A 56000-nucleotide genomic window follows, 5' to 3' on the forward strand; every position below is an offset into this window, starting at 1 on the left:
GCTTCCGGTCCCGGATAGAGAAAAATGGTGGCTTCCACGCGATACGGGATGATTTCTGCGCTGCGAACCGTAAGACGGTCAGCCACCGGGCGGACGTTCTCACTGTTCAGAGCTTTTTCCACCACGTCCAGCAGGTCTTTTTCTGCAGTTCCATCGCCTTCGCGGCTAAGGACAGTCAGCACCACCTCTGCAGGTGCCGGGCTGGTTGCACTGGCATCCGCCACCCGACCGTCGGCGCTTCGGGCATGAAATTCATAAGCTGCAGTTGGCCCCGCAACAGAAAGCCCTTCAAAGGCTGCAGGCACACGCAGGCGCAACGCTTCATCGCTTTCCATCACAGCTGCAACGGGCGGCACAGCATCATTATCAGCAGGCGTCACCGTCAGGCGTGTCACGTTGTAGTTGGCAGCGAGCTGGTCAAGATCGCCGCCCATCGCGTAAGCCACCATCACCGCCTGCGCGGCTTCGTTAATGCGCTGGCGCAGAAGCAACTCACGGTAAGCGTTCTCCTGCAACAATTTAGTGGCGGGTTCAGATTCCAGTTCCAGCGTGCGGATCACTGCTTCCTGCTCATCTTTCGGATGAAGCGCCACAAATTCTGCCTTGCGTTCGGCAAGCAGCGTCTCAAAGTCCGGCACATCCACAATCTGCGGTGCAGGCAACTGCGAAAGGTCAATCACTGCCATTCTCTGCTCCTGTTGATACGGAAAGGGACACAGGCACACCGTTATTCCACCGCCCGGTCAGCTCCACCACCATTGAACCGTCAAAATTGCTGTTGATGGTGATGGAATCCAGCGTCAACCGTGGCTCCCAGCGACTCAGCGCCACATACACTGCCGACATGACCTGCAGGCGTAATGCCGGATTTTGTGGCTGATCTATCAGTCCCGACAGCAGGGAACCATATTCCCGGCGGGCAATACGGCTACCCTGCGGTGTCAGCAGAATGTCCCGCACCGACTGGCGCAGATGATCAATATCAGTAATGACTTTGCCGCTGGTATTGTTCATCCCGCTATAAAGCGTCATACCGGGCCTCCGGTTGTATCGCCGCCTTTCAGGACGCCAGTATGCTGATGCGCATCAACCACGATCCCGTTAGAACTCATCGCTCCGCCGCCCTGGGTAACGCCACCATTGATCACCACTTCGCTGTTAATGCGCGTGCGGTCAGCCTCCAGTACAAACTCACTGGTTTTCATGGTGATGTTGTCAGCAGCCTCAATGACCATTGATTTGATGCCCCTGACATACCAGCGCCCGGTGGCGGGTTCGTATTCAAACCAGCCACCGTCAGGATGTTCTGTCACGCAGGCGTCCGCCGACGTCGACGGTGGTGCGAACTGATTCGAATAGACAGCGGGCAGCGCAAAGGCGGTTTCCAGATTGCCGCCCAGACTCAGCAGCACCACCTGCTCACCTTCCGATGGTCGCCACCATGTACGGGCATTCCCGGCACGCAGCGTCAGCCAGCTGATCCAGTTGGTTTCAAGCTCGCCCGTTTTCACCCGGCAAAGCCAGTTTTCCCTGTCCACTTCGGTGACTACCCCTGTGCGGATCAGGTTGGTGATAAGGCGCATGATTTCGGTTAATTGTGCGTTCATAGGGAAAGGTTGCCATCAGGGGAAGAAAGGCGGCAGTGCTGCAACTTGTATCAGTGCTGATACAAAGATCACCCCGCCAGCCATTGCAGAATCATGTCGCGGGTCATTGCCTCAACATCATCATTTACACCCAGAAGGCGACGCTCTGCGTAACGCACCTCCGGTCCCTTACGACTGACGCGATCTCGCAGGCCGTAATGGTGAACGCGGGCAATGCGCTGCACCTTGCCTTCAAACTGCACGCTGGCAGAGTCGGTGCTGGCGGCAGTTTTCAGGTATTTTGTGGTGCGCAGCTTTGCAAACATCTGACGTTTGATACGGCCTTTTTTACTGCGTGCTGTTACCCGTCGCGGTTCATAGCTGCTGCCGTCAGGGTTGCGCTGCATCCTGATATTCTGCTGCTGTGTCCGGCGAAGTTCCTGCGCCAGCTGGCGCATCATGCGGCTTCTCGAGGCTGGTTCCAGATTCGCCAGCAAGGCACTCAGCCAGTCGTCCACCTTCTGCAGTTCAGCCACGTTTCACCGTCCACATTTCTTCAGGTGCATCAGGTTCCGCTATAGCTTCAACGCTCGACACACTGCCGTCAGTGCTGACCAGCACACGTTCCGTCAGTTGCAGGTTCAGGCTGATATCACAGACATCGTTGCGCAGAATATCCACCTCAAAGGTGAATAGCTTTTCCCGTAACGCCGGGTTATTGATGGCATCGGGCTGGTTATCCCTCAGCCACAGCAAAACCGGGGCCATCAGCAGATTCTGGTCGCCGCTGAAATCCTCAATCACCGCGTTCAGTGTGTAACGGTACTCCCACGACATGGAGCTGGCCCCCGTGGCAACCAGCGAACCGTTATCCACAAACAGATGCAGTTTGTCCGGGTTATTGCGGACATAAGGCACCGCTTTATTGAGGGCGTGGCGCAGGGATTGTGGTTTGTTCACTGTTTCGCTCCTGACACGCAATAATCATGTCCACTTTGTCTGCACAGACCGCCCAGGCGGCCTCCGTTTCATCCAGCAACGCATTCAGATCACCGTTAGTGCGCGGTGCTGCCTGCTCCAGCCGACACGGCGTCACTCGCGGACAACCACTGACGGTAAGCTGCACCTCCGGTGAGTGCCGGACGTTCCCGCAGCCGGATAATGTCAGCAGGCAAAGGAGTATCAGCCCAGTGGCGTAAATCCTCGTTCTCACGTTTCAGTTCCTCGATCCGGCGTTGTCGTTGTCTCAGCTGTGTGCTGGTCTGTTCTGCTTCGGCATAGAGCCGCGCCTGCTCCCGGTTATTGGTTTCAGTCAGAATGGACAGGCTGATAAGCTGGCTGTTGCTCTTTGCCAGTGCCTGGCTTTTGCTCTGCAGCTCGTTTGCCTGCGTGCTGATGGTCTGGCTGGCATCAGCCAGCCGCCACGTCTGCCAGCCCAGCGCCGCCAGTAATAACGCCAGCACAACCAGCAGCAACCGGTTCATGCTGCTACCTGTTGCGCCATCTGATTACGGGTGATCCAGAAGGCAATAACGGTCAGTAGATAAAAGACCAGGGTAATAGCCCACCCCGTCCATGCGAGACTTACAACAATCAGCAATCGCATCACCCAACAGATAAATACGTTTTCTTTTCGGGTAATTGTCTTCAGCAAAGATGCCCTTAACTCCTGCCAGAGCGGGCCATTCTGAATTAACGCAGCCAGTGCTACCGGAATTACCGCCCATGTCAGCAAACAGGCTACCCAAACGCCGGACGCTACCAGTACCGGAAAGATCCCCTGCGGATACACCATTGTTGCGATTAACAGCGCCATCCATAACATCAGAAACAGTCCGCTGATTAATTTCTTTTTCATTTCAGTTTGCTCCCTGTAAACACCAGGCCATCTCCCGCGCACGGCGGTTATCCAGCCCCTGATTAAACACACCTTTTACATAAACCCAACGCGGCAACTGTCGGCACGCATCCGCCCAGCGCCGCTGATTGAGCAATTTCACCAGCGTGGAACTACAGGCATTGCCCGTCCCCACGTTGAAGGCAAACGACACCGTAGCGTCATACACCTTCTGTGGTGGCTGTTGCTTCACACACCTTTCCAGTGCCCGCTCCACACGCAGCACGTTGGAGATCAGCCCTTCTGCTGCCTGTCGTTCCGTGATTGTTTTGCCGGGAATGACGCCCGATGTATTACCAATGCCGTCGGTCCAGACACCCGCGCTGCACTGATACGGCTGCAGACGACAGCCTTCGTAATCGGCAATCAGTTTCAGCCCCTCCACGGAGGTGTGAAGCTGCTGAAAACCCGGCAGCGTGGCAGCAATAGCCAGCACGGCCCCGACAAGGCAGCGTTTAACGATTGATGGATTCATAGTCCTCCCGCGAGATCTGCCCGTCGCGCAGAAGCTGGTAGGCTTTGTGTTTGTAGTACCAGTTGATAGCCAGCATCAGCACACCAATCATCAGGCCGCCCAGCGTTGAGGCATCCTTGATGGACAAATCGCCCAGCCAGGCCAGCACGACGGCGATGCAATACGTGATAAAGGCGCTGATTCGCTCAAGCGTCATAATTCAGTCCCATAGCTGGACGGTCTGCACGGTGGTGGTGGTCGGTATGTCCGGCAGCTCCACCTGCAGCCCGTGAGGTAAAAAGGGGCCGTATTCGGCAAGCCCCGGATTTGCCTTCAGTACCTGCTCCGTGACACCCTGCGTGCGCCCGTAATGACGCCAGCAAAGCGCGTCCACCGTGTCATACTGATACGCACGCACTTTCATCAGATAAGCTCCACTGTGCAGTGCGGCGCATCCTGCACCCGGCTGATGGCCCAGCGGGCGTCACGCCACAAATCACCGCTGGCTTCCGCCAGTTCTTCGCCTCGCTTCACACCGGATGCCGTGGCGTCATAGTCCTGGTATCGTTCGTTGAGCATGGCGCGTGCCCAGCAGTAAACCGCGTTGAAATAGTGCTGAATGCGCTCACTTTTCCCGTCCAGCTGTTCCGCCGGAACCTCTGCCAGCGAGGCATACCCCAGCATCTGCTGGCGTCTGCGAAACTCATACAGCTCTGCGTTGACCTCCGAAATTGCCGACAGGGCAACCTGCTTTAAACGCGGCTGCGTCACCGTGCCGTCAGTGCGCATGACACTGCGAAACTCCGACAGGTCCACATCAGGCCAGAACGGCGTATTTCTGATGATTTCCGCCTGTTCCGGTGCCTGTTCTGGCGCAACAAACTTCATGCTGCTTTCTCCTGAAATAGAGGGCGGTGGACGGGGTTTTGATGAGGCTGTGCCTTTCGCCACCCCGTGCCGCCCGTGCGCGGGGGCACGTTCTGTCAGCGGCTGTCATTGCGCAGTCTGCGCTCCAGCTGCTGTTTGTCTTTTTTCACGCCACAGCGGGGATCGAGCTGTAACGCATGGTTGAGATGATTAAGGGCGGACGCCGGATTGCTTTCACTCAGGACAGCGCCAATCGCTTTATGCAGACGCGCCCGTGACTGGTCCGGCATATCCAGACCGTCTGTCAGCTCCAGCGTCTGCAGCAACAGATCAGCATCAAAGCCGGTGGCGGCAAGCATTGCGCTCTGCGCGGCGTCTGCCATTTCCTCTGCCAGCACGGTCTGCACGTTGCGGTTACCCAGCGGCATCACCCAGCCATGACGCAGGGCATGACGCCCGATCTCCAGCGCTCCGGCATAATCTCCGGCATCAATGCGCCACAGCATCACGTACATCAGCACGTCATCCTGTTGAGCGCCTCCGGCAGCCAGGACACCCTCTGCCCAGGCGGCGTACTTCGGCAGCAGCTCCACCTTGATTTCCGCTTTTTTGACCGTGGACTGAACGCCCTTGAGACGGCGGCGGTCTTCCGCCAGTTGCAGCAGCATCAGGTCATAGCCGGATGCGTGGCGAACACTGCCGCCCTCGCGGGCGGCCTGTTCAGCCTGAACGCGCAGGCGATGCTGCCGTGCGGGACTCAGGCTCATGGATTACGCTCCTGTTTCGGCTGCGGCGGCGCTGAAGTCACCAATCTGGATGTTTTCCACCAGTGCAGCGCAGCGATAGTCCTCAACCACATAGGCTTCGTTAACGGATTCAAAATTTTCAATCCGGTCACGTTTCGGGTTGTCGATAACTGAACGGCGGCGGGTATCTTCCTGCCAGTAGATGGACAGGTTATCCAGACGGGTGATCAGCAGCGCATTCGGCGGGAAGAACGGCGCACGCACCGCCTGCAGGCCACCCATGCGTTTCTGACTGATGATCATATCGGCAGCCAGTTTTTCACTGTTTTCCTGCTCTTTGTTGACCAGCGGGAAATACTTGTCAGACAGCAGTTCACGCCCGCAAATCACCACCAGATCGTCATCGTCCTGGTAGACCACGTCGATAAGCTCATTGACCGCATCCATCACCACAGCGTCCAGGTTGGCATATTCGCCACCTTTCCCGACTTTCACCGCACCCGGTGTGGTTTCGCCGCCCGTGGTGGTGCTGCCCATGACGTGATCCGGTGCATCCTCACGGATTTTCTGCAGCCAGCCTTTGTTCACATCCTGCAGCAGCGGGTTTTCACTACGGTTGGAGGTTTTCGCACGCTTCACGCCGTTAAAGCCGATCATGATGCGGTCCAGTGCCTGACGTTTCACGATGGCGTCACGGATACGCACCTGGAAATCCTGAAACTTCGCCCACAGGTCCAGCTTCGCGTAGGTCAGCACCGTGTCAAAGTTGGTCTGCTCGCATTTATATTCCACATCGACCATCAGCGTCGGATCGACAGGTTCACGCTCTTTCGCGGTGGTGTCAGTGGTTCCGGCAATGGTGCTGCCAACACCCAGCCCCAGCAGCTGACCGGACTGCTCAGTCACTGGCGTGACGTTAATCAGCGTCAGGAAAGCGGCGGACTGCTGGATCTGGTCTTCCAGCGTCTGCTGCACAGACGGCTCCACAGTGAATTTGCTGGACAGTTCTTCAACTGCCACATCGTTCAGACGCGCCAGCTGCTGCAGGTAAGCGTTAAAAGCAAAGCGGGTATTCTTTTTCATCGGGTTTTGTGCTCCATCAGCAATTGGTCAGAGTGTCAGCGGGGGCGTTACCGCCTGTTGCACGCTGGCGGTAGTCCTGGCGGCTGTCTTCATGACTCAGCTTGTCCACCAGTTCGTTAAAGGCGGTTTGCTGTGCCTGCAGGGCAGTCTCCAGCTCAGACAGGCGTTCTTCCTGCTCAGACAGGGATTTTTCGGTGTGTGCGTTCAGGTTCTGCTGCTCAGTGGCGACCAGCTCCACGGCCTTATGCACATCAGAGAACCGGGCGTCATCGGACTGCTCTTTTTTGGTAAACAGCGCCGTGACGCGGGCAAACAGGGACGGTTTGTCGTCCTGGATTTCTTCCAGTTCGATCACCGTTTCCTCTGCAGCGGTAAAGAGATTGGCAGGATTCTGCTTGCGGTTTGCCAGCGGGTTATGGGCTGCACTGGCGCTGAATGTCAGCATTTCCGTACCCAGACTGGCAGGGTCATCAGTGGCAGCCAGGCCGACCAGGTAGGCTTTGCCCGTATCAGCGAACTTCGGGCTGACTTCCATAGAGGTGAATAATTTCTGGCCTTTTTTCACCAGTTCCACCAGGGACTCCGTTGGCTCAACGTCGGCATACAGCGCCATCTTGCCTGCCAGCGGACCTTCCGTGATTTCTTCAGCAAACAGCGCCGTCACCTTGCCGTAGCGGTTAAAGGTGCTGTCCGGCAGATAAGACTTGATGTGCTCAAGGTTAATCAGCGCGGTATACACCGCCGGGTTGTAGCTGGCTGCCATCTGTTCCAGCCATTCACGCTGGATTTCGCGTCCGTCGGTGGTGGCACCTTCCACCCCGATGCGAAAACGCTTTGCTTTCACTGTCATGAGCCGTGCTCCGTTAGAAAAAACTTACTGGAGCCTTATGGTTGCGGTGATGGGGGCAGTGAAACAATGCGCGGTATTTGTACCGACAACCACACAAACCGCAGGCGGGGAAAGCCTTCATTCAAGGCTGTAGGTTTGTGCCATGAACACCACACTGACACCCGCAGATCTCGATCCCCGTCGGCAGGCCATGCTGCTGTACTTTCAGGGATACCGCGTAGCCCGCATTGCTGAAATGCTGGGCGAGAAAGTTGCAACCGTTCACAGCTGGAAAAAACGCGACAAGTGGGGTGACTATGGGCCGCTGGATCAGATGCAGCTCACCACCGCCGCACGCTACTGCCAGCTCATTATGAAGGAGCACAAAGAAGGGAAAGATTTCAAAGAGATTGACCTGCTGGCGCGCCAGTCGGAGCGCCACGCGCGGATCGGCAAGTTTAACAATGGCGGCAACGAAGCCGACTTAAACCCTAACGTCGCCAACCGCAACAAAGGCCCGCGCCGTCAGCCGGAAAAGAATGTTTTCACCGATGAGCAGATTGAGAAGCTGGAAGAAATCTTCCATTCCTCCATGTTCAACTACCAGCGCCACTGGTGGGAAGCCGGAAAAGCCAACCGCATCCGCAACCTGCTGAAGTCACGCCAGATCGGCGCGACCTTTTACTTTGCCCGTGAAGCCCTGATTGACGCCCTGCTTACCGGACGTAACCAGATTTTCCTTTCCGCCAGCAAGGCACAGGCCCACGTCTTTAAGCAGTACATCATCGACTTCGCCAAAGAAGTGGAGGTGGAGTTGAAAGGCGATCCGATGGTGCTTCCTAACGGGGCCACGCTTTACTTCCTCGGCACCAATGCCCGCACTGCCCAGAGTTATCACGGCAACCTGTATCTGGATGAATATTTCTGGATACCGAAATTCCAGGAGCTGCGCAAAGTGGCTTCCGGTATGGCTATTCACAAAAAATGGCGACAAACCTATTTTTCCACGCCATCCAGCCTGACTCACAGTGCTTATCCGTTCTGGTCCGGTGCGCTGTTCAATCGTGGGCGCAACAAAGCCGATAAGGTGGACATCGACCTGTCCCACAGCAATCTGGCCCCCGGCCTGCTGTGCGCAGACGGGCAGTACCGCCAGATAGTCACTGTGGAAGATGCGGTGCGCGGCGGCTGTAACCTGTTCGACCTCGACCAGTTGCGCATGGAGTACAGCCCGGACGAATACCAGAACCTACTGATGTGCGAGTTTGTGGACGATCTCGCGTCCGTGTTTCCGCTCAGCGAGCTGCAGGCGTGCATGGTGGACAGTTGGGAAGTCTGGACCGACTTTCATGCTCTGGCCCTGCGCCCGTTTGGCTGGCGCGAAGTGTGGATCGGTTATGACCCGGCAAAAGGTACGCAGAACGGCGACAGCGCCGGATGCGTGGTGGTGGCACCGCCAGCCGTGCCGGGCGGTAAGTTTCGCATTCTTGAGCGTCACCAGTGGCGCGGGATGGACTTCCGCGCCCAGGCTGACGCAATCAAAAAACTGACCGAGCAGTACAACGTGACCTACATCGGCATCGACTCAACCGGCGTTGGTCACGGGGTTTACGAGAACGTGAAAGCGTTCTTTCCTGCCGTCCGGGAGTTTGTCTACAACCCCAACGTTAAAAACGCCCTGGTACTCAAGGCCTACGACATTATCAGCCACCGCCGTCTGGAGTTTGACGCCGGACATACCGACATTGCGCAGTCATTTATGGCAATCCGTCGCGCCACCACCGCCAGTGGCAACCGCCCGACCTATGAAGCCAGCCGCAGCGAAGAAGCCAGCCACGCCGATCTGGCATGGGCAACGATGCACGCACTGTTTAACGAACCGCTGCAGGGCGAATCCGCCAATACCAGCAATATTGTGGAGATTTTTTGATGGGAAAGAGTAAGAAGAACCGAGCTGCGGCGACGAAACAGATCCAGCTTAAAAGTCAAACTACAGCCGAAGCATTCAGCTTCGGCGATCCCGTTCCTGTTCTGGACCGCCGTGAACTGCTGGACTATGTGGAATGCGTACAGATGGACCGTTGGTATGAGCCGCCCGTCAGCTTTGACGGACTGGCGCGCACCTTCCGCGCCGCCGTGCATCACAGTTCCCCGATTGCAGTAAAGTGCAACATTCTGACCAGTACCTATATCCCTCATCCGCTGCTCAGCCAGCAGGCTTTTTCGCGTTTTGTGCAGGACTATCTGGTATTTGGTAACGCCTACCTGGAGAAACGCACGAACCGATTCGGTGAAGTTATCGCCCTTGAGCCTGCCCTGGCAAAATACACCCGACGTGGATTAGACCTGGATACCTACTGGTTTGTGCAATACGGCATGACAACGCAACCGTATCAGTTCACGAAAGGCAGCATTTTTCACCTGATGGAACCGGATATCAACCAGGAGATCTACGGCCTGCCCGGTTATCTTTCTGCCATTCCGTCAGCCCTGCTCAACGAGTCCGCCACGCTGTTCCGTCGAAAGTATTACATTAACGGCAGTCATGCAGGCTTCATCATGTACATGACCGACGCCGCGCAGAACCAGGAGGATGTAAACAACCTCCGTAACGCGATGAAAAGCGCCAAAGGACCAGGTAACTTCCGCAATCTGTTTATGTACTCGCCTAACGGCAAAAAGGACGGACTTCAGATCATCCCATTGTCAGAAGTCGCGGCGAAGGATGAGTTTCTGAATATCAAAAATGTCAGCCGCGATGACATGATGGCAGCGCACCGTGTGCCACCGCAAATGATGGGGATTATGCCGAATAATGTTGGGGGGTTTGGGGATGTGGAGAAGGCAAGCCGTGTATTCGTCCGAAATGAGCTAATGCCACTACAAAAGCGATTACAGGAGATGAATGATTGGCTTGGCAAGGAGGCGATACGGTTTGATACCTACTCGCTAGATATAGCCCCATAATAAGAAAAGCCACCGTTTGGTGGCTTTTCTTCATTTACTCAATAGGTTCAAACTCATCTTGAGGAATCAGCGTCGATTGACAGGCTTGGCTTAGTACCCCTGATAATTTACATAATAACCGATAGTTATGAGGAGCATCATCGCTAATCTTTTCGACCGTTAAAGTGATTGATTTTGGATCATCCAATAACATCTTCTTGATGTCATTACTTAAATACCTAGGGCAGTAACCAACGATTTCAGCTGGTTTATCTGCACGAACGACAACAGCATCCCCATCGTATTCATTTTGAAGATCCAAGCAAAGACGCAAAATTTGCCCCGGTTTCAATTCAGATACACGAGCATTAGCTAAGCTATTCAAGTAACCAAGTCCATGTAAGAAGAAAAAATGCTCAAAGTTACCATCAGAATCAAAATCAATTTTTTTGAAAATCTGCAGCTGATCAGTGCTTCGTAAGCCTCCCGAGCGAGCAAGAATATCGATAGGATTTACCTTATCTTCTTCAAATCCAAGCCATTTAATGAAACTCGGATACTCTGGACGTCTCGGTGATAAAAGGCGATTTTTAAAAAGAGGAAACAATTCTTCCGATACATAAGTTTCACGAACATCACTCATGCCGCTAAACTTTGTAAATTTAGAAGATTTAAGAGCACCTTTGGTATACCTGAAAACATACCCCGATTTGCGCTCTTGCAAGTTACCAACAACATGCCAGTCTCTGGTATCTGGTGCCTGCCATGCGACGTAAACGGAGTTTGTATTAGTCATTCTAGTAACCTTCTGCGATTTTCCATTACCATTAACGTTGCAAATCTACGTGCACTGTCGGATATACACGATGAAGGCACTTGGTTAAACACATCTGTAATGGAATCTTCTGTTAAAACGCTCAACTTACCTAACCAATGGTCGCGAGCGGCAACTCTCCCTTCAACTGCATGTTGAAATGCTTCAACAGTCAGCAAGGGCTTTTTATCAGTTTTTGCTTTGAATAGCTCAGAGCGAGCTTTTCTTACAAAACATGGGATTTGTCGATTTTTATCTTTAGTATTAAGCCGTTCGTTACGCTCATCATCTAACATCTCCCTTCCTAAACTAGCGGCATGATCGTATGTTGGACACAAAAACTGCTCACCAGTTTCATTGTTAAGCATGATTGCCCAATTTTCATGGTGGCGATCTTGATTACTCACAAGTGCATCGAGCATCAAATATCCACAAAATACATCTGCTGCATTTAGCCCGGTTAGATCATATACACTCGGAGGAGGCTTGATAGATTCCCTATCTAAACAACCCAAGACCCTTGTGACAGTGTGTTCTCTGACCCTTACCGGCTTTTCCCCGGCTTGTAAAGGCCCAGGATAATCGAATGTCGAACTGTGAAGCACTTCATTTCCCATTACCATCCGGAAACCAGATGGAATGATATTCTGAGTCACCACACCGAATCGACCATTGTATCGCGCCAAATCATAGCTAGCATGTGGAATGTTAAGCAAATGACATAACTCAGCAGCACACTTTTCAGACCAATGCTCGCCAGTACCTGGCCTAGAGTACTTAAACAACTGCAAATTTACAGTGTCATCGGAGAAATAGAACCAAAACTTCTCTTTGGTTCCTAACTGTTCAAGATCGTTAGCTACGGGGCTAAGCTCTACCAATTGGTATGGCATCTGACATCCCTGTTTAGCGGATTATGAATAAGTTAGGTTCCATTTTATCCAAACATTGTCAAATACCCTAAGATTTATTAGATGATAGAGCGATACTGTATGTATGTCCAGCAATCAAATCAATATATAACTCTTATATGGCTTAACGCGCGCTCGTATCCCCGCCACGCCTGCCCGCTTTATGTAGTGGTTTTCATGCACCTGCATGATCTACGCAAAAGCCCGCCAGTTCTGGCGGGCCTTAGCAAAAACGATCCTCAAACGATCATGCGATCTCATGCGGCATAGACATGCACTACAGAGCTAACGCCTCGCAAGGGCTCGTTGTTCAACCTTGCTGACGCCAGAAGCAAGTTCAGACGCCAGCAACGTTTCTTAATGCAGCCAGCTGTCGTCTTCCCACACCTTCTGCATAATTTTCATCACTTGTTTTCTTTCTTCGTCCTGTTGCAGCCCAGTCAGTTCCACACCGTTAGAGCTACCTTTGCGGATACGAATTACCGTTTTTGGATACAGGGGGCGCAGATTGCGGTAAAGCTCGGATTCAAGGGCGTCCAGGGTAGACTGGCTAATCTTCTGCTCTTTATCGATCATTATTTCAATGCGCATAAAAGTCACCTCAGCTGATGACATCCATTGAGCGGTTGTATTCGTGGCTTCTGATTTTTGCCATGAGTTCATCAGTCAATTCAGAAACCCACTGCAGAGCCAGCCCCTTCTCTTCATCACTACACTCACTAGCCGCTACAAGCTTAAGAAAAAAATCAATGCGCTGGAGCTTCAAAGACTCCAAAAAATAGTCCTGCATCTTTCCTCCTATGACACCACAAGCAATACTGTATACATAACCACTGTTTATATTTACAGTATATAATAATCTTACTGATGTAAAACGTTTTTTTACGTTCATCAGCCTGATATGCCTGGTATTATTAAGAGCACGAATTGTTAACCCGCGTAATTAATACAGGTTTCGCCACTTATCATCTTCCTGCAAACGCTGGTTCCGATAGAAGATACGCAGGCCTGCTCCTGACGGAATACTGCCGCCGCGAAGGAGTAAATCGACCTCTTTCTCGCTGCCATCAAATCCTCTGGACTTCAGTTCGTAGACGAGCTGCTGTCGCTGATGGTCTGTAATTCGCTGTTTGTAGTCTTTACGCCGTTTCGGTTTCACCAGGCGTAACCTTGCAGCCAGTTCCCGGCGCTCTTTTTTGCTCATACTGTGCAGGTAATCGTGCAACTCCTTGTCATCCATGCGGGTAATGTCCGTCCTGGTATCCCCATCAGCTGATTTGTCTTTCCCTTGTTGGTTCAAATTTTCAGCAAGGGGACAGTTATTGCCACGAGTCCAAGGGGCGCAAGCGCCCTGGTCGGCTGCCGCCTCCTGAACGTCAACGGCCTTACGAACCATTTTCCACTTCACTGCATGAGTGCAGATCTTGCCCTCTGCAATGGGTGACCAGATGCCATAAATACGAATACCGTGATCGCCATAGGCGGTTGGCTCTTCGTTGATTTCATAAGCGGTTCTGATGAGGTGATATTTGCGGGGAACCAGTACGCCGCCCTGCTTCATGATGTAGGTGGCAAAACAACCAGCATCAGCAGCAGCCAGAATGGCATCAAGACGCGGGTTATCCAGTACCGGCGCACCTGCTTTTTTGTCACCCTGTTGCCTTGCCGCCTGACCAGCCAGCAAGCGAAGTTCACGGTAAGCCTGACGTCCCGGAATACCAAAGAAGCGGAATTGCTGAACACGATGCAGAGACGCCCAGGCATTAACGTATTCAGCGTTATCACGCAGGGATTTACCCGTTTCCTTGCTGATCTCGCCAGCCAGACCACGCCCGTCAATGTTCTTACTGATGTATTTCGCGATGTAGCTTGTCGGCGTTCCTTTGCGCGGGTTTATCAGCTCAGATTTAAAGCGTGGACCAGTGTTATTACCCAGTTCCTCGCGGTCTTCACGGATGGCAAACTTACGCAACAATGCAGTAATGGCGCGGCGGTCTTTTTTGCGCATGAAACACAACAGGTGCCAGTGAACTGTACCGTCATGATGCGGCTCAGCCACCCGCACGCCATACCAGCGCAACCCGGCTTTGTGCATCGCCTTACGAAATGCAGCAAACATGCCGACCAGATAATCGCTGCTTTGTCTTACCGTCGCATTTGTCCAGGTTGGGTTTGGTCTGCCGTTATTGAGCGTGGAATGGAAACGTGACGGACAGGTAATGGTGTAGAAAACGGCGCAGTCACCGCGCATTTCCGCGATAAGCTCCAGACCTTTAACACAGGCCATCATCTCATTGCGGCGGTGCGCCGGGTTGCTGCTGCTGGCGTTTACCACGTCTTCCATATCCAGCGTGTCGCCCTCTTCGTTCACCAGTTCATGAGAACGGAAAAACTCCAGTGACTTGCGGCGCTGCTCACGTTTATGCATCACGGCTTCATAGCTGACATAGGGAGATGCTTTTTTGCTGACCAGGCAGACAGCACGCAACTGCTCTTCCCGCCATTCGCAACGCATTTTCCATAATTTCCGGTACCACCAGTCGGCGCACAACATACGCGCCAGCGAACCCGGAATGAGTTCATAGGGCACGGGTTTACGGCGGTTTCTTTTCCGACGGAGTTGCTCAAACGCAGGCGGGATGACATCCAGACGCAGGGTTTCCGCTGCCACCTTTTCCCATGTCTTGCGGATTTCTTCTGGCTTAACGTCATCGGTGGCATACAAATCACCACAAGCTGCATCAAGGCACATGCTCATATGCGCAGCGACAAGGGTAGACAGGCGTTTCACCTGATCCTGACTCATTTCAGGCAGAATCAGCAGGCCGTCCAGCCCTACATGGCTTGCCATAAAACGAAAAGATGCAGATAGCTGGCTGTCGCGTACATGCTCCAGTCGTTCCAGACATGGCTTAATCGTCTCACGTAAATAGCGGGAATAAGCCTTTGGCCTGCCCAGGCTGCTGAAGTATTCAATACGTTGCATCAGCGGCTTGCTGATATGGGAGGGCTGGGCGCTGACGTCTGCCAGAATGACCATGTCCGGGTTAAAACGCTGCTGCTCATGCGCCAACTTTGCCCGGCTAATGAGCTTATCCTGCTCTATTTCGCGTTGGACAGGATCACGGGATTCATTAAAGAAATAACGCTCCCAGACCTGATCACTCAGTGCCTCGCGGCGCAGTTGTTCCTGCTCGTTATCGGCAGCGTACAGAGTGATCAGGTTTGAAAGCGCAGAAACCGGCGCAACTTCCGCCGGGTCCAGATAAGGGTTAATGGCCTTTTTCGGGCTGTTCCATGAGAACGATGCGGCAGCCTCGTTAAAGCCGCAGCAGTTGCTCATATCGGCATGGCTCATGCACGTACTCCGTACACGGCAGAACTATCCACGCCACGCGAATAATCAAATCCCACCCAGCAGCGCGGCCCGGAAACAGCAATGATTTCTGTTGCTGATTTACTCTCACCAGCTGCTACGCCGATGCTGCGTTTTACCTTGATATAGTGGTGAGTAAAATTGCGATACAGCGAACGGATCAGGGATGTGTCACTGTTAGAAACAATGACCGGATGTCCTTCTGATGACCGATGTTCAAGAACGGATGCCAGGTGATACTGGTCATCTTCAGTAAAGCCGTCAGCGTGATAGCCGGAAAACGTACCGTCATAAGGCGGATCGCAATACACCACATCCCCCGCCTTCAACATCGCCAGCGTTTCATCAAAGCTGGCGCAGATAAACGTTGCTCGCTGGGCTTTTTCTGCAAAAGCGCGAATTTCTTTTTCAGGGAAATACGGATTTTTATAATTACCGTAGGGAATGTTGAAATGCCCGCTCTTGTTATAGCGACATAACCCACGGTAACCGTGACGATTGAGATACAGGAAATATACCGCTTTCATGAAATCAGTAATTTCAGTTGAGTAATTAAACTCCTGCCTTATGTTGTAATAAGCCACCTCCCTGTTTGCGATCTCAAATAAAACTTTGGCGCGAGATATAAACGATTCACAATCAGCGGCAACCTTTTTATAGAGGTTGATTAAATCAGGATTAATATCCGCAACCAGATAGCAGGGATAATCCGTCTCCATCATCACAGCACAGGAACCCGCGAAAGGTTCAACTAGTCGCGGACCAGCAGGAAGATGTTTTTTCAGTTCGGACATTACGGCGGTTTTATTTCCCGCCCATTTCAAGATGGTGCTCATACAGCACCTCCGTTGTAATGTTTGCCTTTCAGCTCTGCGATTTCCTGACATGTAATGCAAAGCTGCACACCCGGAATGGCACGGCGGCGTGCTGGCGGAATTGGCGCTTCACACTCAACGCAAAGCACGCGGGACACGCCCGGCGTTTTGGCACGGGCAGCACGGATATGGCGCTGGCGTTCTTCTTCAACGCGCTGCTGTACGAGATCCATTGCATCAGCCATTAGTGGATCTCCTGCGCTTCGTTCTGGATTGCTTCAGCAGTCACACGCAGCAGTTCTGCCGCTTCCACGTGGTTTAGCTGACGGGATGAGATATGACACGCCAGGCTATCAAGGCGAGCTGCCATTGCTTCAGCCCTTGCCCGGCGTTCTTCCAGACGAGCCTCTGTCAGTAAAATATTAAGCCCTGCGTCATCCGGTCCGGTTTTAGTCGTGAGGGTTTCAATATTACGCATAATCAATTCTCCTGAATTTAGATAAAGGGATGCCCGGCGGGTTTACGCCATTAATTTCATTAGTTGGTTAATTCGGCATGGTTAGCCGTCTGGGAAATAAGCTCACCACTGCACGAAAATGATTCATTGCTTTAATCAGCTCCCGCTTTTCGTCAGTGGTCAGCTCATTAATGCTGATGCTATGACGTTCAGCTGGAATTTTTGCCATAAAGAATATGGCAGCCAGTGCTCGTTTATTTTGTTCATTATTGATATCCCGTGGATCACGCATATCTTTAATAAACCGCTCAAGCTCTGACTCAATATTCAGGCCAAAAACTTTCGCCCTTAACTCCGCAATGTGATTAAGTCCATTCAGGCGTTCACCGGGGCTTAATGGAACAGTTGCCGCAGCGCCTTCAATAGCCATTTGTTCCCCCGTTTTTTCGTAGATAGTTCTGCCAGCAATTCATCCTGTGAACGGCACGGATGCCAGCGTTTACCATCCTCCCCCATGATCCAGCCGTGACCGTAGTGCATTGCCGGGCTTTGTTTTACCAGCAGCGATGCAAATGATGGTTCTTTCGTCAGCATAAGCACCTCACAGCAAACCGAATGAAGCACCGAGGCCAGTAACGGTATCAACTGCACTCGCCATCGCAGGATTAGCCTGTAAACGGGCCTGCAATGAAACAGCGGCCAGCGCCATCAGCCGTGTTACAGAGTTAATGCTGCTGATAGCATCACGACGACCTGCACTGGTTTTTACATCGCCGGATACCGCACCTGCAGCAACACGCCCGATCTCTGCGGTTGCACTCATGACATAATGCGGCAGTTTCTCTTTTGCCACCTCATTAATCGGTACACATGGCAGGCAGTGAATCTGTGCCAGAAAGCCATCTACCAGCGTTGAATCTTCAGTCAGATCGGTAAGCAACCAGATTTCTGGTGCGGTTAATAAATGAGGTTGAGCTGGGTTCAGCTTGTTCCGCAGAATCTGTACATTCATGCCTGCACGTTCTGCCAGTTGCACCAGGTTGTGGCGCAGTGCGAATGCACGACAGGCTTCGTCAAAATGTGGATGTTTGGAAACTTGGTAATCAAACATAGTCGACACCCCTGATGTATCCCAAAATGGAACTAGTTGAATACAACATTGCAATCAGTAAGTGCATCAACGGTAAGAGCAGCAAGGTTGATCATTACCTTTTCTCTTTTCTTGTCTTTCCGAAGGCGATGGCGAGGGATGCGACCATCAGCCAGCATATCGTTGATGGTGTCGATAGAAAGACCAGTAAGTTCGCTATAACGCTCAATTGTGACATGTGGCGTATTCAGAGTTATTGAAATGTTAGGGGTCATGATGCAACATCTCCTATTGGCTTGTGGTGAGCCTGTAGTAATCGTGACAAGTACCCAAATGGGGACAAAATTGATACTAGGATCGCAAAAGAGATATGTCAACATCAAAGTACCCAAATGAGATCAAAATAAATCCCAATAAAGGTGGTAAGGCTGCGATTGAGCGATTAGTCGAAGCTTATGGCTTTACGACACGACAGGCTTTAGCTGATCACTTGGAAGTATCAAAAAGCACTCTGGCGAACAGGTATTTGCGGGATACGTTTCCTGCAGACTGGATAATCCAATGTGCTCTTGAAACAGGAACCTCACTGAAATGGTTAACCACCGGGCAAGGCCTTAAGCAAAGCTCGCTGACAGCAGCTACAGAAGAGCTTGCCAAGTTTCGCCTTACCGCAGGCAAAATGATTGAAGATGGTTCATATGTCTTCGATTCATCATTTCTTCCTGCAAATCTTTCATCACCAATTGTTATTCAGGATGGGCTCGTCACATACATTTGTGATCAAAAATTTTCTGAAGTACTTGATGGGCACTGGTTAATCAACATCGACGGAACCTATTCCATTCGAAAAATCACAAAGCTTCCAAAAGGTATGATTAAAATTACAAGTACAGAGAATAGCTTTGAATGTGCATTTTCTGATATTGAAGTAGTTGCTTGTATAAGAAGTACAATAGTTTCAAATTAATATAGTAAAAGGATTTAAAAATGAATTCATTTTCCATCGTTATATTCTTATTAGCATTTCTCGCCCCCATTCTAGCTGTAATATTATTTAAGCAAAGCAAAAAACATAAAGCGGCTATAAATACCTTGACAGCTAACAACATAGCCCTTTCCAACCAACTGAAAGAAAATCAAGAAGAATTAGCACAGACTGTACGAGATCTATCAGAGCTTGAAGGACGAGCTGCGCCATTATGGCAATACGTAGAATTGCACAGCGCAGTGATGGAAGCAGAGAATAAGATAAAAAATGCAGACTCAATAGCCAGGCAAAAAATAGAAGAAGCCCAAATAAAGGCTGCTAAGACAGTAAACGAAGCAAATTATCAAGCTCAGATAAAAATAAGCAACGCTAATAGCGAAGCTATAGCAATTACTAAAGACGCTCGCGATGCACGCCTGAAAGCTAAAGAACGTCTTGATAATGCCAATAGTAAAGCAAATGAGCTGATCTCAAATGCTAATGACAATGCAGTGAAAATTATTTCCGATGCAGAAGAAAGAGCAAAAGAGATTGCTGGTTCAGCATATGAAGCTAAAGAGTTTGCAGAAAAATATGAAGCAGTTGCCAAATCAATGAAAAATAAAATTGAAGGTTATGGTGATGAATGGATCATCCCTAACCGTAGCGTTCTCGATGAATTGGCAGAAAATTATGAGTTTACAGATGCAGGTAAGGAATTACAAAAAGCCAGGGAGTTAACAAAATCATTAATAAAAACTAATAAAGCTGCTTCGTGTGATTATGTTGAACAAAACAGGCGTAATACTGCTATCAACTTTGTTTTAGATGCCTTCAATGGAAGAGTTGACAGTATTTTATCAAAAGTCAAACACAACAATTTTGGAAAACTTTCCCAAGAGATAAAAGATGCGTTTCAACTTGTAAATTACAATGGTTCTGCCTTTAGGTCCGCAAAAATAAGTGACATCTATCTTCAAGCTCGACTCAACGAGCTAAAATGGGGAGTTGCAGTTAATGAAATTATGCTCGAAGAAAAAGAAGAGCAAAGAAGGATTAAAGAACAACTTCGTGAAGAGGAAAGAGCTCGTAGGGAGTATGAAAAAGCGATAAAAGAAGCTGAAAAAGAAGAGAAAGCTATTCAGCAAGCTATAAATAAAGCAACAAAAGAGCTTATGCTTGCAAATGAAGAACAACGCTTAGCTTTAGAGCAAAAAATAGCTGAACTACAGTTAAAATATGAAGAAGCTGAAGCTAAAAACCAACGAGCTATTTCTATGGCTCAACAAACTAGATCAGGCCACGTTTATATAATTAGTAATATTGGCTCATTTGGCGAAGATGTATATAAAATTGGAATGACACGCCGCCTTGAACCACTTGATCGTGTTCGTGAACTCGGTGATGCTAGTGTTCCTTTTTCGTTCGATGTTCATGCGATGATTTATAGTGATGATGCACCATCATTAGAAAATCATCTGCATAAAGTCTTCAACGAAAAACAGGTCAATAAAATTAACTCACGAAAAGAGTTTTTCAACGTAAATATTAAAGAAATTAAGTCTGTTATTGAAGATATGAACATCAACGCACAATGGACAATGTTTGCGGAAGCGAAAGAATATAGAGAGTCACTGGCGATTGAGCAAGAGCGCAAAGCAGCAACTTCCGCCAACGATGAACTGCATGTTGCTTAGCAATGTATGTTTCATAGTAATCACACATTGATTACTGGTTGTATATACAGTTAAATTTAGCCCTCTGATATGAGGGCTTTTTTATGGCAGTACGAAAACTCACCACAGGAAAATGGCTTTGCGAATGTTACCCCGCCGGACGTAGTGGACGTCGTGTGCGTAAACAATTCGCCACCAAAGGCGAAGCTCTGGCTTTTGAGCGTCACACGATGGAAGAAACCGAAGCAAAGCCCTGGCTGGGTGAATCAGTGGATCGTCGAACACTGAAAGACGTGGTTGAACTATGGTTCAAACTACATGGTAAATCTCTGACAGCTGGGCAGCATGTCTATGACAAATTGCTGTTGATGGTTGACGCTCTGGGCAATCCTCTTGCAACCGATCTCACCTCTAAAATGTTTGCCCACTATCGAGATAAACGCCTGACAGGCGAGATCTACTTCAGCGAGAAATGGAAGAAAGGAGCAAGCCCGGTCACCATTAACCTGGAGCAAAGCTATCTAAGTAGTGTTTTTAGCGAACTATCCCGTCTGGGCGAATGGTCGTATCCGAACCCACTGGAGAACATGCGAAAATTCACCATCGCAGAAAAAGAGATGGCATGGCTTACCCATGAGCAGATTGTTGAATTGCTGGCTGATTGCAAACGTCAGGACCCAATTCTGGCACTGGTAGTTAAGATATGCTTAAGCACAGGCGCACGCTGGCGTGAAGCCGTAAATCTTACTCGCTCACAGGTGACCAAATACCGAATTACCTTTGTCAGAACGAAGGGGAAGAAAAACAGAAGCATCCCTATCAGTAAAGAGCTTTACGAAGAGATCATGGCGCTTGATGGGTTCAATTTCTTCACAGACTGCTATTTTCAATTTTTATCAGTGATGGAAAAAACGTCTATCGTGCTCCCTCGCGGTCAACTCACACACGTTCTGCGCCATACGTTTGCGGCGCACTTCATGATGTCGGGTGGAAACATTCTGGCCTTACAAAAAATTCTCGGACACCACGATATAAAAATGACTATGCGTTACGCACATCTGGCACCGGATCATCTGGAAACGGCGCTCCGTTTCAATCCTCTGGCAACGCTGCCAAGTGGCGATAAAGTGGCGGCAGCGGTTGGCATTACCCCGTAATAACCACCACTGACCACCAACCCAACTTATTGTTTTTACTCTAACTTATTGTTTTCATTAACCCGTTTACATAAATGGGTTTTTTGTTGCCTGAAATTCACGTCTTTTTTAATCAATCAGTTACACGCCCACTGTTCCACATAAGGCGACAGTGGTTTTAGCATGTCGGTGTAAGTCTTTACTTTATGCTGTCTCAATCGCGTACAACAGCTCAACCAAAGCAACCGCGCCGACATCATCCCAGCGCAAATAACTCGCTAAAGAACTTGTTCCTGAATCCTTCCCTAAAACTTTCTGACAGATAGGCTGATGACCGGCTGATGCAGAAACCCAAACACCTCCACTTTGTTGGCAAAAGTAAGTAGAACCTTTCAAACCATCCCGCTGAATGCGTTTCTTCCAGGTATCCACCTGCTGTGTCGTGACTCTCAAACTCATCATTCCCCCTTAGTAAATCAAGCGTTCCCAGTTGATGATCCCATAAAATATCAGGATGAATCAGCGCGGAGAATATGAGTGTTTAATTTTTATCCTGGCAAAACATTCAGCAGAACAGATGTCATGAGTCGCACCACACCGGTTCCTGCTGTGAATGGGATTTATTTCTGGTGGTTCAAAGAGATCCCCTCTGGCGTGCCAACTGAGGGTTGCATAACTCAGGATGGATACACATTGCTCTATGTCGGTATTTCACCAGATAAAAAAGGCAAACCGAATAGCCGCGCTAATCTTCGACAACGCATCAGAACCCACTATAGCGGAAACGCCGAAGGCTCAACACTCAGACGCACGCTCGGGGTTTTACTGGCGCCGGAAAGCAATTTCCCGCTCCGACGGGTTGGCTCGGGAAAGAGAACGACATTCACCCACCCTGGCGAGCAATGGCTGGACCAGTGGATGGAAAAGAATGCAAAAGTATATTGGGTAGCAAATGAAGAACCCTGGGTACTGGAAAAAACGCTAATTTCCAGCATTTCGCTGCCATTAAACATTCAGGGTAACAACCACGCCTTTAAACCTATCCTTTCAGCAATGCGCAGCAAAGCCATGGCAGAAGCCAAATTAATGGAAATTGCAGATGAAACAGGATTTAGCAGGAGTGTAGTTGAAGAAATGGCGAATCAATCTGTCCAGGGGGAATAAGCCACATATGAAATCCGCCGCTACGTAATCCAGTTCAGTAGTGAGACCCCTATTACGCCAGCGGCGGGTCAGTAAGCTAATTGTTCCTGCATCCCTTGCGGATAAAGTGGCGCAGGGCTGATTTTTTGTAGTCGGCACACTGAACGAACAAACGTTTCATGCGTTACGAAGGTATGCCCACATTCGATGTTAGTGCACTGGTTGTAGCGCTCTTTGGTTTCATTGGAAACCTAAAAGCTACTACGTGTATGTGCCGCCTGCCCGCACATAGGACAATTCATCATCATAATGATGCATCATTATTCGCAATTTGGAACTAATCATTCGATTGCGAACTCATCTATTTTCACTTCTAGTTACATGCTGGTCGTAAATCCATTATCCGGGCTGACAGAATGCGTCAGTGTGGTAATGGTCCATTCTGCGTCATCAATCGGTTGCTTAAACCCCGTCACCTTCATCGGCATTTCCGTTTAGAGATCAGCCCGCCCCTCAGCGAGCTGCAGGAAAAATGAAGCAACCCCGCGCTGCAGACATTCCCACTGCATTTTTTCTGCGTGCTCTGCATTACTCCGGTTGGCGTAAGTACGATTAAGAACCAGTACGTTTTCATCCATTCCCACCAGATAATCTCCCTGTTTAGCTTCCGGCTCTTTGGGTGTGGTGGTTTTCTTTCGACGGCGCTTCACAGGGGTTGTCTCTTTATTCCTAGGTTCACGCGTATGCAACCAGCTGGCAATAACACCAGTAGTCCCCATCACAAACTCACTGGTTTTGTAGGTGACGCTGTCTGCTGCCTAAATCACCATAGATTTGATGCCCCTGATATGCCACCGTCCGGTGGTGGGTTCATTCTCAAACCAGCCCCCCATCCGGGTACTCCGTCACTCAGCCGTCCACTGAATCCGGCTGAGGTGAAAACTGATTGGAATAGATGGCAGGCAGCACCAAAGCGGTTTCCAGATTGCCGACAATGCACAGCAACACCACCTGCTCATCCTGCGACAAACACCACCATGTACGGTTGCCATCGGCGCGCAGTGTCGGCCAGTTAATCCAGTTGGTTTCAAGTTCGCCCACTTTCACCCGGTAAAGCCAATTTTCCCGATCCACTTCGTTCACGGTGCCAGTGCGGATCAGGTTGGTGATAAGGCGTATGATTTCTGTAAGATGTGCGTTCATGGATAAATGATGACAGCTGAAAACTTGTTTATAACTTCTTGCAAATTGTGGTATCGATGGTACAAATTGATTAAAGGATAAAAAACAACCAATAGGTGGATGAATGAGTGTTATAAGTCCAATAAGCTCTAATATATTTAATGCTGAATTTTTAAGCTCTCCGGCAGCTGCACTTGCAGCATGGATATCCATTTTTGGAGCTGCTATAACTTTGGTGACAATAGTTATAAGAGCACTATTCAAATATAGACAATCTCATGATGTAATTTTGAAAAAATCTGGAATCCCTGCGTTTGTTTTAAACTTTTTCTTTATACGAATATCATTAAAAAATTTGCCTGCTATCACATGGGCTGAAAAATCAGTCACTATTCTCTTTTCAGTTCTTTTTTTGTATGCGATTTATACTTTTGGTCCAGCACTCATCCAGACCATTAAAACGCCACCAAATAGCACGTTGCTTTATTGGATAAAATCCGGTGAATCATTTTACATATCAAAAAAGCTGGCGACAGCGGCTACAATTTTATCCACACCAAACTGGGAAATATCAAAGGATGATTGCGAACAGTCATCCTCTGCCAGTTCAGAGAACTACAAATCATTAACAATTGAACACAAAGAAGATCTTTGTAAATTACTAACCACTGATGAAGGATATGTTTACATTGACAAAGCGGTCAAGAAGTTTGTTAAAGACAAATTTTTTATTTATTCCCTTGTTCCAATAATCATATTTTTTCTATTATGGATCTCTTTGGGACTTATGCTAACCATACATTATTCTAAAAAAGTCAGAAAATATATTCTAACTGAACAAAAAAGTGCAATTCATTGGGCAAATGGTGAATTCAAGGCAGAAGGAATCTATTCAATATATCAAGAGTTAGAACGTAAGACTTATCATTAACACCCCGCAGGCAGCACTCTGTATAACGGACCTTCGGGCCTTTATGGCTGACGCGATCACGCAGCCCGTAGTGGTGAACACGGGCAATGTGCTGCACTTTGCTCTCAAATTGCACGCTGGCAAAGTCCACGCTGGCCGATGTTTTCAGGTATCTCACCGTGCGTAGTTTCGAGAACATCTGCCGCTTAATGCGCCTCTTTTTAGCTCAGGAAGTGGCTTTTCGGGATTCGTAACCGCGGCCATCAGAGTTACGCTGTATTCTGATGTTTTGCTACTGATCCCGCTGCAGCTCCTGCACCAGTTTCCGCATCATGCGCTGGCGTGGGGAAGACTCCAAATTCACCTAGAGCGCAGTCAGCCACTCATCCACTTTATGCAGATTATCCAGGTCTCATCGTCTACATTTCTTATAGCTCTTCTGATTCAGGCTGATATCGCATGCATCATTGCGCAGAATATCCACTTCAAAGGTAAACAGCTTTTCACGCAACCCTAAGTTTGTTGATGCCATCCGGCTAGTTTTCTCTGAGTCATCAGCAGATTCTAGTCTCCGATAAAATCCTAGATCACCACATTCAGGGTGTAGCGGTATTTCCATGACATGGAGCTTGCTCCGGTTGCTACTAGTGACCCGTTATCAACGAAAAGGTGCAGCTTATCTGGGTTATTGAGGACATTCGGCACCGCTTTAATCAGGACGCTTCGTAGGAACAGTCTGTTAACAATACCCCGTAATCATCACTTCTCACCACTAGACTAACTTATTGATTATCCTACAACTCATTATTTTAATTAACCTATTTGCATAAATGGGCTTTTTGTTGCCTGAAATTTGCGTTCATCACCTTCCATCTCTGAAACACCTCCCAAATTTGCAGCATGCCGGTTATGGCACATACTTTAAAACGGTGCTTTATCGGGGATGGGGGTTAGTCATGTTGCTTACTGGCAAAGTCGCAGTAATTTTTGGTGGCAGCGGGGCTATTGGTAGTACGGTTGCGCAGGCCATGGCGCGCGAAGGAGCCCATGTGTGTTTGGGTGCTCGCAGCCAGGAAAAGCTTGATCGGACGGCCAGTATTATCCGAATGACAGGAGGTACAGTCGAAACCTTTATCACCGATGTACTCGACGAGCACAACGCATCGAAGGAAGTTACCCGCCTTGTAGAGCAAACCGGTGGAATAGATGTGGTGGTTAACGCAACGGGATTTATGCACGAACAGGGCAAACGCATTAACGCATTATCCCTCTCTGAGTTTATGAGCGGTATAACCCCTTTCCTCTCGGCGCAGTTCAATATCGCAAAAGCCGTAACGCCGCACATGGGCGGCAATCGTGCGGGCGTCATTCTCAGCGTTGTTGCCCCCGCGGCCCCGATGGCGATGCCTGGTCATCTGGGTCATATTGTTGGTTGTGCAGGAACAGAGGCTTTTATTAAAGCGCTCGCCAGCGAGGTAGGATCGGCAAATATCCGGGTCGTCGGCGTGCGCTCGCATGCGATTGTGGATGCTGTTGCAGCTGGCTCCTATACCGGAGAAATTTTCTCCGCTAAAGCACAGTCAATGGGTTTAACCGTCGATCAATGGTTAGGGGGTGCGGCGCAAAGTACCATGCTCGCGCGCCTGCCTACGCTTGCACAAATCGCTGAGGTCATGACCTTTCTTGCTTCAGACCATGCCAGCGCCATGACCGCGACGGTGGTGAATATTACCGGAGGCGCTACGCACAGCTGACTGTCGCGGGTATCCCTGCAATACGCTCCACCATCAGCAAGATATCTTCTCGCTGCAGCGGTTTTTTGTCCGTGACAAAATGCAGCGTCATTCCTTCAATAAACGCATCCAGCGCCCGCGCCGTAACCGGGTCAAACCACTGCTCCAGCGTTTGTTGGCTGCGTAGCATCCAGTTCTGCATCACCGTTTTCAACGCTGGTTTACGGCTGGCAAAAGCATACAGCTGATACATGAGCTCCATATTATCAGGCGTTGTGACCTGAGAGCCGTAAATCATATCGGTAATGGCATGGCAAGCCTGCGACGCATCCTTAACATCGGCAAAAAAGTCCTGATACTGCAGCATCATCCTGTCAGTAAAACGGCCAAATGCCTCCATCAAAAGCTCATCAATTCCCGAAAAGTAATAGGTCATAGAACCCAGTGGCACCTCGGCAATCATAGCGATTTTACGGTGTGTAACCCCATGAATACCATGGGCTATTACTGCATCCAGAGTCGCCTGAACTATTTTTTCCCGCCGCTGCGGATCGTTTGCACGTCGCACTACATTTCCTCTTATTGCATTTGTGTACAAATGTACACAGTCTTGCTAATGTTGTCTCCTTCCCTCTTTTCTTTGGCCCGAATTCATGACTGGCATCTCATCACGCAAAGCCTTAAGACGTCGCACCTGGGCGCTGTTCACGTTCTTCTTTTTACCAGGATTATTAATGGCCTCCTGGGCAACGCGTACCCCTGCCATCAGAGATATCCTCTCCATCTCCACTGCCGAAATGGGCGCGGTGTTGTTTGGGCTCTCTATTGGTTCGATGAGTGGCATACTTTGTTCGGCCTGGCTGGTGAAACGATTTGGCACGCGTAAGGTGATCCGCACCACCATGTCTTGTGCCGTTCTCGGAATGGCGATCCTCAGCGTAGCGCTCTGGCTGCATTCCGCATGGCTTTTCGCGTTTGGCCTGGGCGTATTTGGCGCCAGCTTTGGCGCGGCAGAAGTTGCCATCAACGTCGAAGGTGCGGCAGTTGAGCGCGAAATGAACAAAACCGTGCTGCCGATGATGCACGGTTTTTACAGCCTGGGAACGTTGGCAGGGGCTGGAGTTGGAATGATGCTTACCGCCTTCAGCGTCCCGGCTACCGCGCATATTCTTTTGGCTGCAATGGTTGCTATCACACCTATTTTCATCGCCATCAAAGCTATTCCTGACGGCACGGGCAAAAATGCCGCTGACGGTTCTCACTCCGGTGAAAAAGGACTGCCTTTTTATCGTGATATCCAGCTATTGCTGATCGGCGTTGTAGTGCTGGCGATGGCATTTGCTGAAGGTTCCGCCAACGACTGGCTTCCACTGTTAATGGTGGACGGACATGGATTTAGCCCGACATCAGGCTCGCTGATTTATGCCGGTTTTACGCTGGGTATGACCGTTGGGCGATTTACCGGTGGCTGGTTCATCGACCGTTACAGCCGCGTTGCGGTGGTGCGCGCCAGTGCACTGATGGGCGCTCTCGGGATTAGCCTGATTATTTTTGTCGACAGCTCTTGGGTGGCCGGTGTGTCCGTTATTCTGTGGGGACTCGGCGCATCGCTCGGCTTCCCGCTGACCATTTCAGCTGCCAGCGACACCGGTCCCGATGCCCCAACCCGCGTCAGCGTTGTGGCGACCACCGGTTACCTGGCGTTCCTTGTTGGACCGCCGCTGCTGGGCTATCTGGGTGAACACTATGGCCTGCGCAGCGCTATGTTAGTGGTGCTGGCGCTGGTGCTTGTCGCCGCCGTCGTCGCGAAAGCGGTAGCGAAACCGGATCTCAAAAATACTACGGTGATGGAGAACAGCTAATGAGTATCAAATTAATTGCAGTCGACATGGACGGCACATTTTTAAGCGACCAAAAAACCTATAACCGTGAGCGCTTTATGGCGCAATACCGCCAGATGAAAGAACAAGGGATCCGCTTTGTGGTCGCCAGCGGCAACCAATATTATCAGTTGATTTCCTTTTTCCCCGAACTGGCCAATGAGATCTCATTTGTCGCCGAAAACGGTGGTTGGGTGGTCAGTGAAGGAGAAGATGTCTTTAACGGCGAACTGGCTAAAGACGATTTCCATGCCATCGTAGAGCATCTGCTGACCCGCGCCGATATCGACATTATTGCCTGTGGTAAAAACAGCGCCTATACATTGAAACAGTACAGCGATGAGCATAAGATCGTTTCCGCCATGTATTATCATCGTCTTGAATTTGTAGATAATTTTGACAACCTCAGCGACGTTTTCTTCAAGTTCGGGCTGAATATTTCCGACGACCGAATTCCACAGGTACAGGCCGATCTCCACGAGGCGATTGGCGATATTATGGTACCGGTTCATACCGGCTACGGCAGCATCGACTTAATAATTCCCGGCGTGCATAAGGCTAACGGTCTGCGCCTGCTGCAACAACGCTGGAATATTAACGACAATGAAGTTGTTGTGTTTGGCGATGGCGGAAATGATATTGAGATGCTGCGTCAGGCAGGATTTAGTTTTGCAATGGCCAACGCCCATGAGCCGGTGATCGAGGCGGCAAAATATCGCGCAGGCTCGAACAACGAAGAGGGCGTTCTGGATATTATCGACCGCGTGTTAAAGAATGAAGCACCGTTTACGCATTAACGGCTCAGCACAGACGGCAACAAAATGATGGCATGATCTATTCATAATCCGCCTCAAATTAACCCGCTGGATTATTACTTCCAGTGAATATTTCAGGCGAGCGGATCATGAAGAAAAGTGTACTGATGGCGACATTGTTGCTGGGCTTTGCGGGGACAACATTTGCACAAAGCGTTACCGTTGATGTCCCCAGCGGTTATAAAGTGGTGGTAGTACCCTCTTCCGTCAGCGTGCCCCAGGCGGTCAGCGTAACGACCGCACCACAAACGGTATATGTTGCTCCAGCGCCTGCTCCGGCCCCTGTCTATCGCGCACATCCTTATGCGCGACATGTGGCAAGCGTCGGTGAAGGGATGGTTATCGAACATCAGATTGACGACCACCACTAAGTTGTCGCCAGGCCCGGACAACCGTAATACTGGTCAGTTAAGATCTTTGGTGAGCGGTAGGCCGGATAAGGCGTTTACGCCGCCATCCGGCAATTTGCTACAGGCCGCCGGATGGCGCTTCGCTTATCCGGCCTACAGCGTGATTCTCTTATCAACATAATGATGAATTTATCGGCGTCATTATGCTCATATGCGCTGGATTGCGGAAATCCGGTCCTTAACCTTCCCGGGAATTCCCTACCCGTTTATCTTTCAGGAAGATAACCATCAGAATCAGCCACAGTACGCCGCTTGCCAGATTGAACAAGCTGAACAAGCCGTTCCCTCCCAGCAGATACGCGTGTTTACTCAGCTCAATACCAACAGTAAAAATCAGCATCTGCAGCATACCCATTGCGGCAGAAACGGTACCCTTACTCATTTCGCTGGCAAACAGCGTCAGGCGCACCAGCCCCGCATTCGCCACGCCAATGCCAAACGCATAGATACTCAAACCCGCCGTCATCCATAGATATGCATGGGATGACACCACCGTGGCCGCAGCGGCAATAATCAGGCCAACGGCGATTGGCCAGCCGCCCATGATAATTAGCGAACGCACGGTTTTTCGCGAAGTCAGACGCGCCAGCACCAGGTTACCAGCAATCAACGCGCCAAAAATCGGCACCTGCAACAGACCATATTCGTAGCTGCTGAGATGTTCACCGCTGATGATAATAATCGGGGACTGCGCAATCCACGCCAGTAACGGCAGGCTGACAAAACCCAACGCCAGTGCGCCTGCAACGAAGCGCACGTTCCTCAGCACCAGCTTATAATCCTTGCCCAACTCTTTAATGGACAGCTTTTCACCAAGCCGGGTTGCCGTTTCCGGCATCGCGCGTTGCAGACCAAAAAAGGAGATGGCCGCCAGAGCAGCAAACAGGATAAACATCCCTTCCCACGGCAGAACATGTACCCAGGCTGCGCCTACCAACGGACCCAGCAGTGGCGCAATCAGCGCCACGTTTGCCATCAGCGCGGTAATTTTTATGCAGACCGCTTCTTCAAAAGATTCCTGAATGGCGGCGTAACCCACCGCACCAATAAAGCACAGGCTTATCCCCTGCAAAAAACGCAGGAAGGTAAATTGCTCAATATTCTGTGCAAGCAGGGTTGCAAGGCAGGTAACGATGAACCAGATCACGCCGGTTAACATTACCGGACGACGACCAATACGGTCCGACAGCGGTCCTAACAACCACTGCAAAAACATGCCGCCTGCCAGATAGGCGGTCATAGACGTAGGTACCCAATCTAATCCGGCGTTATATTGCGCCACCACCGCCAACATTCCGGGCTGGATCATATCGTTGCCGATATAAGTGGAGAATTCGTAAAGCACCAGACAGAGCGGGAAAAGTAATGCCTGACGCCCCAAACGGACGCCTGAAGATAAACGGTTCTGCATGCAATCTCTTAACTATAGAAAAATCGCGCAAAGTGTAATAAATGCGCCGTACTGGTGATAGTGAATTATGTGATTTGAAAGCAAAATGCGCACATTTTTACACTCATTTGCTCAAGAACATTTTGCTTTAAGGTTAATTTAAGTTGAGACCGCTATCATGCTCAATAAGCCTCATAAATTGTCTTAAAAATCGTCATTTAACAGGCAAATAAGACAAGACCGCTTTTTATCCCGTGAAAGCAATTTTATGCTCTTCCCCCTATGGGCCTTTTTAACGATTACACTGAGTCTGGACGTTATGCTGGAAAATCTGAACAATTCTCTTTTTTACTTGATCAATGCAACACCCGACTCTGCGCAATGGGCAATTTCGCTCGCCATTTTCATTGCCAAAGATCTGATCAGCATTGTGCCGCTGTTAGCCGTTGTGCTCTGGCTTTGGGGACCTCGTGGTCAGGTTACGCTCCAGCGCCAGTTGGTCATCAAAATGGCCATTGCGTTAGTAGTCGGTCTGACGATTTCCTGGCTGATGGGGCATCTTTTCCCCCACGATCGTCCGTTCGTTAACCACATCGGCTATAACTTCCTGCACCATGCGGCAGATGACTCTTTCCCGAGCGACCACGGTACGGTTATCTTTACCTTTGCTCTGGCCTTTCTGTTCTGGCATCGCTTGTGGACGGGTGCTCTGCTGATGGTTGTCGCCGTGGCGATTGCCTGGTCACGTGTTTACCTTGGCGTTCACTGGCCGCTGGATATGCTGGGCGGATTACTGGCCGGGTTGATCGGTTGCCTGAGCGCCCAGATGATCTGGCAACGGTTCGGCACAACCTTGTACCTCGGCTTGCAGACGTGCTATCGCACCTGCTTCGCTCTCCCCATCCGTAAAGGTTGGGTACGTGACTAACCCGCGGTAAAAAGAGTAGTATTAAGCGCGAAACTGAGCACTTAATCTATTCTCCAGGGGAACTATGGAAACTCGACGCGACGAGCGTATTGGTCAATTACTGCAGGCGCTGAAACGCAGCGATAAATTACACCTCAAAGAAGCCGCGACGTTGCTGGGCGTATCTGAGATGACCATTCGTCGCGACCTGAATAATCATGATGCTCCCGTCGTGCTGCTCGGGGGCTATATTGTTCTGGAACCCCGCAGCGCTAACCACTATTTAATCAGCGATCAAAAATCCCGTCTGGTTGATGAAAAGCGTCGCGCTGCCCAGCAGGCGGCGAGTCTCGTGCAGGCGCATCAGACCATCTTTTTCGATTGCGGTACGACCACGCCGTGGATCATTGAAGCGATCGACAATGAACTGCCCTTCACCGCAATCTGCTACTCGTTGAATACGTTTCTGGTACTGCAGGAAAAACCGCAGTGCCGCGTCATTCTGTGTGGTGGTGAATTCCATGCCAGTAACGCGATTTTTAAACCGCTCGATTTCCAGGAAACGCTGAACAACCTCTGTCCGGATATCGCCTTTTATTCCGCAGCAGGTGTTCACATCGAAAAAGGCGCGACCTGCTTTAATCTGGAAGAACTGCCGGTGAAGCACTGGGCAATGTCGATGGCGCAGCATCACGTTTTGGTGGTCGATCACAGCAAGTTTGGTAAGGTGCGACCTGCAAGGATGGGGGAATTAAAACGCTTTGATACCATCATCAGTGATAACCGCCCTGACGATGCGTTTGTTGAGTACGCTAAAGCGCAACGTATCACGCTGAAGTACTAACAGATACTGCCGGACGGCGATTGCGCCATCCGGCAATAGATAAGATTAAGAGAACCAACCACCAAACCACTGGTGGAATTTCATCATCACAAAGTCCCACATGCGGCTAAAGAAACCACCCTCTTCCACATCTTCCATCACCATCAACGGACGCTGCTCAATGGATTTTCCGTTCAACTGGAAGTCGATAGTGCCCACAACCTGACCTTTCTTCAGCGGTGCTGTTAGCTGTGGTTCAGTCAGGGTAAAGCTGGCCTTCAGGTTTTTGAGCTGGCCACGCGGAATGGTCACAGAACCCCCTTCTCCGGCGCCCAAATTCACTTCACTCTTATCGCCAAACCAGACGCGCTGGGTCACGAAAGTCGCATCCGGCTTGATCGGCGTAACGGTTTCAAAAAAGCGGAAGCCCCAGGTCAGCAGCTTTTCTGACTCATTAAAACGAATGCGGTCGGTTTTTGCTCCCAGCACCACGGAGATCAGGCGCATATCGCCCTGGGTCGCGGAGGCCACCAGGTTGTATCCCGCCCCGGCAGTGGTCCCGGTTTTCATACCATCCACGTTCAGGTTGGTGCTCCACAACAGACGGTTGCGGTTCGGTTGACGTATTTTATTGAAGGTAAATTCTTTCTCTTTGTGAATAGCGTACTCTTCCGGCACATCGTGGATTAACGCCTTCCCGAGCAACGCCATATCACGTGCGGTACTGAACTGTCCTGCCGCATCCAGGCCGTGTACCGTCTGGAAAGTCGTGTTAGTCAGCCCCAGTTTTTTCGCATAGCCGTTCATCAGACCAATAAAGGATTCCTGGCTGCCAGCAACGTAATCAGCGAGTGCAATACAGGCATCGTTACCTGACTGAATGATAACGCCTTTATTCAGATCGGACACCGCAACCTGATCGCCGGGCTTGAGGAACATGACCGACGAACCGCGCAGGGCTGGATTACCGGTCGCCCAGGCGTCTTTGCCCACGGTGACCATGTCGTTGAGGTTAATTTTTCCGGCCTTCAGCGCCTGCCCAACCACATAGCTGGTCATGATTTTGGTCAGACTGGCAGGATCCAGTTTCTCATCAGCATTACCTTCCGCCAGCACCTTACCACTGGCGTAATCCATCAGAATCCACGCGCGCGCGTCCACGCTCGGCGGGGCCGTCGGTTGCTCCGCCGCCTGTACGGTCGGCACCAAAAGGATTAAGAGTGCAGAACCTGCAGCAAAGCTGCGAAGTGAAGAGAAGTATTGCGTCATAAATGCCACCCGAGTATCCATTCCAAAAAACCACGTCATACCACACCGTGTTTACACAAAACCGGCCAAGCGACCTCGACCAACCCATGCAGAAAAAGTCTGATGGATGACGTGTAAAATAAGTGCGGTGAGTAATAACGCACTAACGAGCTTAAAGAAACCGTAAGTTGGTAAAGTTTTTAAAGTTTATGCAATAACGCCGCGCTGCGCTGCTCCTGGCACGATTTTTTTAGACTTTGTTGCGTAAATATTAGGTTTACCCCACCATGTGAGCTAGTCAGATGGCATCTGCAGCCATAATGCTGCTCAATTAATTTGCGGGGTTACTATGATTACACTGTGGGGTCGCAATAACTCGACCAACGTAAAAAAAGTATTGTGGACGCTCGAGGAACTGGAACTGCCGTATAACCAAATTCTGGCGGGCGGGCAGCATGGCGGTAACCGCGATGCCGACTATCTGGCACTGAACCCGAACGGACTGGTCCCGCTACTACGCGATGATGAAACGGACGTTGTTCTGTGGGAATCCAATACCATTGTCCGCTATCTGGCCGCTCAGTACGGACAAAAACGTTTGTGGATTGACGCTCCGGCCGCGCGCGCTGTCGGTGAAAAATGGATGGACTGGGCAAATCAGACGCTAAGCCCTGCGCATCGGGTTATCTTATTTGGTTTGGTCAGAACACCTGCCGATCAGCGCGATATGGCGGCCATTGAGGCAAGTAAGCAAGTTTGCGATAACATGTTTGCCATTCTGGATAACGCGCTGACAGACCAGCCATGGTTCTCCGGGGCTGAATTTGGCACCGCGGATATCGCTGTGGCACCGTTCATCTATAACCTGTTCAACGTTGGCCTGAGCTGGACCCCGCTCCCGCATCTGGAACGCTGGTATCAACAACTGACCGAGCGCCCGGCGTTTCAAAAAATCGTGATGATCCCGGTCAGCTAACCAAATCAGGGACTCACTTTAAGTAATTCCCCGTCGGACTCGTCGGTTAACACGTACAAATAACCGTCTGGTCCGACGCGCACATCACGGATCCGCTGCCCCCTTTCCTGCAACAGACGCCCATCCTCAGTGACCGTATTCCCTTTAACGCTCAGCACGATCACTTCTTTATCTTTCAACGCGCCGATGAACAACTTCTGCCGCCACTGCGGGAAGGTACCGCTATTGTAAAAAGCCATTCCACTAACCGCCGGCGACTTTTCCCAGTAAAAGATGGGTTGTTCCGTGCCAGCAACAATTTGACCTTTTGCTTCGGGAATTTTCAAACCACTGTAGTTAACCCCCCAGGTCGCGATAGGCCAGCCGTAATTTTTCCCTTTCTCGGGGATATTAATTTCATCGCCTCCGCGTGGACCGTGCTCATTGAGCCACAGCACATCACTCCACGGATTCATCGCCATCCCCTGCGGGTTGCGGATGCCATACGACCAAATTTCTGCCCGCGCTCCCGCCTTGTTCACAAACGGATTATCCGGCGGAATTTTTCCCTCGTCGGTCAGTCTGACTAATTTACCCTGCAATTTATCCAGGTCCTGGGCGGTAGCGCGTTGATTATTCTCTCCCAGGCCAATAAACAGATAACCGTTACCATCAAATACCAGACGTCCACCAAAATGGTTTCCGGTGGAAAGCTTTGGCTGTTGGCGAAAAACGGTCTGAAATCCTTGCAGATGTTTGAGATCGTCACTCAATCGCCCGTAGCCTACCGCGGTGCCCGCTTTGCCTTCGCGGTCAGCTTCAGCGAAGCTTAGCCATACCCGGCGAGATTGTACAAAATCCGGTGCTAACGCCACATCAAGCAGTCCTCCCTGACCATTCGCCCAGACTTTTGGTACGCCGGTCAGCGGGTCGGAAAGCCCTTTATCAGGCTGCCAGAGTCGAAGCTGTCCACCTTTGAGCGTAATGAGCATACCGCGGTTATCGGGTAAAAAAGCCAGTGACCATGGGTGATCGAGTTTAGTTTGCAGCACTTCCACTTTTACCGCGGCGGCATAAGTGGAAAGTAGCGCGAATGAGGCAGCACAGAGAAAGAGTCGACGCATAACACCTCCTGAATAGCTCTGCATAAAGCGTAGCCAGCAAGGGGAATTATCCCGCCACATTTACATAATCTTAACGAAAAGGGGGAGCGCCCTCCCCCTGATTCAGACGTGTTCCAGCGTTGGGTAAGATTGCAAACTCTGGATACTTAGCGTCAGCGTTGTCAGGCAGTTTTCCAGTTTCTCTGCGTTAACGGCGATAAACGTTGGACAATCGTGATGTCCACTCATAAGACAAACAGCGGCGGCGGCTAACGCCCCTTCAGCACGATGAAGGGCATTCCACTCTTCCTGATCAAGATGCATACCGTGAAGCTGTGATTGCTCGTGCAATTCGCGATTCAGTGCAAAAAAAACATCACGCAGGCGATCGCTCTCGCTAACTGACATGTAGCCTTTCGCTTTTCTCAACTGCAGATAAGCGGCAAGTTCGATACGGGCGTTTATCAATTTGTTGAGAAGATCGGTTCTCAGTCTGTCAACAACCATACTTTGTTCCTCCTCTTTCCAACTATGGTGCAACTTAATAGTATGGTTGTTTTTTGAACAAATAGATGTCCTACATCAATAAAGCTCAATTGATTAACATAATTTACAATGTTACAACTTCATTCTGTACGCTTATCGAAGGCGCCCAGTGTCTGACTCGCCTGACTTTTTTTGCTATACCTGATGTGGTTACTGCCATGGTGTTGATGATGAGGGGTCTATGTCGAAAGCAAATGATGCAGAAAAAATACGCACACTATCAAAAATAGATCTCAATCTGCTGACCATTTTCTGTTTGATCTATAGCGTGGGTAGCATTTCCAGAGTTGCTGACATGCTGAACATATCACCTTCCGCCGTCAGCCAGTCATTAAGAAAACTGCGCGAAATGATGGGTGATAATCTTTTTGTCCGTAGCGGGAATGCACTGTTACCGACGGTCTATTCTGATGAACTGTATGATAATACAATCCCAATTATCGATAAGCTGTCAACGCTGATGCCGCTTTCCACGCCTGCCGCCAAGAAAAGGTTAACGCTTTATACGGAATCTTTTATTTCCCCTATCGTTATTCCAGATGTCACCGCCAGAATAATCGAGACTGACGCCGATATCAGCCTCCTGCACCTTACCGCCGACCTGAATGAACAGAGTATTATTGAACTGCTGAATATGCGTCAGGCAGATGTCGTTTTTTCTACCTTTTCTGTAGAGTCAGCAAGTCTTTCATGCCAGAAAATATGCGATATGCGCCTGGTGCTGGCGGCCTCGCAGAATAATTCTTTATATGGTAACACCATCAGTGAAGCGCAATTCAGAAATGCTAACCTGGTCGGCTACAATACTAAGAATGAGAAAATCATTTATCATCGCAGTATTGTGGATAAAAAATTCAGAACCGGAGAACGCTGCCTGCTTACCTCATCGTTTACGGCGATTCTGACGATTGTGTCCAATACCCATTGTTTAGGGGTGATCCCGGAAAAGGTATTTGAAACACACGCTCAGCTGTATGGACTAAAAAAAATAAACACTCCGTTTCCCTTGCCACAATTTAGCGTGTTTGCCTCATCGCGCAAAGAAAGCAATACCCACAAAATCCTCTCACCTATTCTGGCTGATTTGCAAACAGCCTCCCTGTGATGAAAACCAGAGAGGCTGAGCGTTAGAAAAACTGATTACACGCGAATTTTTGCTATGCGCCAGATATGGTCGGCATATTCCTGAACCGTTCTGTCCGACGAGAAATACCCCATGTTAGCAATATTGTGCATGGTTTTTGTCGTCCACTCCCGGGGAGTACGATACAACTCGTCCACCGAATCCTGGCAATCTACATAGCTGCGATAATCGGCCAACACCTGATAGTAGTCGCCGAAGTTAATCAATGAATCCAACACCTCTCTATAACGCCCTGGCTCCTGCGGACTGAACACCCCCGTACCGATTTGCGTCAGCACCTGATGAAGTTCCTCATCCTTTTCAAAGATGTGCCTCGGGTCATAGCCATCACGTCGCAGAGTTTCAACCTGATTCGCCGTATTGCCAAAGATAAAGATGTTATCTTCCCCAACGTATTCGCGCATTTCGATATTCGCACCGTCAAGCGTACCGATAGTCAGCGCACCATTCATACCGAATTTCATATTACTGGTCCCGGAGGCTTCCGTCCCGGCCAGGGAAATTTGCTCTGACAGATCGGCTGCCGGAATAATTAGCTGAGCAAGACTGACGCTGTAATCCGGAATAAATACTACTTTCAGTTTGCCGCCAATCTGCGGATCGTTATTGACTAACTGCGCCACATCGTTAATCAAGCGAATAATTTGTTTTGCCATGTGATAAGAGGAGGCTGCTTTTCCGGCAAAGATATTCACTCGCGGTACCCAGTTGGCATCCGGCGCGGCTTTGATCCGGTTATAACGTGTAATAACGTGGAGCACATTCATGAGTTGCCGCTTGTACTCGTGGATGCGTTTCACCTGCACATCAAACAGCGCATCAGGATTCACCACCACGCCGTAGTGAGTGGCAATATGGTGCGCCAGCCGCTGCTTATTTTCACGTTTCGCACGATGCACAGCCTCATTCACCGACGGATAATCTATAAACTGCTTCAGCTCGCCCAACTGCATTAATTTAGTCCGCCAGCTGTCACCGATATTTTCGTCCAGCACTTTGGCAAGCGGTGGATTCGCCAGCGCCAGCCAACGACGCGCAGTCACACCATTGGTTACGTTGGTGAAACGCAGGGGAAAAATATTCGCAAAATCTGCAAACAGTGATTCGGTCATCAGTTTTGAATGCAATGCCGACACGCCGTTAACCTTATGACTGACAACTACTGCCAGCCAGGCCATACGAACGACGCGACCATTGGATTCATCAATTAACGACACACGTTTCAGTAGATCGCTGTCATTACGATAACGTTCCTGTAAGGTCTTCAGAAAACGATCGTTAATCTCAAAAATAATCTGCAAATGGCGCGGCAAAATTCGACTTAGCATTTCTACTGGCCAGGTCTCCAGCGCCTCACTCATCAACGTATGGTTGGTATAAGAAAAAATCTGACAGGTCACGTCAAACGCGTTATCCCAACTAAACTGATGATGATCAATCAATAAACGCATCAACTCAGGGATCGCCAGTACCGGATGCGTATCATTAAGGTGAATCGCAATTTTATCGGCCAGATTGTCGTATGTTTTGTGCAACTGATAATGACGATTCAGAATATCCTGAATCGTCGCCGAGGCCAGGAAATAGGCCTGGCGTAAACGCAATTCACGCCCCGCATCGGTGGAATCATCCGGGTACAAAACCCGCGAGATACGATCGAAGTGGTATTTGTTTTCCACTTCAGTAGCAAAGTCGGCCTGCTGATTCAGTTTGCCCGCATTAACTTCGCTATTCACCTGCACGTTCCACAAGCGTAACGTATTAGTCGTGTCCGTCGCATAACCTGGAATAATTTGATCATGCGCCACGGCCAGAATATCCTCAGTTTCAAGCCAGCGGGTTTTATTCCCCTCCTGTTGAACACGCCCGCCAAAACGTACTTTATAATGCGTATTATGACGTTTGAACTCCCAGGGATTACCGTATTCCAGCCAATAATCCAGCGACTCTTTTTGTACACCGTTAACGATATTTTGTTTGAACATACCGTAGTTATAACGAATACCGTATCCACATCCCGGCAACCCAAGCGTCGCCAGTGAATCAAGGAAGCAGGCCGCCAGACGACCGAGACCACCATTACCTAACCCGGGATCGTTTTCTTCATCAATCAGTTCTTCCAGTTCAAGCCCCATTGCCTCCAGCGCGCTTCTGACTTCGTCATAAATACCTAAAGAGAGCAATGCATTGGATAGCGTACGACCAATTAAAAATTCCATCGACAGATAATATACCTGGCGCGCATCCTGAGAGAATTGCGCCCGATTAGAACGGTGCCAGCACTCGACCATCCGATCGCGTACCGCATATAACGTCGCATTAAGCCACTCCCGTTTCGTGGCGATTGCGGGATCTTTGCCAATAGTGAATAAAAGTTTATTAGCAATATCATCTCTAAGTTTATCAACATCAGAGTCCGTGGCGACCGGAAGTGGCGAAATATACATATTAACGTTACCTTTCAAATTTTGTAGGATGGTAATAGACAGGTGAATTATTTAAAGTTTGGGTACGTGAGCGTTAGCTTTTTGTCGAATATTTTCATGACTGGCGATGAACGTTAATTCTGTCATTAATACACGCCAACTTAAGCCTGTGGCAAGTGAGATATAATATAAACTCACACCATTAGCATAAAGAGTTTTAGCCATTTCAAGTTTCGACTTCAAAACAATATCTTTCAAATTAAACCTCATTAGTAACGCTCGACGAGATAAAATTTACGATAATGAGTGTCTATAGCCAAGAAGCGGCACTTAAAGCCGGAATTAGACTCACTAAACACCTTTCACTGACCGATCTACTCTTTATAGGTATCGCTCTTTATTCTCTCCGTCTTATGCTGATCAGATATAGATGTACCGTGAAGGCATCTGTATAATCCCCCGATTACGAGCAATGTACAGTATAAGAAAATGGCAAAAATTGGTTTTATATCACTAGGTTGTCCGAAAAACCTCGTCGATTCTGAGCGCATCCTGACCGAACTTCGTACCGAAGGCTATGATGTTGTGCCAAGCTACGACGACGCGGATATGGTTATCGTTAATACCTGCGGCTTTATCGACAGTGCGGTTCAGGAGTCCCTGGAAGCAATTGGCGAAGCGCTGAACGAGAACGGTAAGGTGATCGTCACCGGCTGTCTGGGCGCGAAAGTTGATCAGATCCGTGAAGTCCACCCGAAGGTGCTGGAAATCACCGGGCCGCATAGCTATGAACAGGTTCTGGAGCACGTTCACCACTATGTGCCAAAACCAAAACACAACCCGTTCCAGAGTCTGGTTCCTGAGCAGGGCGTCAAGCTGACTCCTCGCCATTATGCCTATCTGAAGATTTCCGAGGGCTGTAACCACCGCTGCACGTTCTGCATTATTCCATCCATGCGCGGCGATCTGGTGAGCCGTCCGATTGGCGACGTCCTCAGCGAAGCCAAGCGTCTGGTCGATGCGGGCGTGAAAGAGATTCTGGTAATCTCTCAGGATACCTCTGCTTACGGTGTAGATGTGAAGCATCGTACCGGTTTCCATAACGGCGAGCCGGTCAAAACCAGCATGGTTGATCTGTGCGAACAGTTATCAAAACTGGGGATCTGGACGCGCCTCCATTACGTCTACCCTTACCCGCACGTTGATGATGTTATCCCGCTGATGGCGGAAGGCAAAATCCTGCCGTATCTGGACATCCCGTTACAGCATGCCAGCCCGCGTATTCTTAAACTGATGAAACGCCCGGGCTCCGTGGACAGACAGCTGGCGCGCATCAAGCAGTGGCGTGAAATCTGCCCTGAACTGACGCTGCGCTCCACCTTCATTGTTGGTTTCCCGGGTGAAACGGAAGAAGACTTCCAGATGTTGCTCGACTTCCTGAAGGAAGCGCGTCTGGATCGCGTGGGCTGCTTTAAATACAGCCCGGTAGAAGGCGCTGGCGCTAATGACCTGCCGGATCAAATCCCGGAAGAGGTGAAAGAAGAACGCTGGAACCGCTTTATGCAATTGCAGCAGCAGATCTCTGCTGAACGTTTGCAGGAGAAAGTGGGCCGCGAGATTCTGGTTATCGTTGATGAAGTTGACGAAGAAGGCGCAATTGGTCGTAGCATGGCTGATGCTCCAGAAATCGACGGCGCGGTATACCTGAATGGTGAAACCAAGGTGAAACCTGGCGATATCATCCGCGTGAAGGTCGAAAACGCAGATGAATACGATCTGTGGGGCACCCGCGTTTAATTAGCGTAACCCAACGTAGGCCGGATAAGGCATTTATGCCGCATCCGGCAATGCCTGATGGCGACGCTGAAGCGTCTTATCAGGCCTACGGTTTACCCTTTAATTTTCGGGTCCAGCGCGTCGCGCAGACCATCTCCCAGTAAGTTAAACGCCAGCACCGTCAGGAATATCGCTACCGCCGGGAAAATCGCCACGTGCGGCGCGATCACCATATCAGCGCGCGCTTCATTAAGCATTGCCCCCCACTCCGGCGTCGGCGGCTGTGCGCCTAACCCCAGGAATGACAAGCTCGCGGCAGAGATAATCGACGTACCAATTCGCATGGTAAAGAAGACCACGATCGATGAGACCGTTCCAGGCAGAATATGGTTGAAGATGATGGTCGCATCGCTGGCACCAATACTGCGCGCAGACTCAATAAACGTCTGTTGCTTCAGCACCAGCGTATTCCCGCGCACCAGGCGCGCGAAGGCTGGAATGGAGAAAATGGCCACGGCAATGATCACGTTAGCAATTCCGCTGCCCAGCACGGCGACCACGGCTATCGCCAGCAATATCCCCGGAAAGGCGAACAACACATCGCAGATTCGCATGATCAGTCGATCCCACCAGCCTTCGTAGTATCCCGCCAGCAGCCCCAGTACCGTACCAATCGCCGCGCCAATAAACACGGCAAAGACTCCTGCCGCCAGCGAGATTTGCGCGCCAACCAGCACGCGGCTAAAAATATCCCGTCCCAGTGAGTCAACGCCAAACCAATGCAGCATCGACGGCCCATCATTCAAACGGTCATAATCGAAGTAATTCTCGGCATCAAATGGCGTCAGCCAGCGGGCAAAAATCGCCACCATGATCAGGAGCAATACAAACAGCCCAGCGACCATCGCCATGTGCTGTCGACGGAACCGACGCCAGAACTCATGCCACGGTGTGCGTATCTGCTCTGGCTTAACAAGGGGCATCGCATTTAAAATCGCCTGTCGGCGCCAGTTAAAAAATCGCATCCTTACTTGTACCTGATAGCCGGATTAATGGCAGCGTAGAGCACATCCACCACTAAGTTAATAAGAATAAATTCCAGAGAAAACAACAGTACCTCGGCCTGAATCACCGGGTAGTCGCGCATTTCGACGGAGTCCACCAACAGTCGCCCAAGCCCTGGCCAGTTGAACACCTTCTCAACCACGATTGATCCACCAAGCAAAAAGCCAAACTGTAGTCCCATCATGGTGACCACCGGGATCATCGCATTACGCAGACCATGTTTTAACACCACCCAGGTTTCACTCACCCCTTTAGCGCGCGCGGTACGCATATAATCTTCGCTGAGCACATCAACAAACGAGGCGCGAGTAAATCGGGCTAACACCGCAGCCACCGCCGCGCCCAGCGTAATAGACGGGAGGATATAGTGCATCCAGGTGTCAGCGCCAACGGTGGGTAACCAACCGAGCTCAACGGAGAATATCTGCATCAGCAGCATGCCAAGCGCAAACGCCGGGAACGAGATCCCGGTGACCGCCAGCGTCATGCTTAATCTGTCCGGCCAACGATTTCGCCATACGGCAGCAATGATCCCCGCCGTCATACCAAACAATACCGCCCACGCCATACTGGCAATAGTCAGCCATAGTGATGGCATAAAACGACTGGCTATCTCTTCAGAAACCGGGCGACGAGAAACCATCGACGTGCCAAAATCGCCCTGCAACACGTTGGTCATGTAATGCCAGAACTGAACATGCAGCGGCTGGTCCAGACCCAGCTGCTTGCGCACCAGTTCAATCACCTCGGCGTCAGCTTCCGGTCCGGCAATCAGCCGGGCCGGATCGCCGGGTAGCAGATGAACAAATAAAAATACCAGCACCGCAACAATCAACAGAGTTGGAATCAACCCCAGCAGGCGCTTGAAAACATAGTTAAGCATCACGCTCCCTTCGCCGGCCCCTGGGCTGCGGGGCCGAATGAATAGCTTATTTTAAATCCGCATCATCAAAGCTAAATCCGGTATCCGGCATGATCCAGAATCCGGTCAACCTGGTGCTGTGCGCCGAAATCAGTTTTTCCACTACCAGCGGGATCCACGGCGACTCTTTCCAGATAATATCCTGCGCGTCTTTGTACAGCTTCGCTTTCTGCGCCGGATCGTTAGTTTGCAACGCTGCCGATAAATCACTGTCCACCTGCTTATTGCTGTAGAACGCCGTGTTAAACAGAGTTGGCGGCCAGTTTTGTGATGCAAACAGCGGTGACAGCGCCCAGTCAGCTTCACCCGTAGACGCCGACCAGCCGGTGTAGAACATCCGTACCCCGCTCTCTTTCTGCGCTTTCCCTTCCACTTCCGCGGCGCGCTGACCAGCATCCATCGCTGTAACCTGAGCCTTAATGCCCACCTGCGCCAGCTGCTGCTGGGTAAATTGCAGCACTTTCTGCGCGGTACTGTGGTTATGCGAAGACCATAGCGTAGTGGTAAAACCGTTCGGATAACCTGCTTCTTTCAGCAGTTCGCGCGCTTTCGCCGGGTCGTAGGGCCACGGCGTATAGCTTTGCGCATAGGCTATCGACGGGGGGAGAACGCCGGTTGCCGGCGTCGCGTAACCAGCAAAAGCCACTTTCACCAGCGCCTGGCGGTTGATGGCATAGTTCAGCGCTTCACGCACTTTTGGGTTGTCGAACGGTTTTTGCGTGACGTTCATGCTGATATAACGCTGCATAATAGACGGACTGGCCACCAGTTCCAGGTTTTTGTTCTTCGCCAGTAACGCCGCCTGCTCGTAAGGGATTGGGAAGGCAAACTGCGCTTCCCCAGTTTGTAGCATGGCTGCACGCGTGTTGTTGTCGGTCACCGGACGCCAGGTAATCGTATCCAGCTTTGGCAGCCCTTGCTGCCAGTAGCCCGCGAACTTCTTAACCTTCACAAAATCCGTCTGATTCCAGGTATCAAGCTGGTACGGCCCGGTCCCCACAGGATGGAAACCGATCTCCTTACCGTATTTCTCCAGCGCGGCGGGAGAAATCATCACCGTTGCCGGGTGCGCCAGAATATTGATAAAGGCAGAGAACGGCTGTTTCAGCGTAATCTTCACCGTCGACGGATCGACGACTTCGGTTTTATCGATATTCTTATACAGGTTGTAACGTTTCAGATGGTTTTCCGGGTTACTGGCCCGATCGAGGTTAGCTTTAACCGCATCGGCGTTGAAGTCGGTGCCATCCTGAAACTTCACCCCCTGACGCAGCTTAAGGGTATAGGTCAGCCCATCATCAGAAACCGTATAACTCTCCGCGAGCACATTTTTCAGTTTCATCTCTTTATCAAGGCCAAACAACCCCTGATAAAACGACTTCGCTACCGCCTGCGACAACGTGTCATTCGCGTCATAGGGGTCGAGCGTCGTGAAATTGGATCCCACCGCCACCACCACATCTTTGGCGGCCCAGCCAGGCGATGCGGCCAGTGCAGAGACCACTCCCACAGCAACCAGCCATTTTCGAGCAACAATTTTTGTCATGTTATTCTCCTTAAACCCTGCCTGCCTGTTATAAACGCGAAAGCGCATTTTCTGGTTGCCCACGCGCAACATAATGCCCCGGACCAACTAACTGGAGCGAAACGGGGGAAATCTCTTCGCCACGTTTGCGAATATTGCTGGGGATATCGTCCGACAACAGCACGCGCTGGGGACGGTGATGAGATGGATCGGCGACCGGAACTGCCGCCATCAGCTTGCGAGTGTACGGATGTTGCGGATTTTCAAACACCGCCCGCCGGGTGCCTATCTCAACGATCTGCCCCAGATACATCACCGCCACACGGTGACTGATCCGTTCCACTACCGCCATATCGTGGGAAATAAACAGATATGCGATACCCAATTCTCGCTGCAGGTCGAGCATCAGGTTGATGATTTGCCCACGAATTGAAACATCCAGCGCCGAGACAGATTCATCGGCAATAATCACTTTGGGATTGAGCGCCAATGCCCGTGCAATACAGATACGCTGACGCTGACCGCCGGAAAACTCATGCGGATAGCGCCAGGCATGCTCAGGTAGCAAGCCTACACGTTCCAACAACCATGCAACCCGTTTTGACCCCGCATCGCCCTGCAATAATCCATGTACCCGTAGCGGCTCCAGAATGGAATATCCCACAGTCTGGCGCGGATCGAGCGAGGCATACGGATCCTGGAAGATAAACTGAATATCCCGACGCAGCGGCTGCAACTTGCTGGCAGCAAGGGTATCAATACGCTGTCCGTTGAAAATGATTTCCCCACGCTGAGACTCAACCAGGCGCAGCAGCGCCCGCCCGGTGGTGGATTTCCCGCAGCCTGACTCCCCCACCAGCGAGAGCGTTTCTCCCGGCCACAGGTCAAAACTGACGTTTTCCACTGCATGCACCTCGCGAGTCACGCGATTTAGAATGCCGCTGCGCAGAGGAAAACGCGTCACCAAATTTCGTACCCGCAGAATAGGCTCGCCTTCAACCACGGTGTCCTGCTCGGTCTGCGGTTCTACATGACTGGGATCCTGCAATGAAATAAGCGGGAAACGGCGCGGAAGCTCATGCCCGTTCATAGCCCCAAGCTGTGGCACGGCGGCCAGCAGCGCTTTGGTATAAGGATGCTGGGGAGCGTGAAAAATCTGCTCAACGCTGCCGGTTTCTACCGCCTCGCCCTGATACATCACCAGCACGCGGTCGGCAATATCCGCCACAACGCCCATATCGTGGGTAATGAAGATCACTCCCATCGACATATCCTGCTGCAACACTTTTATCAGTTGCAGGATCTGCGCCTGAATGGTGACATCCAGCGCGGTCGTCGGCTCATCGGCGATTAAAACCGCAGGGCGACACGACAGTGCCATGGCGATCATCACCCGCTGGCGCATACCGCCGGAAAGCTGGTGTGGATATCGCGATAAAATCGCCTTCGCCTCGGGGATACGCACCTGATCGAGCATTCGCTTCGCTTCTACCATCGCCTCTTCATGGCTGGCGCCCTGGTGCAAGCGTATAGACTCGGCAATCTGCTCGCCCACGGTAAACACCGGATTGAGCGATGTCATAGGCTCCTGGAAGATCATCGCGATATCCGCACCGCGCACGTGACGCATTTGTGATGCGCTCTGTTCACCCAGCTCAATAACCTGTCGGTTACGGCGTCGTAGCAGCATTTCATCGCAGCTCACCTCGCCGCCGGCCTGTTCAATCAGACGCATCAGCGACAAGGCTGTTACCGATTTTCCTGAACCGGATTCGCCCACGATCGCCAGCGTTTCGCCACGCTTCAGGCGAAATGTCAGATTACGCACTGCGCTGACACGCTGCTGCTCCTGTTCAAAGGCAATATTCAGATTGTTGACTGCCAGCACGTCGCTGGCATCAAGCTCATCACTGTGTGGCAACGCTATCTCCTTTTTCCCGATAAATACCGGTGGTTGGCGTATCGCCTGCGTATCCCCAGGCGCGGTACATGCCTTCGCTATTAAACGGCAAGGCGACATTGCCCTCATGATCGATAGCAATTAAACCGCCGCTGCCACCGAGCGCCGGTAATTTTTCCATTACTACGCGTTCACACGCCTCCGATAAACTCAGGCCGCCGTAATCCATCAACGCCGCAATGTCATAGGCCGCCAGCGCACGAATAAAGACTTCCCCGGTTCCGGTGCAGGAGACTGCCACACTTGCGTTATTGGCATAACAGCCTGCGCCGACCAACGGACTGTCACCCACCCGCCCCGGTAATTTGTTGGTCATTCCACCGGTCGATGTTGCGGCCGCCAGATTGCCAAACATATCTAACGCGACCGCCCCCACGGTACCCATTTTGTTGTTTTCATCCAGCGGGCTCGCGCTATGGTCCAGCACCGTTTCACCCGCGGTTCGCGCCGCCAGCAGTTGAGCATAGCGTTCTGGCGTAGAGAAAATATCCGCTGATACGCGTTCCATACCCTGCGCAATGGCAAAGTTCTCAGCCCCTTCACCTATCATCATGACGTGTGGGCTATGTTCCATTACCAGGCGCGCCGCGAGAATCGGATTGCGTAAATGGCTGACTCCGGCGACGGCTCCCGCATTAAGCGTGTTACCGTCCATCACGCAGGCATCCAGTTCATGGGTTTCATCACGGGTATATACCGCGCCAATTCCGGCATTAAACAACGGACACTCTTCCAGTAAGCGCACGGCTTCGGTCACCACATCCAGTGCGCTACGACCGTCCTCTAGCATCCGCTGGCCGGTTTCAACGATATCCGACAGCGCCTGAATATAACGCAACTCTTGCTCCTGACTCAGCTGCGAACGGGTGATAGCCCCTGCGCCGCCGTGAATTGCAATGACTGCTTTACCCATTTTTTTCGTCCATTAGGTGGCAGGTACCGGGGTTATAAATATCAGAATTTCTGTGACTTATTGATTCGATTTTTGAATATAGAAAGATGCAGACGTCATGTAAAGGTAAAGGCCCGTACCTCACGCCCCATCCCATCAGGTTATTTAAATGAGTTAAACAGAAAGTGTATCTTCCAACATCGTTGAATATATTATTCAAGCCGATCGGCAATCTGTTTTTTTGCATAAAACACAAAGCGTTCAACAGACGGCATAGACGCAGTCCAGTTCTTTTTGGTTAACCCCAGGTATTCCGCACGTGCGGCTTGCAGCGTATCCGCATACTCATCGGGTAATTGCGGTATAAGCCAGGAGGCGGCTTCATCTTTAGCGACAATATTGCCCGTAACTACGCTGTACCAAATACGCGCCAGAGTAAGGATGATATTTCGCTCGTCACCCTCTAAATCGCCCGGTTTCTGCCACATATCAAGGATATGCCGAAATGTTTGCACGACATCGCTAAAAGGGATGACGTTGAATAACGTCTCAGCGGGTTCACCGAACAACGCTACGCTGGCGCGCCGGGCCTGGGTCAGCAGAATGGAAAGATCAGGATCCAGCTGTGTCGGTTCAACAATTCCCGCGCGAATATCGTCACGCAACCATTCGCCAAATTGCATTTCTCTTAACGGAGGGAATCGCCACGGCACAAGTTGTGAATAGACCACGATGGTCACTTCCAGCGCCCGATAGTTATCAACGCTGCCAGGCGGTGCTGATATTTCCAGAAAACCCTGCATCAGATCTTTTCTTTGCCGGGTATTCAGTGGCTGCCTAATGGTAACCAGTAAATCGATATCGCTTTGGGGCTTTAAGCCACCTTCAACAGCAGAGCCATACAAATGAACAGCAACCAGGTCGCCCTCGATAATCCGCGCAATCAGTGCACTGGCGGCATTCACCTGTTGTCGAATTGAATTTGGGATAATCGCAGCCATTTAGCCTCCTGGAAAAAAGCAGAAATAATGAGTCTATACTGCATTTTTCCTGTAGCGCTATTCTCTGGCAGAAAACCTGTCTCAGATCGGATCCTAAGCCTGAGGTAGCATACTGTCCGCGTCCATTTTCTGACATAATGAGCAGATTCGATTTTGCCCCGCAGGAGTCTTCTCATGGAATTTACCGCCGGACTGATGCCGCTTGAAACGGCTCTCTCTCAGATGCTTTCGCGTATTACCCCACTCACCGCCGTCGAAACGCTGCCGCTGGTTCAATGCTTTGGCCGCATTCTGGCCACCGACGTCATCTCCCCGATTGATGTGCCGGGATTCGATAACTCGGCAATGGATGGCTATGCGGTGCGATTAGCCGATTTACAATCAGACCAGCCTCTTGCGGTGGCTGGCAAAGCCTTTGCTGGTCAACCATTCCACGGCGAGTGGCCTGCGGGAACCTGCATCCGCATTATGACCGGTGCCCCGGTGCCTGCCGGTTGTGAAGCGGTGGTGATGCAGGAGCAAACGGAACAAACTGACGACGGTGTACGTTTTACCGCCGAGGTCCGCAGCGGACAAAATATTCGTCTGCGCGGTGAAGATATCGCAAACGGCGCGGTGGTATTCCCCACCGGAACTCGTCTGACAACCGCCGAGCTTCCGGTTCTGGCCTCACTCGGCATTGCCGAAGTACCGGTCGTTCGCAAAGTTCGCGTGGCGTTGTTCTCCACCGGTGATGAGCTGCAACTGCCGGGTCAACCGCTGGGCGACGGGCAGATTTATGACACAAACCGTCTGACCGTTCACCTGATGCTGCAGCAGTTGGGCTGCGAAGTGATCAACTTAGGAATTATTCGCGACGATCCCAACGCGCTGCGAGCCGCATTTATCGAAGCCGACAGCCAGGCCGACGTCGTCATCAGCTCTGGCGGCGTTTCGGTAGGCGAAGCGGATTACACCAAAACCATTCTGGAAGAGCTGGGAGAAATTGCCTTCTGGAAGCTGGCCATCAAACCGGGTAAACCGTTCGCGTTTGGTAAACTGAGCAACAGCTGGTTTTGCGGCCTGCCGGGTAACCCGGTGTCTGCAGCCCTCACCTTTTATCAGCTGGTGCAACCGCTGCTGGCGAAACTCAGCGGAAACACCGCCTGTGGGTTACCTCCGCACCAGCGCGTGCGCACCGCCTCACGCCTGAAGAAAACGCCAGGGCGTCTGGATTTTCAACGTGGTGTATTGCAGCGTACCGCGGAAGGCGAACTGGAAGTCACCACCACCGGACACCAGGGCTCGCATATTTTTAGCTCCTTTAGCCAGGGCAACTGCTTTATCGTGCTGGAGCGCGATCGCGGTAACGTTGAGGCCGGAGAATGGGTTGAGGTCGAGCCGTTTAACGCACTGTTTGGAGGCCTGTAATGGCAGAACTCAGCGACCAGGAGATGATGCGCTATAACCGGCAAATCATTCTGCGCGGCTTCGATTTCGAAGGTCAGGAAGCGCTCAAAGATGCGCGGGTACTGGTCGTTGGTCTGGGGGGGCTGGGATGCGCAGCAACCCAGTACCTTGCGGGCGCTGGCGTCGGGCATTTAACCCTGCTCGACTTTGACACGGTCTCAGTGTCAAACCTCCAACGCCAGACGCTGCACAGCGATGCGACCGTTGGACAGCCCAAAGTGCTCTCCGCCCGCGACGCACTGGCGCGGATTAACCCTTACATCGCCATTACGCCAGTGAATGCGCTGCTGGAAGAAAACCAGATTCACGCGCTGATCGCCGAGCACGATTTGGTGCTGGACTGTACGGATAACGTCAGCATCCGCAATCAGCTTAATGCCGGATGCTTCGCCGCCAGGGTTCCGTTGGTTTCTGGGGCGGCAATTCGCATGGAAGGACAAATTACCGTCTTTACGTATCAGGAAGGAGAGCCATGCTACCGTTGCCTGAGTCGTCTGTTCGGTGAAAACGCCCTGACCTGCGTCGAGGCAGGAGTGATGGCCCCGCTGATCGGCGTGATTGGCTCGTTACAGGCGATGGAGGCCATTAAGTTGCTGGCAAACTATGGTAAACCGGCGTCTGGAAAAATCGTCATGTACGACGCCATGACCTGCCAGTTTCGCGAAATGAAGCTAATGCGCAACCCGGGGTGTGAGGTTTGCGGGCAGTAAAAAAGTCGGGTGACGGCTTCGCCTTACCCGACCTACAACGGCTCCAACGTAGGCCGGGTAAGCGTTAGCGCCATCCGGTAACAGCATCAGATCGACGTGCGTCCAAATGCGCTCTGCCAGTCATGCTCAAACTTCGCGACGGCAGCATCAACTGCCGGAGAGCTAATCATCTGCTGAGCAACATCCAGCGGTAGCGTGATGGACTCGCAGCCCGCCAGCAGACAATCCAGCGCCTGACGCGGCGTTTTAAAACTGGCTGCCAGTACTTTGGCGTGCGGGGCATGCATTTTCAGTAACGTCTGCAGGTCGGTCACCGTCTGAATGCCATCCCCTCCTTGCGCATCCACGCGGTTAACGTAGGGCGCAACGTATTCCGCACCCGCCAGAGCAGCTAATAACCCTTGAGCTGCACCGTATACCGCAGTACCCAACGTCGGGATCCCTTCTTCTTTGAGCAATTTTATAGCAGCCAGACCTTCTGCTGTCACTGGCACTTTGACCACGATATCAGCAATGATTGCCCGCAGCTTACGCGCATCGCTGACCATCCCTTCGGCGGTGGTCGCCATCACCTGAGCAAACAGACGGCCTTGCCCTCCCATCGCTTCCTGCAGTTGCGGCAGTAGTACTTCCAGCGTCTGATTCCCTGCCGCCACAATGCTCGGGTTAGTGGTCACCCCAGCCAGCGGGAAAATGCGCGCCAGAGCTTTTACCGCATCAACATCAGACGTATCTAAATAGAGTTCCATAACCTTTCCTCAAACGAATAATTAGCATGAATAAAAGGTAGCACGGCGAAACCTCACGGTTAGTTGACGCATGTCAATATAACTTTCATTCGAAAGTAATTTAATCTTTATACGAAAGAAATGAGGCCGCTTATGATTTTCAATATCCAGCGCTATTCCACACATGATGGTCCCGGTATTCGTACCGTGGTGTTCCTTAAGGGATGCTCCCTGGGCTGTCGGTGGTGCCAGAATCCGGAAAGCCGCGCCCGCACGCAGGACCTGCTTTATGACGCGCGTTTGTGCCTTGACGGTTGCGATCTCTGTGCTCAGGCTGCACCCGCGGTGATTGAACGGGCGCTGGGCGGATTACTTATTCATCGCGAAAAACTGACCGATGACGTCCTCGCAGCGCTGACCGACTGCTGTCCGACTCAGGCGTTAACCGTCTGTGGAGAGGTAAAAAGCGTGGACGACATCATGGCGACCGTATTGCGTGATAAACCGTTTTACGATCGCAGCGGAGGGGGCCTCACCCTGTCCGGCGGCGAACCGTTTATGCAGCCAGAGCTGGCGGCAGCGTTACTCAAGGCCAGCCACGACGCCGGCATTCATACCGCAGTGGAAACCTGTCTGCATGTCCCGTGGAAGTATATTGAACCATCATTACCTGACTTCGATCTATTTCTGGCCGATCTAAAACACGTGGCGGATGCGCCGTTTAAACAATGGACCGATGGCAGCGCCTCTCGCGTACTGGAAAATCTAAAAAAACTGGCCGCCGCCGGTAAAAAAATGATTATCCGCGTGCCGCTGATTCAGGGATTCAACGCAGACGAAGCTGCTATTCAGGCCATTACCGATTTTGCCGCCGATGAGCTTCACGTCGGTGAGATCCATTTCTTGCCCTACCACACCCTGGGCATCAACAAATACCACTTACTCAGTCAACCCTACAACGCACCGGATAAACCGCTTGATGCGCCAGCACTGCTCGAATTTGCCCAGCAGTACGCCAGCCTTAAAGGTTTAACCGCGACCCTACGAGGATAATCGCCATGACCACTCTGAAACTGGACACACTCAGCGACCGTATCAAAGCGCATAAAACGGCCCTGATCCACATCGTGAAACCACCGGTTTGTACCGAGCGCGCCCAGCACTATACCGAGATGTATCAGCAACACCTGGATAAGCCTATCCCGGTACGTCGCGCACTGGCACTAGCCCATCATCTGGCGGAACGCACCATCTGGATCAAACATGACGAACTGATCATTGGTAACCAGGCAAGCGAAGTGCGTGCCGCGCCTATTTTCCCGGAATACACCGTCTCCTGGATTGAAAAAGAGATCGACGACCTCGCCGACAGACCGGGTGCAGGATTTGCGGTAAGCGAAGAGAACAAACGTGTATTGCATGAGGTGTGCCCATGGTGGCGTGGTCAAACCGTGCAGGATCGCTGCTACGGGATGTTCACTGATGAGCAGAAAGGGCTGCTGGAAACCGGCATTATCAAAGCCGAAGGTAACATGACCTCCGGCGACGCGCACCTGGCGGTAAACTTCCCGCTGCTGCTGGAAAAAGGTCTCGACGGCCTGCGTCACAAAGTCGATGAACGTCGCTCCCGCATCAATCTGACATGTCTGGAAGACCTCCATGGCGATCAGTTCCTGAAAGCGATAGATATCGTGCTGGAGGCCGTCAGCCTGCACATTGAGCGCTTTGCCGCGCTGGCACGTAAAATGGCATCCACAGAAACTCGCGCCAGTCGTCGAGATGAACTGCTGACCATGGCGGAAAACTGTGATGTTATCGCCCATGAGCCGCCAAAAACATTCTGGCAGGCGCTGCAGCTGTGCTATTTCATCCAGTTGATCCTGCAAATTGAATCTAACGGTCACTCGGTGTCGTTTGGTCGTATGGATCAATACCTCTACCCATTCTATCGTCGCGACGTCGAACTGAACCAGAGCCTTGATCGTGAGCACGCTATTGAACTGTTGCACAGCTGCTGGTTAAAACTGCTGGAAGTGAACAAAATCCGTTCCGGCTCCCATTCGAAAGCCTCGGCGGGCAGTCCGCTGTATCAGAACGTGACCATTGGTGGTCAAAACCTGGTCAACGGTCAGCCGATGGATGCCGTCAACCCGCTCTCCTACGCCATTCTGGAGTCCTGCGGCCGCCTGCGTTCTACGCAGCCAAACCTGAGCGTGCGTTATCACGCGGGGATGAGTAATGACTTCCTCGATGCCTGCGTGCAGGTGATCCGCTGCGGCTTCGGGATGCCCGCCTTTAACAACGATGAAATCGTCATACCGGAATTCATTAAGCTGGGCATTGAACCGCAGGACGCCTATGACTATGCGGCTATTGGATGTATCGAAACTGCTGTTGGCGGGAAATGGGGCTATCGTTGCACCGGCATGAGCTTTATTAACTTTGCCCGCGTGATGCTGGCGGCACTGGAAGGTGGGCGCGATGCCACCAGTGGCAAAGTCTTTCTGCCACAGGAAAAAGCGCTCTCAGCCGGTAACTTCAACAATTTCGACGAAGTGATGGACGCCTGGGATACACAGATCCGCTACTACACGCGTAAATCCATCGAAATTGAGTATGTCGTCGATACCATGCTGGAAGAGAACGTGCACGATATTCTGTGCTCCGCGCTGGTAGACGACTGCATTGAGCGGGCGAAAAGCATTAAGCAAGGCGGCGCGAAGTATGACTGGGTATCGGGTTTGCAGGTGGGTATTGCCAACCTCGGTAACAGCCTGGCTGCAGTGAAGAAACTGGTCTTTGAACAGGGCGCTATCGGTCAACAACAGCTGGCCGCCGCGCTGGCCGATGATTTTGACGGTCTGACCCATGAGCAGTTACGCCAACGACTGATCAACGGCGCGCCGAAATACGGTAACGATGACGATAGCGTTGATACGCTGCTGGCCCGCGCTTATCAGACCTATATCGATGAACTGAAACAGTATCATAATCCGCGTTACGGACGTGGCCCGGTTGGCGGCAATTACTACGCCGGGACCTCGTCTATTTCTGCAAACGTGCCTTTTGGCGCAGCAACGATGGCAACGCCGGATGGCCGTAAAGCACACACTCCACTGGCAGAAGGCGCCAGTCCGGCTTCCGGTACGGACCATCTCGGCCCAACGGCGGTAATTGGTTCGGTGGGTAAACTGCCGACCGGTTCGATTCTTGGCGGCGTGCTGTTAAATCAGAAGCTCAACCCGGCCACGCTGGAAAATGAATCCGATAAGCAAAAGCTGATGATCCTGCTGCGCACCTTCTTCGAAGAGCACAAAGGCTGGCATATTCAGTACAACATTGTCTCCCGTGAAACGCTGCTGGAAGCCAAAAAACACCCGGATCAATATCGTGACCTGGTGGTCCGTGTAGCAGGTTATTCCGCCTTCTTCACTGCGCTTTCTCCGGATGCGCAAGACGACATCATCGCGCGTACTGAACATATGCTGTAAACAATATTGTCGGCCGGATGAGATTCCGCACCACCATCCGGCACGCTACCCTCCCCATTGCCGGATGCGCTGACGCTTATCCGGCCTACAACGATTCTCCCCGTAGCCGGGTAAGGCGAAGCTACCACCCGGCTTTTTACTTTCATTCGAAATTAAATTTGTGCTACAGGTCACATTGTTATTAGAATGTTTCTGGTTGCAGTAATCGCCAGGAGC

General features: G+C 51.1%; 62 protein-coding genes and 5 pseudogenes (1 of these 67 only partly in view). 20 read left to right on the forward strand and 47 right to left on the reverse strand.

Annotated elements, in window-relative coordinates; translation table 11 throughout:
- The 15 genes from IB222_RS15205 to IB222_RS15275 all read right to left on the reverse strand — a co-directional run.
- On the reverse strand, window positions 1-686 hold the 5' portion of the coding sequence (locus tag IB222_RS15205) for a baseplate assembly protein (protein WP_104806764.1). 223 nt of this gene lie to the left of the window's left edge; the window shows 686 of its 909 coding nt (coding positions 1-686); it begins with the start codon at window positions 684-686; its stop codon lies beyond the left edge, outside the window.
- On the reverse strand, window positions 673-1032 hold the full coding sequence (locus IB222_RS15210) for a GPW/gp25 family protein (protein WP_104806765.1): 360 nt from the start codon (window positions 1030-1032) through the stop codon (window positions 673-675). The genes IB222_RS15205 and IB222_RS15210 overlap by 14 nt, the downstream gene beginning before the upstream one ends.
- Complete coding sequence (locus tag IB222_RS15215; RefSeq protein ID WP_000993775.1) at window positions 1029-1607, reverse strand: phage baseplate assembly protein V; 579 nt, start codon at window positions 1605-1607, stop codon at window positions 1029-1031. The genes IB222_RS15210 and IB222_RS15215 overlap by 4 nt, the downstream gene beginning before the upstream one ends.
- Before the next feature lie 68 nt (window positions 1608-1675).
- Window positions 1676-2122 carry a phage virion morphogenesis protein gene (locus tag IB222_RS15220; RefSeq protein ID WP_000829141.1) on the reverse strand — a complete coding sequence of 149 codons (447 nt, stop codon included), beginning with the start codon at window positions 2120-2122 and terminating at the stop codon, window positions 1676-1678.
- Complete coding sequence (locus IB222_RS15225; protein ID WP_001039935.1) at window positions 2115-2546, reverse strand: phage tail protein; 432 nt, start codon at window positions 2544-2546, stop codon at window positions 2115-2117. Before IB222_RS15225 ends, IB222_RS15220 begins: the two co-directional genes overlap by 8 nt.
- Entirely contained in the window at window positions 2509-2757 is a 249-nt protein-coding gene (gene lysC, locus IB222_RS15230; protein ID WP_223229653.1) for an Rz1-like lysis system protein LysC, read from the reverse strand. The genes IB222_RS15225 and lysC overlap by 38 nt, the downstream gene beginning before the upstream one ends.
- Window positions 2642-3070 (reverse strand): Rz-like lysis system protein LysB, encoded by a 429-nt coding sequence (lysB, locus tag IB222_RS15235; RefSeq protein ID WP_021566190.1) that lies wholly within the window; start codon window positions 3068-3070, stop codon window positions 2642-2644. The genes lysC and lysB overlap by 116 nt, the downstream gene beginning before the upstream one ends.
- Window positions 3067-3444 carry a DNZ54_00345 family protein gene (locus tag IB222_RS15240; protein WP_149384180.1) on the reverse strand — a complete coding sequence of 126 codons (378 nt, stop codon included), beginning with the start codon at window positions 3442-3444 and terminating at the stop codon, window positions 3067-3069. The genes lysB and IB222_RS15240 overlap by 4 nt, the downstream gene beginning before the upstream one ends.
- 1 nt (window position 3445) lies before the next feature.
- Window positions 3446-3958, reverse strand: a complete 513-nt coding sequence (locus IB222_RS15245) for a lysozyme (protein ID WP_001069909.1) — start codon at window positions 3956-3958, stop codon at window positions 3446-3448.
- On the reverse strand, window positions 3939-4154 hold the full coding sequence (locus IB222_RS15250) for an HP1 family phage holin (RefSeq protein WP_000171568.1): 216 nt from the start codon (window positions 4152-4154) through the stop codon (window positions 3939-3941). The genes IB222_RS15245 and IB222_RS15250 overlap by 20 nt, the downstream gene beginning before the upstream one ends.
- 3 nt (window positions 4155-4157) lie before the next feature.
- A complete protein-coding gene (locus IB222_RS15255) occupies window positions 4158-4361 on the reverse strand; it encodes a tail protein X (protein ID WP_000868192.1) in 204 nt (67 codons plus the stop codon).
- Window positions 4361-4825 (reverse strand): head completion/stabilization protein, encoded by a 465-nt coding sequence (locus tag IB222_RS15260; RefSeq protein WP_000673523.1) that lies wholly within the window; start codon window positions 4823-4825, stop codon window positions 4361-4363. The genes IB222_RS15255 and IB222_RS15260 overlap by 1 nt, the downstream gene beginning before the upstream one ends.
- A 95-nt stretch (window positions 4826-4920) precedes the next feature.
- On the reverse strand, window positions 4921-5571 hold the full coding sequence (locus IB222_RS15265) for a terminase endonuclease subunit (RefSeq protein WP_000059191.1): 651 nt from the start codon (window positions 5569-5571) through the stop codon (window positions 4921-4923).
- A 3-nt stretch (window positions 5572-5574) separates the two neighbouring features.
- Window positions 5575-6633, reverse strand: coding sequence for a phage major capsid protein, P2 family (locus tag IB222_RS15270; RefSeq protein WP_001747382.1), 1059 nt, complete (start codon window positions 6631-6633; stop codon window positions 5575-5577).
- A gap of 16 nt (window positions 6634-6649) precedes the next feature.
- Entirely contained in the window at window positions 6650-7483 is an 834-nt protein-coding gene (locus tag IB222_RS15275) for a GPO family capsid scaffolding protein (protein WP_001747381.1), read from the reverse strand.
- 142 nt (window positions 7484-7625) lie between these two features.
- Between IB222_RS15275 and IB222_RS15280 the strand changes: the two genes are divergently transcribed.
- Together IB222_RS15280 and IB222_RS15285 are read left to right on the forward strand one after the other, a co-directional pair.
- On the forward strand, window positions 7626-9392 hold the full coding sequence (locus IB222_RS15280) for a terminase ATPase subunit family protein (RefSeq protein WP_001737413.1): 1767 nt from the start codon (window positions 7626-7628) through the stop codon (window positions 9390-9392).
- Complete coding sequence (locus IB222_RS15285) at window positions 9392-10429, forward strand: phage portal protein (RefSeq protein WP_060617334.1); 1038 nt, start codon at window positions 9392-9394, stop codon at window positions 10427-10429. The genes IB222_RS15280 and IB222_RS15285 overlap by 1 nt, the downstream gene beginning before the upstream one ends.
- 34 nt (window positions 10430-10463) lie before the next feature.
- Here the strand turns inward: IB222_RS15285 and IB222_RS15290 are convergent, their stop codons facing one another.
- The 12 genes from IB222_RS15290 to IB222_RS15345 all read right to left on the reverse strand — a co-directional run bounded on the left by IB222_RS15290 (window position 10464) and on the right by IB222_RS15345 (window position 18146).
- Window positions 10464-11204 carry an HIRAN domain-containing protein gene (locus IB222_RS15290; RefSeq protein WP_000185756.1) on the reverse strand — a complete coding sequence of 247 codons (741 nt, stop codon included), beginning with the start codon at window positions 11202-11204 and terminating at the stop codon, window positions 10464-10466.
- Window positions 11201-12115 (reverse strand): hypothetical protein, encoded by a 915-nt coding sequence (locus IB222_RS15295; protein WP_001146828.1) that lies wholly within the window; start codon window positions 12113-12115, stop codon window positions 11201-11203. Before IB222_RS15295 ends, IB222_RS15290 begins: the two co-directional genes overlap by 4 nt.
- Before the next feature lie 375 nt (window positions 12116-12490).
- A complete protein-coding gene (locus IB222_RS15300; RefSeq protein ID WP_001555842.1) occupies window positions 12491-12724 on the reverse strand; it encodes a DinI-like family protein in 234 nt (77 codons plus the stop codon).
- A 10-nt stretch (window positions 12725-12734) separates the two neighbouring features.
- Window positions 12735-12923 carry a hypothetical protein gene (locus IB222_RS15305; RefSeq protein ID WP_001154431.1) on the reverse strand — a complete coding sequence of 63 codons (189 nt, stop codon included), beginning with the start codon at window positions 12921-12923 and terminating at the stop codon, window positions 12735-12737.
- Between the two features lie 153 nt (window positions 12924-13076).
- Window positions 13077-15491 carry a replication endonuclease gene (locus tag IB222_RS15310; RefSeq protein ID WP_112044509.1) on the reverse strand — a complete coding sequence of 805 codons (2415 nt, stop codon included), beginning with the start codon at window positions 15489-15491 and terminating at the stop codon, window positions 13077-13079.
- Window positions 15488-16345, reverse strand: coding sequence for a DNA adenine methylase (locus IB222_RS15315; protein ID WP_000104182.1), 858 nt, complete (start codon window positions 16343-16345; stop codon window positions 15488-15490). The genes IB222_RS15310 and IB222_RS15315 overlap by 4 nt, the downstream gene beginning before the upstream one ends.
- Window positions 16342-16569, reverse strand: coding sequence for a TraR/DksA family transcriptional regulator (locus IB222_RS15320; RefSeq protein WP_000752619.1), 228 nt, complete (start codon window positions 16567-16569; stop codon window positions 16342-16344). Before IB222_RS15320 ends, IB222_RS15315 begins: the two co-directional genes overlap by 4 nt.
- Window positions 16569-16802 (reverse strand): DUF2732 family protein, encoded by a 234-nt coding sequence (locus tag IB222_RS15325; RefSeq protein ID WP_001244224.1) that lies wholly within the window; start codon window positions 16800-16802, stop codon window positions 16569-16571. The genes IB222_RS15320 and IB222_RS15325 overlap by 1 nt, the downstream gene beginning before the upstream one ends.
- Before the next feature lie 67 nt (window positions 16803-16869).
- Window positions 16870-17211, reverse strand: a complete 342-nt coding sequence (locus IB222_RS15330; protein WP_000963473.1) for a DUF5347 domain-containing protein — start codon at window positions 17209-17211, stop codon at window positions 16870-16872.
- Complete coding sequence (locus IB222_RS15335) at window positions 17175-17375, reverse strand: phage filamentation protein Fil family protein (RefSeq protein ID WP_000956181.1); 201 nt, start codon at window positions 17373-17375, stop codon at window positions 17175-17177. Before IB222_RS15335 ends, IB222_RS15330 begins: the two co-directional genes overlap by 37 nt.
- 7 nt (window positions 17376-17382) lie before the next feature.
- Window positions 17383-17892, reverse strand: a complete 510-nt coding sequence (locus IB222_RS15340; protein WP_000460893.1) for a phage regulatory CII family protein — start codon at window positions 17890-17892, stop codon at window positions 17383-17385.
- A gap of 32 nt (window positions 17893-17924) precedes the next feature.
- A complete protein-coding gene (locus tag IB222_RS15345; protein ID WP_000188448.1) occupies window positions 17925-18146 on the reverse strand; it encodes a hypothetical protein in 222 nt (73 codons plus the stop codon).
- A 95-nt stretch (window positions 18147-18241) separates the two neighbouring features.
- Between IB222_RS15345 and IB222_RS15350 the strand changes: the two genes are divergently transcribed.
- The 3 genes from IB222_RS15350 (at window position 18242) to IB222_RS15360 (ending at window position 21671) form a co-directional block, all read left to right on the forward strand.
- A complete protein-coding gene (locus IB222_RS15350; protein ID WP_000107902.1) occupies window positions 18242-18838 on the forward strand; it encodes a phage repressor protein CI in 597 nt (198 codons plus the stop codon).
- A 20-nt stretch (window positions 18839-18858) separates the two neighbouring features.
- On the forward strand, window positions 18859-20535 hold the full coding sequence (locus IB222_RS15355) for a DUF4041 domain-containing protein (RefSeq protein ID WP_001084068.1): 1677 nt from the start codon (window positions 18859-18861) through the stop codon (window positions 20533-20535).
- 83 nt (window positions 20536-20618) lie between these two features.
- The gene (locus IB222_RS15360) at window positions 20619-21671 is read left to right on the forward strand and encodes a tyrosine-type recombinase/integrase (RefSeq protein WP_000290937.1); all 1053 of its coding nucleotides are present in this window, start codon (window positions 20619-20621) and stop codon (window positions 21669-21671) included.
- Window positions 21672-21854: 183 nt separating this feature from the next.
- Here IB222_RS15360 and IB222_RS15365 read toward each other — a convergent pair whose 3' ends face one another.
- Window positions 21855-22112, reverse strand: a complete 258-nt coding sequence (locus tag IB222_RS15365) for a hypothetical protein (protein ID WP_149384179.1) — start codon at window positions 22110-22112, stop codon at window positions 21855-21857.
- A gap of 75 nt (window positions 22113-22187) precedes the next feature.
- Between IB222_RS15365 and IB222_RS15370 the strand changes: the two genes are divergently transcribed.
- The gene (locus IB222_RS15370; RefSeq protein ID WP_249415386.1) at window positions 22188-22814 is read left to right on the forward strand and encodes a GIY-YIG nuclease family protein; all 627 of its coding nucleotides are present in this window, start codon (window positions 22188-22190) and stop codon (window positions 22812-22814) included.
- Between the two features lie 68 nt (window positions 22815-22882).
- Here IB222_RS15370 and IB222_RS15375 read toward each other — a convergent pair.
- The 3 pseudogenes from IB222_RS15375 to IB222_RS15385 all read right to left on the reverse strand — a co-directional run.
- Window positions 22883-23098 (reverse strand): annotated as a pseudogene (locus tag IB222_RS15375) (ogr/Delta-like zinc finger family protein).
- Window positions 23099-23170: 72 nt separating this feature from the next.
- Window positions 23171-23563 (reverse strand): annotated as a pseudogene (locus IB222_RS15380) (phage late control D family protein); the annotation flags it as partial.
- Between the two features lie 51 nt (window positions 23564-23614).
- Window positions 23615-23996 (reverse strand): annotated as a pseudogene (locus IB222_RS15385) (phage baseplate assembly protein V); the annotation flags it as partial.
- 103 nt (window positions 23997-24099) lie between these two features.
- Here IB222_RS15385 and IB222_RS15390 point away from each other — a divergent pair.
- Complete coding sequence (locus IB222_RS15390) at window positions 24100-24906, forward strand: DUF6216 family protein (protein ID WP_149384178.1); 807 nt, start codon at window positions 24100-24102, stop codon at window positions 24904-24906.
- Here IB222_RS15390 and IB222_RS15395 read toward each other — a convergent pair.
- Both IB222_RS15395 and IB222_RS15400 read right to left on the reverse strand, forming a co-directional pair.
- Window positions 24848-25249, reverse strand: a pseudogene (locus tag IB222_RS15395) (phage virion morphogenesis protein). The gene IB222_RS15390 and the pseudogene IB222_RS15395 sit on opposite strands and share 59 nt — an antisense overlap.
- Window positions 25250-25327: 78 nt before the next feature.
- Window positions 25328-25632: pseudogene (locus IB222_RS15400) on the reverse strand (phage tail protein); the annotation flags it as partial.
- 209 nt (window positions 25633-25841) lie between these two features.
- On the opposite strand from IB222_RS15400, the gene IB222_RS15405 reads away from it, so the two are divergent.
- On the forward strand, window positions 25842-26639 hold the full coding sequence (locus IB222_RS15405; protein ID WP_149384177.1) for an SDR family oxidoreductase: 798 nt from the start codon (window positions 25842-25844) through the stop codon (window positions 26637-26639).
- On the opposite strand, the gene IB222_RS15410 is transcribed toward IB222_RS15405, so the two are convergent.
- Window positions 26626-27186, reverse strand: a complete 561-nt coding sequence (locus IB222_RS15410; protein ID WP_003831648.1) for a TetR/AcrR family transcriptional regulator — start codon at window positions 27184-27186, stop codon at window positions 26626-26628. The genes IB222_RS15405 and IB222_RS15410 overlap by 14 nt on opposite strands.
- A gap of 85 nt (window positions 27187-27271) precedes the next feature.
- Here IB222_RS15410 and IB222_RS15415 point away from each other — a divergent pair, with 85 nt between their 5' ends.
- From IB222_RS15415 to IB222_RS15425, 3 genes are all read left to right on the forward strand, one after another.
- Window positions 27272-28480, forward strand: coding sequence for an MFS transporter (locus tag IB222_RS15415; RefSeq protein WP_032934393.1), 1209 nt, complete (start codon window positions 27272-27274; stop codon window positions 28478-28480).
- A complete protein-coding gene (locus tag IB222_RS15420; protein ID WP_148362186.1) occupies window positions 28480-29295 on the forward strand; it encodes a Cof-type HAD-IIB family hydrolase in 816 nt (271 codons plus the stop codon). Before IB222_RS15415 ends, IB222_RS15420 begins: the two co-directional genes overlap by 1 nt.
- Window positions 29296-29402: 107 nt before the next feature.
- Window positions 29403-29684 carry a hypothetical protein gene (locus IB222_RS15425; RefSeq protein WP_003831642.1) on the forward strand — a complete coding sequence of 94 codons (282 nt, stop codon included), beginning with the start codon at window positions 29403-29405 and terminating at the stop codon, window positions 29682-29684.
- Between the two features lie 217 nt (window positions 29685-29901).
- On the opposite strand, the gene IB222_RS15430 is transcribed toward IB222_RS15425, so the two are convergent.
- On the reverse strand, window positions 29902-31134 hold the full coding sequence (locus IB222_RS15430; RefSeq protein ID WP_008784235.1) for an MFS transporter: 1233 nt from the start codon (window positions 31132-31134) through the stop codon (window positions 29902-29904).
- Window positions 31135-31432: 298 nt separating this feature from the next.
- On the opposite strand from IB222_RS15430, the gene ybjG reads away from it, so the two are divergent.
- Window positions 31433-32041, forward strand: coding sequence for an undecaprenyl-diphosphate phosphatase (gene ybjG, locus IB222_RS15435; RefSeq protein ID WP_003831635.1), 609 nt, complete (start codon window positions 31433-31435; stop codon window positions 32039-32041).
- Between the two features lie 64 nt (window positions 32042-32105).
- Window positions 32106-32864 carry a DNA-binding transcriptional repressor DeoR gene (gene deoR / locus IB222_RS15440; RefSeq protein ID WP_003831632.1) on the forward strand — a complete coding sequence of 253 codons (759 nt, stop codon included), beginning with the start codon at window positions 32106-32108 and terminating at the stop codon, window positions 32862-32864.
- Window positions 32865-32909: 45 nt separating this feature from the next.
- Here the strand turns inward: deoR and dacC are convergent, their stop codons facing one another.
- Entirely contained in the window at window positions 32910-34112 is a 1203-nt protein-coding gene (gene dacC, locus IB222_RS15445; protein WP_003831630.1) for a serine-type D-Ala-D-Ala carboxypeptidase, read from the reverse strand.
- Window positions 34113-34440: 328 nt separating this feature from the next.
- On the opposite strand from dacC, the gene IB222_RS15450 reads away from it, so the two are divergent.
- On the forward strand, window positions 34441-35067 hold the full coding sequence (locus IB222_RS15450) for a glutathione S-transferase family protein (protein WP_149384176.1): 627 nt from the start codon (window positions 34441-34443) through the stop codon (window positions 35065-35067).
- A 5-nt stretch (window positions 35068-35072) separates the two neighbouring features.
- Here IB222_RS15450 and IB222_RS15455 read toward each other — a convergent pair whose 3' ends face one another.
- Window positions 35073-36170: a PQQ-dependent sugar dehydrogenase gene (locus IB222_RS15455; RefSeq protein ID WP_149384175.1), complete on the reverse strand. Its 1098-nt coding sequence runs from the start codon at window positions 36168-36170 to the stop codon at window positions 35073-35075.
- 102 nt (window positions 36171-36272) lie between these two features.
- The gene (gene bssR / locus IB222_RS15460) at window positions 36273-36656 is read right to left on the reverse strand and encodes a biofilm formation regulator BssR (protein WP_008784229.1); all 384 of its coding nucleotides are present in this window, start codon (window positions 36654-36656) and stop codon (window positions 36273-36275) included.
- Window positions 36657-36876: 220 nt separating this feature from the next.
- Between bssR and IB222_RS15465 the strand changes: the two genes are divergently transcribed.
- On the forward strand, window positions 36877-37800 hold the full coding sequence (locus IB222_RS15465; RefSeq protein ID WP_063940643.1) for a LysR family transcriptional regulator: 924 nt from the start codon (window positions 36877-36879) through the stop codon (window positions 37798-37800).
- A 35-nt stretch (window positions 37801-37835) separates the two neighbouring features.
- Here IB222_RS15465 and glgP read toward each other — a convergent pair whose 3' ends face one another.
- Both glgP and IB222_RS15475 read right to left on the reverse strand, forming a co-directional pair.
- Complete coding sequence (gene glgP / locus IB222_RS15470; protein WP_148362190.1) at window positions 37836-40286, reverse strand: glycogen phosphorylase; 2451 nt, start codon at window positions 40284-40286, stop codon at window positions 37836-37838.
- 51 nt (window positions 40287-40337) lie between these two features.
- On the reverse strand, window positions 40338-40523 hold the full coding sequence (locus tag IB222_RS15475; RefSeq protein ID WP_223240755.1) for a glycine cleavage system protein T: 186 nt from the start codon (window positions 40521-40523) through the stop codon (window positions 40338-40340).
- A 231-nt stretch (window positions 40524-40754) separates the two neighbouring features.
- Here IB222_RS15475 and rimO point away from each other — a divergent pair, with 231 nt between their 5' ends.
- Window positions 40755-42062 carry a 30S ribosomal protein S12 methylthiotransferase RimO gene (gene rimO, locus IB222_RS15480; RefSeq protein ID WP_003831616.1) on the forward strand — a complete coding sequence of 436 codons (1308 nt, stop codon included), beginning with the start codon at window positions 40755-40757 and terminating at the stop codon, window positions 42060-42062.
- Between the two features lie 92 nt (window positions 42063-42154).
- On the opposite strand, the gene gsiD is transcribed toward rimO, so the two are convergent.
- The 6 genes from gsiD to IB222_RS15510 all read right to left on the reverse strand — a co-directional run bounded on the left by gsiD (window position 42155) and on the right by IB222_RS15510 (window position 49406).
- Window positions 42155-43066, reverse strand: a complete 912-nt coding sequence (gene gsiD / locus IB222_RS15485) for a glutathione ABC transporter permease GsiD (protein WP_003831612.1) — start codon at window positions 43064-43066, stop codon at window positions 42155-42157.
- A 2-nt stretch (window positions 43067-43068) separates the two neighbouring features.
- On the reverse strand, window positions 43069-43989 hold the full coding sequence (gsiC, locus tag IB222_RS15490; protein ID WP_048235754.1) for a glutathione ABC transporter permease GsiC: 921 nt from the start codon (window positions 43987-43989) through the stop codon (window positions 43069-43071).
- A gap of 46 nt (window positions 43990-44035) precedes the next feature.
- Complete coding sequence (gene gsiB / locus IB222_RS15495) at window positions 44036-45574, reverse strand: glutathione ABC transporter substrate-binding protein GsiB (RefSeq protein WP_126318710.1); 1539 nt, start codon at window positions 45572-45574, stop codon at window positions 44036-44038.
- 28 nt (window positions 45575-45602) lie between these two features.
- On the reverse strand, window positions 45603-47474 hold the full coding sequence (gene gsiA / locus IB222_RS15500; protein ID WP_149384174.1) for a glutathione ABC transporter ATP-binding protein GsiA: 1872 nt from the start codon (window positions 47472-47474) through the stop codon (window positions 45603-45605).
- A complete protein-coding gene (gene iaaA / locus IB222_RS15505) occupies window positions 47461-48426 on the reverse strand; it encodes a beta-aspartyl-peptidase (RefSeq protein WP_003836974.1) in 966 nt (321 codons plus the stop codon). The genes gsiA and iaaA overlap by 14 nt, the downstream gene beginning before the upstream one ends.
- Window positions 48427-48617: 191 nt before the next feature.
- Window positions 48618-49406, reverse strand: coding sequence for an aminoglycoside adenylyltransferase family protein (locus tag IB222_RS15510; protein WP_148362193.1), 789 nt, complete (start codon window positions 49404-49406; stop codon window positions 48618-48620).
- Window positions 49407-49580: 174 nt separating this feature from the next.
- On the opposite strand from IB222_RS15510, the gene moeA reads away from it, so the two are divergent.
- Together moeA and moeB are read left to right on the forward strand one after the other, a co-directional pair.
- On the forward strand, window positions 49581-50816 hold the full coding sequence (gene moeA, locus IB222_RS15515; protein ID WP_148362194.1) for a molybdopterin molybdotransferase MoeA: 1236 nt from the start codon (window positions 49581-49583) through the stop codon (window positions 50814-50816).
- On the forward strand, window positions 50816-51565 hold the full coding sequence (gene moeB, locus IB222_RS15520) for a molybdopterin-synthase adenylyltransferase MoeB (protein WP_003831603.1): 750 nt from the start codon (window positions 50816-50818) through the stop codon (window positions 51563-51565). Before moeA ends, moeB begins: the two co-directional genes overlap by 1 nt.
- Window positions 51566-51651: 86 nt before the next feature.
- Here the strand turns inward: moeB and fsa are convergent, their stop codons facing one another.
- The gene (fsa, locus tag IB222_RS15525) at window positions 51652-52314 is read right to left on the reverse strand and encodes a fructose-6-phosphate aldolase (protein WP_003836983.1); all 663 of its coding nucleotides are present in this window, start codon (window positions 52312-52314) and stop codon (window positions 51652-51654) included.
- A gap of 132 nt (window positions 52315-52446) precedes the next feature.
- Here fsa and IB222_RS15530 point away from each other — a divergent pair, with 132 nt between their 5' ends.
- Together IB222_RS15530 and IB222_RS15535 are read left to right on the forward strand one after the other, a co-directional pair.
- Window positions 52447-53346 (forward strand): glycyl-radical enzyme activating protein, encoded by a 900-nt coding sequence (locus IB222_RS15530; protein WP_149384173.1) that lies wholly within the window; start codon window positions 52447-52449, stop codon window positions 53344-53346.
- Between the two features lie 5 nt (window positions 53347-53351).
- The gene (locus IB222_RS15535; RefSeq protein ID WP_003831600.1) at window positions 53352-55784 is read left to right on the forward strand and encodes a glycyl radical protein; all 2433 of its coding nucleotides are present in this window, start codon (window positions 53352-53354) and stop codon (window positions 55782-55784) included.
- Window positions 55785-56000 lie beyond the last annotated feature (216 nt).

This window comes from Citrobacter sp. C13, assembly GCF_014596815.2.
Taxonomy (GTDB): Bacteria; Pseudomonadota; Gammaproteobacteria; order Enterobacterales; family Enterobacteriaceae; genus Citrobacter; species Citrobacter portucalensis.

Coding starts and splice junctions, on each gene's coding strand:
- iaaA (WP_003836974.1), bottom strand. CDS start 48,426: ATGGGTAAAGCAGTCATTGCAATTCACGGCGGCGCAGGGGCTATCACC.
- IB222_RS15240 (WP_149384180.1), bottom strand. CDS start 3,444: ATGAAAAAGAAATTAATCAGCGGACTGTTTCTGATGTTATGGATGGCG.
- IB222_RS15250 (WP_000171568.1), bottom strand. CDS start 4,154: ATGACGCTTGAGCGAATCAGCGCCTTTATCACGTATTGCATCGCCGTC.
- IB222_RS15425 (WP_003831642.1), top strand. CDS start 29,403: ATGAAGAAAAGTGTACTGATGGCGACATTGTTGCTGGGCTTTGCGGGG.
- IB222_RS15210 (WP_104806765.1), bottom strand. CDS start 1,032: ATGACGCTTTATAGCGGGATGAACAATACCAGCGGCAAAGTCATTACT.
- ybjG (WP_003831635.1), top strand. CDS start 31,433: ATGCTGGAAAATCTGAACAATTCTCTTTTTTACTTGATCAATGCAACA.
- IB222_RS15450 (WP_149384176.1), top strand. CDS start 34,441: ATGATTACACTGTGGGGTCGCAATAACTCGACCAACGTAAAAAAAGTA.
- IB222_RS15285 (WP_060617334.1), top strand. CDS start 9,392: ATGGGAAAGAGTAAGAAGAACCGAGCTGCGGCGACGAAACAGATCCAG.
- IB222_RS15355 (WP_001084068.1), top strand. CDS start 18,859: ATGAATTCATTTTCCATCGTTATATTCTTATTAGCATTTCTCGCCCCC.
- IB222_RS15275 (WP_001747381.1), bottom strand. CDS start 7,483: ATGACAGTGAAAGCAAAGCGTTTTCGCATCGGGGTGGAAGGTGCCACC.
- IB222_RS15300 (WP_001555842.1), bottom strand. CDS start 12,724: ATGCGCATTGAAATAATGATCGATAAAGAGCAGAAGATTAGCCAGTCT.
- IB222_RS15420 (WP_148362186.1), top strand. CDS start 28,480: ATGAGTATCAAATTAATTGCAGTCGACATGGACGGCACATTTTTAAGC.
- IB222_RS15215 (WP_000993775.1), bottom strand. CDS start 1,607: ATGAACGCACAATTAACCGAAATCATGCGCCTTATCACCAACCTGATC.
- IB222_RS15365 (WP_149384179.1), bottom strand. CDS start 22,112: ATGATGAGTTTGAGAGTCACGACACAGCAGGTGGATACCTGGAAGAAA.
- IB222_RS15510 (WP_148362193.1), bottom strand. CDS start 49,406: ATGGCTGCGATTATCCCAAATTCAATTCGACAACAGGTGAATGCCGCC.
- IB222_RS15335 (WP_000956181.1), bottom strand. CDS start 17,375: ATGCTGACGAAAGAACCATCATTTGCATCGCTGCTGGTAAAACAAAGC.
- IB222_RS15290 (WP_000185756.1), bottom strand. CDS start 11,204: ATGACTAATACAAACTCCGTTTACGTCGCATGGCAGGCACCAGATACC.
- IB222_RS15270 (WP_001747382.1), bottom strand. CDS start 6,633: ATGAAAAAGAATACCCGCTTTGCTTTTAACGCTTACCTGCAGCAGCTG.
- bssR (WP_008784229.1), bottom strand. CDS start 36,656: ATGGTTGTTGACAGACTGAGAACCGATCTTCTCAACAAATTGATAAAC.
- IB222_RS15255 (WP_000868192.1), bottom strand. CDS start 4,361: ATGAAAGTGCGTGCGTATCAGTATGACACGGTGGACGCGCTTTGCTGG.
- moeB (WP_003831603.1), top strand. CDS start 50,816: ATGGCAGAACTCAGCGACCAGGAGATGATGCGCTATAACCGGCAAATC.
- IB222_RS15430 (WP_008784235.1), bottom strand. CDS start 31,134: ATGCAGAACCGTTTATCTTCAGGCGTCCGTTTGGGGCGTCAGGCATTA.
- IB222_RS15315 (WP_000104182.1), bottom strand. CDS start 16,345: ATGAGCACCATCTTGAAATGGGCGGGAAATAAAACCGCCGTAATGTCC.
- IB222_RS15320 (WP_000752619.1), bottom strand. CDS start 16,569: ATGGCTGATGCAATGGATCTCGTACAGCAGCGCGTTGAAGAAGAACGC.
- glgP (WP_148362190.1), bottom strand. CDS start 40,286: ATGTATATTTCGCCACTTCCGGTCGCCACGGACTCTGATGTTGATAAA.
- IB222_RS15325 (WP_001244224.1), bottom strand. CDS start 16,802: ATGCGTAATATTGAAACCCTCACGACTAAAACCGGACCGGATGACGCA.
- rimO (WP_003831616.1), top strand. CDS start 40,755: ATGGCAAAAATTGGTTTTATATCACTAGGTTGTCCGAAAAACCTCGTC.
- IB222_RS15360 (WP_000290937.1), top strand. CDS start 20,619: ATGGCAGTACGAAAACTCACCACAGGAAAATGGCTTTGCGAATGTTAC.
- IB222_RS15390 (WP_149384178.1), top strand. CDS start 24,100: ATGAGTGTTATAAGTCCAATAAGCTCTAATATATTTAATGCTGAATTT.
- lysB (WP_021566190.1), bottom strand. CDS start 3,070: ATGAACCGGTTGCTGCTGGTTGTGCTGGCGTTATTACTGGCGGCGCTG.
- IB222_RS15350 (WP_000107902.1), top strand. CDS start 18,242: ATGTCAACATCAAAGTACCCAAATGAGATCAAAATAAATCCCAATAAA.
- IB222_RS15340 (WP_000460893.1), bottom strand. CDS start 17,892: ATGTTTGATTACCAAGTTTCCAAACATCCACATTTTGACGAAGCCTGT.
- IB222_RS15280 (WP_001737413.1), top strand. CDS start 7,626: ATGAACACCACACTGACACCCGCAGATCTCGATCCCCGTCGGCAGGCC.
- IB222_RS15455 (WP_149384175.1), bottom strand. CDS start 36,170: ATGCGTCGACTCTTTCTCTGTGCTGCCTCATTCGCGCTACTTTCCACT.
- IB222_RS15530 (WP_149384173.1), top strand. CDS start 52,447: ATGATTTTCAATATCCAGCGCTATTCCACACATGATGGTCCCGGTATT.
- gsiC (WP_048235754.1), bottom strand. CDS start 43,989: ATGCTTAACTATGTTTTCAAGCGCCTGCTGGGGTTGATTCCAACTCTG.
- IB222_RS15415 (WP_032934393.1), top strand. CDS start 27,272: ATGACTGGCATCTCATCACGCAAAGCCTTAAGACGTCGCACCTGGGCG.
- deoR (WP_003831632.1), top strand. CDS start 32,106: ATGGAAACTCGACGCGACGAGCGTATTGGTCAATTACTGCAGGCGCTG.
- fsa (WP_003836983.1), bottom strand. CDS start 52,314: ATGGAACTCTATTTAGATACGTCTGATGTTGATGCGGTAAAAGCTCTG.
- IB222_RS15245 (WP_001069909.1), bottom strand. CDS start 3,958: ATGAATCCATCAATCGTTAAACGCTGCCTTGTCGGGGCCGTGCTGGCT.
- IB222_RS15260 (WP_000673523.1), bottom strand. CDS start 4,825: ATGAAGTTTGTTGCGCCAGAACAGGCACCGGAACAGGCGGAAATCATC.
- IB222_RS15310 (WP_112044509.1), bottom strand. CDS start 15,491: ATGAGCCATGCCGATATGAGCAACTGCTGCGGCTTTAACGAGGCTGCC.
- IB222_RS15330 (WP_000963473.1), bottom strand. CDS start 17,211: ATGGCTATTGAAGGCGCTGCGGCAACTGTTCCATTAAGCCCCGGTGAA.
- IB222_RS15305 (WP_001154431.1), bottom strand. CDS start 12,923: ATGCAGGACTATTTTTTGGAGTCTTTGAAGCTCCAGCGCATTGATTTT.
- gsiB (WP_126318710.1), bottom strand. CDS start 45,574: ATGACAAAAATTGTTGCTCGAAAATGGCTGGTTGCTGTGGGAGTGGTC.
- moeA (WP_148362194.1), top strand. CDS start 49,581: ATGGAATTTACCGCCGGACTGATGCCGCTTGAAACGGCTCTCTCTCAG.
- IB222_RS15265 (WP_000059191.1), bottom strand. CDS start 5,571: ATGAGCCTGAGTCCCGCACGGCAGCATCGCCTGCGCGTTCAGGCTGAA.
- IB222_RS15405 (WP_149384177.1), top strand. CDS start 25,842: ATGTTGCTTACTGGCAAAGTCGCAGTAATTTTTGGTGGCAGCGGGGCT.
- IB222_RS15295 (WP_001146828.1), bottom strand. CDS start 12,115: ATGCCATACCAATTGGTAGAGCTTAGCCCCGTAGCTAACGATCTTGAA.
- IB222_RS15345 (WP_000188448.1), bottom strand. CDS start 18,146: ATGACCCCTAACATTTCAATAACTCTGAATACGCCACATGTCACAATT.
- IB222_RS15465 (WP_063940643.1), top strand. CDS start 36,877: ATGTCGAAAGCAAATGATGCAGAAAAAATACGCACACTATCAAAAATA.
- dacC (WP_003831630.1), bottom strand. CDS start 34,112: ATGACGCAATACTTCTCTTCACTTCGCAGCTTTGCTGCAGGTTCTGCA.
- IB222_RS15535 (WP_003831600.1), top strand. CDS start 53,352: ATGACCACTCTGAAACTGGACACACTCAGCGACCGTATCAAAGCGCAT.
- gsiD (WP_003831612.1), bottom strand. CDS start 43,066: ATGCGATTTTTTAACTGGCGCCGACAGGCGATTTTAAATGCGATGCCC.